The sequence below is a fragment of the Acidovorax sp. FG42 genome (assembly GCF_057809195.1).
Genome location: NZ_JBMDJM010000005.1, coordinates 114,399 through 172,069, shown reverse-complemented (window position 1 = coordinate 172,069; position 57,671 = coordinate 114,399). Strand labels below are relative to the sequence as shown.

The 57,671-nt window shown below is 64.3% G+C and carries 47 protein-coding genes, 2 tRNA genes and 1 pseudogene (2 of these 50 cut by a window edge); 23 read left to right on the top strand and 27 right to left on the bottom strand.

Features of this window, described 5'->3' with window-relative positions; genetic code table 11:
• The 9 genes from ACODSM_RS07865 to ACODSM_RS07825 all read left to right on the top strand — a co-directional run.
• Positions 1–870 carry the 3' portion of a dihydrodipicolinate synthase family protein gene (locus ACODSM_RS07865; RefSeq protein ID WP_488804876.1) on the top strand. 48 nt of this gene lie to the left of the window's left edge, so only the last 870 of its 918 coding nucleotides appear in the window; its start codon lies off the left edge, out of view; it ends in the stop codon at positions 868–870.
• A gap of 36 nt (positions 871–906) precedes the next feature.
• On the top strand, positions 907–1,866 hold the full coding sequence (locus ACODSM_RS07860; RefSeq protein ID WP_488804875.1) for a 4-hydroxyproline epimerase: 960 nt from the start codon (positions 907–909) through the stop codon (positions 1,864–1,866).
• A 27-nt stretch (positions 1,867–1,893) separates the two neighbouring features.
• Complete coding sequence (locus ACODSM_RS07855) at positions 1,894–3,009, top strand: NAD(P)/FAD-dependent oxidoreductase (protein ID WP_488804874.1); 1,116 nt, start codon at positions 1,894–1,896, stop codon at positions 3,007–3,009.
• Positions 3,006–3,302, top strand: a complete 297-nt coding sequence (locus ACODSM_RS07850; protein WP_295938394.1) for a 2Fe-2S iron-sulfur cluster-binding protein — start codon at positions 3,006–3,008, stop codon at positions 3,300–3,302. The genes ACODSM_RS07855 and ACODSM_RS07850 overlap by 4 nt, the downstream gene beginning before the upstream one ends.
• The gene (locus tag ACODSM_RS07845; RefSeq protein ID WP_488804873.1) at positions 3,293–4,633 is read left to right on the top strand and encodes an FAD-dependent oxidoreductase; all 1,341 of its coding nucleotides are present in this window, start codon (positions 3,293–3,295) and stop codon (positions 4,631–4,633) included. The genes ACODSM_RS07850 and ACODSM_RS07845 overlap by 10 nt, the downstream gene beginning before the upstream one ends.
• A 144-nt stretch (positions 4,634–4,777) precedes the next feature.
• Positions 4,778–5,413, top strand: a complete 636-nt coding sequence (locus ACODSM_RS07840) for a TRAP transporter small permease (RefSeq protein WP_488804872.1) — start codon at positions 4,778–4,780, stop codon at positions 5,411–5,413.
• 37 nt (positions 5,414–5,450) lie between these two features.
• Positions 5,451–6,716, top strand: coding sequence for a TRAP transporter large permease (locus tag ACODSM_RS07835; protein ID WP_488804871.1), 1,266 nt, complete (start codon positions 5,451–5,453; stop codon positions 6,714–6,716).
• A gap of 62 nt (positions 6,717–6,778) precedes the next feature.
• Complete coding sequence (locus ACODSM_RS07830; RefSeq protein ID WP_488804870.1) at positions 6,779–7,801, top strand: TRAP transporter substrate-binding protein; 1,023 nt, start codon at positions 6,779–6,781, stop codon at positions 7,799–7,801.
• A 67-nt stretch (positions 7,802–7,868) separates the two neighbouring features.
• Complete coding sequence (locus tag ACODSM_RS07825; protein ID WP_137745616.1) at positions 7,869–8,543, top strand: GntR family transcriptional regulator; 675 nt, start codon at positions 7,869–7,871, stop codon at positions 8,541–8,543.
• Positions 8,544–8,719: 176 nt separating this feature from the next.
• Here ACODSM_RS07825 and ACODSM_RS07820 read toward each other — a convergent pair.
• Positions 8,720–10,137: pseudogene (locus ACODSM_RS07820) on the bottom strand (aminotransferase-like domain-containing protein).
• A 190-nt stretch (positions 10,138–10,327) separates the two neighbouring features.
• Here ACODSM_RS07820 and gabT point away from each other — a divergent pair.
• From gabT to ACODSM_RS07785, 7 genes are all read left to right on the top strand, one after another.
• Positions 10,328–11,632 carry a 4-aminobutyrate--2-oxoglutarate transaminase gene (gene gabT, locus ACODSM_RS07815; protein ID WP_488804869.1) on the top strand — a complete coding sequence of 435 codons (1,305 nt, stop codon included), beginning with the start codon at positions 10,328–10,330 and terminating at the stop codon, positions 11,630–11,632.
• Positions 11,633–11,675: 43 nt separating this feature from the next.
• Complete coding sequence (locus ACODSM_RS07810; RefSeq protein ID WP_060985892.1) at positions 11,676–12,773, top strand: ABC transporter ATP-binding protein; 1,098 nt, start codon at positions 11,676–11,678, stop codon at positions 12,771–12,773.
• A 99-nt stretch (positions 12,774–12,872) separates the two neighbouring features.
• The gene (locus tag ACODSM_RS07805; RefSeq protein WP_488804868.1) at positions 12,873–13,907 is read left to right on the top strand and encodes an ABC transporter substrate-binding protein; all 1,035 of its coding nucleotides are present in this window, start codon (positions 12,873–12,875) and stop codon (positions 13,905–13,907) included.
• Positions 13,908–13,966: 59 nt separating this feature from the next.
• Positions 13,967–15,229 (top strand): ABC transporter permease, encoded by a 1,263-nt coding sequence (locus ACODSM_RS07800; protein WP_488804867.1) that lies wholly within the window; start codon positions 13,967–13,969, stop codon positions 15,227–15,229.
• A gap of 41 nt (positions 15,230–15,270) precedes the next feature.
• Complete coding sequence (locus ACODSM_RS07795) at positions 15,271–16,089, top strand: ABC transporter permease (protein ID WP_488804866.1); 819 nt, start codon at positions 15,271–15,273, stop codon at positions 16,087–16,089.
• A 165-nt stretch (positions 16,090–16,254) separates the two neighbouring features.
• Positions 16,255–17,751 (top strand): NAD-dependent succinate-semialdehyde dehydrogenase, encoded by a 1,497-nt coding sequence (locus ACODSM_RS07790; protein WP_488804865.1) that lies wholly within the window; start codon positions 16,255–16,257, stop codon positions 17,749–17,751.
• A 112-nt stretch (positions 17,752–17,863) separates the two neighbouring features.
• Positions 17,864–17,937 (top strand) — tRNA-Gly (locus tag ACODSM_RS07785).
• 55 nt (positions 17,938–17,992) lie between these two features.
• Here the strand turns inward: ACODSM_RS07785 and ACODSM_RS07780 are convergent.
• Positions 17,993–19,855, bottom strand: a complete 1,863-nt coding sequence (locus ACODSM_RS07780; protein WP_488804864.1) for a methyl-accepting chemotaxis protein — start codon at positions 19,853–19,855, stop codon at positions 17,993–17,995.
• A 211-nt stretch (positions 19,856–20,066) separates the two neighbouring features.
• Positions 20,067–20,984 carry a pseudouridine synthase gene (locus ACODSM_RS07775; protein WP_488804863.1) on the bottom strand — a complete coding sequence of 306 codons (918 nt, stop codon included), beginning with the start codon at positions 20,982–20,984 and terminating at the stop codon, positions 20,067–20,069.
• A gap of 195 nt (positions 20,985–21,179) precedes the next feature.
• Here ACODSM_RS07775 and ACODSM_RS07770 point away from each other — a divergent pair, with 195 nt between their 5' ends.
• A complete protein-coding gene (locus ACODSM_RS07770; RefSeq protein ID WP_488804862.1) occupies positions 21,180–23,351 on the top strand; it encodes an AsmA family protein in 2,172 nt (723 codons plus the stop codon).
• A 110-nt stretch (positions 23,352–23,461) separates the two neighbouring features.
• Here the strand turns inward: ACODSM_RS07770 and clpA are convergent, their stop codons facing one another.
• From clpA to dnaE, 3 genes are all read right to left on the bottom strand, one after another.
• On the bottom strand, positions 23,462–25,810 hold the full coding sequence (gene clpA, locus ACODSM_RS07765; RefSeq protein ID WP_015013910.1) for an ATP-dependent Clp protease ATP-binding subunit ClpA: 2,349 nt from the start codon (positions 25,808–25,810) through the stop codon (positions 23,462–23,464).
• 57 nt (positions 25,811–25,867) lie between these two features.
• A complete protein-coding gene (clpS, locus tag ACODSM_RS07760) occupies positions 25,868–26,236 on the bottom strand; it encodes an ATP-dependent Clp protease adapter ClpS (RefSeq protein ID WP_015013909.1) in 369 nt (122 codons plus the stop codon).
• Between the two features lie 98 nt (positions 26,237–26,334).
• Positions 26,335–29,868, bottom strand: coding sequence for a DNA polymerase III subunit alpha (gene dnaE, locus ACODSM_RS07755; RefSeq protein WP_488804861.1), 3,534 nt, complete (start codon positions 29,866–29,868; stop codon positions 26,335–26,337).
• 208 nt (positions 29,869–30,076) lie between these two features.
• On the opposite strand from dnaE, the gene ACODSM_RS07750 reads away from it, so the two are divergent.
• Entirely contained in the window at positions 30,077–30,874 is a 798-nt protein-coding gene (locus tag ACODSM_RS07750; protein WP_015013907.1) for an outer membrane protein assembly factor BamD, read from the top strand.
• Here ACODSM_RS07750 and yoaA read toward each other — a convergent pair.
• Positions 30,837–32,909 carry a DNA repair helicase YoaA gene (gene yoaA / locus ACODSM_RS07745; protein ID WP_488804860.1) on the bottom strand — a complete coding sequence of 691 codons (2,073 nt, stop codon included), beginning with the start codon at positions 32,907–32,909 and terminating at the stop codon, positions 30,837–30,839. The two genes, ACODSM_RS07750 and yoaA, sit on opposite strands and share 38 nt — an antisense overlap.
• Positions 32,909–33,112, bottom strand: a complete 204-nt coding sequence (locus tag ACODSM_RS07740) for a YdcH family protein (protein WP_099730408.1) — start codon at positions 33,110–33,112, stop codon at positions 32,909–32,911. Before ACODSM_RS07740 ends, yoaA begins: the two co-directional genes overlap by 1 nt.
• A 107-nt stretch (positions 33,113–33,219) precedes the next feature.
• Between ACODSM_RS07740 and ACODSM_RS07735 the strand changes: the two genes are divergently transcribed.
• Positions 33,220–34,026, top strand: a complete 807-nt coding sequence (locus ACODSM_RS07735; RefSeq protein WP_291442715.1) for a PP2C family protein-serine/threonine phosphatase — start codon at positions 33,220–33,222, stop codon at positions 34,024–34,026.
• Between the two features lie 152 nt (positions 34,027–34,178).
• Here the strand turns inward: ACODSM_RS07735 and ACODSM_RS07730 are convergent, their stop codons facing one another.
• The 5 genes from ACODSM_RS07730 to ACODSM_RS07710 all read right to left on the bottom strand — a co-directional run bounded on the left by ACODSM_RS07730 (position 34,179) and on the right by ACODSM_RS07710 (position 41,775).
• Positions 34,179–34,877: a hypothetical protein gene (locus ACODSM_RS07730; RefSeq protein WP_488804859.1), complete on the bottom strand. Its 699-nt coding sequence runs from the start codon at positions 34,875–34,877 to the stop codon at positions 34,179–34,181.
• The gene (zapE, locus tag ACODSM_RS07725) at positions 34,874–35,971 is read right to left on the bottom strand and encodes a cell division protein ZapE (protein WP_488804858.1); all 1,098 of its coding nucleotides are present in this window, start codon (positions 35,969–35,971) and stop codon (positions 34,874–34,876) included. The genes ACODSM_RS07730 and zapE overlap by 4 nt, the downstream gene beginning before the upstream one ends.
• A gap of 80 nt (positions 35,972–36,051) precedes the next feature.
• Positions 36,052–37,479 (bottom strand): dihydrolipoyl dehydrogenase, encoded by a 1,428-nt coding sequence (gene lpdA / locus ACODSM_RS07720; protein WP_488804857.1) that lies wholly within the window; start codon positions 37,477–37,479, stop codon positions 36,052–36,054.
• 90 nt (positions 37,480–37,569) lie between these two features.
• Positions 37,570–38,844 carry a 2-oxoglutarate dehydrogenase complex dihydrolipoyllysine-residue succinyltransferase gene (odhB, locus tag ACODSM_RS07715; protein WP_488804856.1) on the bottom strand — a complete coding sequence of 425 codons (1,275 nt, stop codon included), beginning with the start codon at positions 38,842–38,844 and terminating at the stop codon, positions 37,570–37,572.
• A 51-nt stretch (positions 38,845–38,895) separates the two neighbouring features.
• Positions 38,896–41,775 carry a 2-oxoglutarate dehydrogenase E1 component gene (locus ACODSM_RS07710; RefSeq protein ID WP_488804855.1) on the bottom strand — a complete coding sequence of 960 codons (2,880 nt, stop codon included), beginning with the start codon at positions 41,773–41,775 and terminating at the stop codon, positions 38,896–38,898.
• Positions 41,776–42,017: 242 nt separating this feature from the next.
• On the opposite strand from ACODSM_RS07710, the gene ACODSM_RS07705 reads away from it, so the two are divergent.
• Positions 42,018–43,082, top strand: coding sequence for an AI-2E family transporter (locus ACODSM_RS07705; protein WP_488804854.1), 1,065 nt, complete (start codon positions 42,018–42,020; stop codon positions 43,080–43,082).
• Between the two features lie 144 nt (positions 43,083–43,226).
• Here ACODSM_RS07705 and ACODSM_RS07700 read toward each other — a convergent pair.
• From ACODSM_RS07700 to tolB, 5 genes are all read right to left on the bottom strand, one after another.
• Positions 43,227–43,302 (bottom strand) — tRNA-Lys (locus tag ACODSM_RS07700).
• Between the two features lie 42 nt (positions 43,303–43,344).
• The gene (locus ACODSM_RS07695) at positions 43,345–44,175 is read right to left on the bottom strand and encodes a tRNA threonylcarbamoyladenosine dehydratase (RefSeq protein ID WP_488804853.1); all 831 of its coding nucleotides are present in this window, start codon (positions 44,173–44,175) and stop codon (positions 43,345–43,347) included.
• Positions 44,172–44,963, bottom strand: a complete 792-nt coding sequence (gene ybgF, locus ACODSM_RS07690; RefSeq protein WP_015013865.1) for a tol-pal system protein YbgF — start codon at positions 44,961–44,963, stop codon at positions 44,172–44,174. The genes ACODSM_RS07695 and ybgF overlap by 4 nt, the downstream gene beginning before the upstream one ends.
• Positions 44,963–45,505, bottom strand: coding sequence for a peptidoglycan-associated lipoprotein Pal (pal, locus tag ACODSM_RS07685; RefSeq protein ID WP_015013864.1), 543 nt, complete (start codon positions 45,503–45,505; stop codon positions 44,963–44,965). The genes ybgF and pal overlap by 1 nt, the downstream gene beginning before the upstream one ends.
• Before the next feature lie 44 nt (positions 45,506–45,549).
• Positions 45,550–46,869, bottom strand: a complete 1,320-nt coding sequence (gene tolB, locus ACODSM_RS07680; RefSeq protein WP_015013863.1) for a Tol-Pal system beta propeller repeat protein TolB — start codon at positions 46,867–46,869, stop codon at positions 45,550–45,552.
• A 140-nt stretch (positions 46,870–47,009) separates the two neighbouring features.
• Between tolB and msbA the strand changes: the two genes are divergently transcribed.
• Positions 47,010–48,812, top strand: a complete 1,803-nt coding sequence (gene msbA, locus ACODSM_RS07675; protein WP_488804852.1) for a lipid A export permease/ATP-binding protein MsbA — start codon at positions 47,010–47,012, stop codon at positions 48,810–48,812.
• A gap of 108 nt (positions 48,813–48,920) precedes the next feature.
• On the opposite strand, the gene ACODSM_RS07670 is transcribed toward msbA, so the two are convergent.
• From ACODSM_RS07670 to mltG, 6 genes are all read right to left on the bottom strand, one after another.
• Positions 48,921–49,595 (bottom strand): ankyrin repeat domain-containing protein, encoded by a 675-nt coding sequence (locus ACODSM_RS07670; protein ID WP_309824468.1) that lies wholly within the window; start codon positions 49,593–49,595, stop codon positions 48,921–48,923.
• Positions 49,592–50,398 carry a TatD family hydrolase gene (locus tag ACODSM_RS07665; RefSeq protein ID WP_015013860.1) on the bottom strand — a complete coding sequence of 269 codons (807 nt, stop codon included), beginning with the start codon at positions 50,396–50,398 and terminating at the stop codon, positions 49,592–49,594. Before ACODSM_RS07665 ends, ACODSM_RS07670 begins: the two co-directional genes overlap by 4 nt.
• Positions 50,399–50,461: 63 nt before the next feature.
• On the bottom strand, positions 50,462–50,821 hold the full coding sequence (locus ACODSM_RS07660; protein WP_015013859.1) for a PilZ domain-containing protein: 360 nt from the start codon (positions 50,819–50,821) through the stop codon (positions 50,462–50,464).
• Between the two features lie 15 nt (positions 50,822–50,836).
• Positions 50,837–51,844 (bottom strand): DNA polymerase III subunit delta', encoded by a 1,008-nt coding sequence (locus ACODSM_RS07655; protein ID WP_488804851.1) that lies wholly within the window; start codon positions 51,842–51,844, stop codon positions 50,837–50,839.
• A complete protein-coding gene (gene tmk, locus ACODSM_RS07650; protein ID WP_476016836.1) occupies positions 51,841–52,518 on the bottom strand; it encodes a dTMP kinase in 678 nt (225 codons plus the stop codon). The genes ACODSM_RS07655 and tmk overlap by 4 nt, the downstream gene beginning before the upstream one ends.
• Before the next feature lie 28 nt (positions 52,519–52,546).
• On the bottom strand, positions 52,547–53,533 hold the full coding sequence (mltG, locus tag ACODSM_RS07645; protein ID WP_488804850.1) for an endolytic transglycosylase MltG: 987 nt from the start codon (positions 53,531–53,533) through the stop codon (positions 52,547–52,549).
• A gap of 45 nt (positions 53,534–53,578) precedes the next feature.
• Here mltG and ygfZ point away from each other — a divergent pair, with 45 nt between their 5' ends.
• Positions 53,579–54,496, top strand: a complete 918-nt coding sequence (gene ygfZ, locus ACODSM_RS07640) for a CAF17-like 4Fe-4S cluster assembly/insertion protein YgfZ (RefSeq protein ID WP_488804849.1) — start codon at positions 53,579–53,581, stop codon at positions 54,494–54,496.
• Positions 54,497–54,559: 63 nt separating this feature from the next.
• Here ygfZ and ACODSM_RS07635 read toward each other — a convergent pair whose 3' ends face one another.
• The 3 genes from ACODSM_RS07635 to ACODSM_RS07625 all read right to left on the bottom strand — a co-directional run bounded on the left by ACODSM_RS07635 (position 54,560) and on the right by ACODSM_RS07625 (position 57,319).
• The gene (locus ACODSM_RS07635; RefSeq protein WP_488804848.1) at positions 54,560–55,417 is read right to left on the bottom strand and encodes a YbgC/FadM family acyl-CoA thioesterase; all 858 of its coding nucleotides are present in this window, start codon (positions 55,415–55,417) and stop codon (positions 54,560–54,562) included.
• Between the two features lie 8 nt (positions 55,418–55,425).
• Positions 55,426–56,388 (bottom strand): alpha/beta hydrolase, encoded by a 963-nt coding sequence (locus ACODSM_RS07630; RefSeq protein ID WP_488804847.1) that lies wholly within the window; start codon positions 56,386–56,388, stop codon positions 55,426–55,428.
• A 61-nt stretch (positions 56,389–56,449) separates the two neighbouring features.
• Complete coding sequence (locus tag ACODSM_RS07625) at positions 56,450–57,319, bottom strand: 2-keto-4-pentenoate hydratase (RefSeq protein WP_488804846.1); 870 nt, start codon at positions 57,317–57,319, stop codon at positions 56,450–56,452.
• Positions 57,320–57,415: 96 nt separating this feature from the next.
• On the opposite strand from ACODSM_RS07625, the gene ACODSM_RS07620 reads away from it, so the two are divergent.
• Positions 57,416–57,671 carry the 5' end (the start) of an iron-containing alcohol dehydrogenase gene (locus ACODSM_RS07620; protein ID WP_116750009.1) on the top strand. Its footprint extends 881 nt past the window's final position, so 256 of the gene's 1,137 nt are visible here — the first part of the coding sequence; its start codon is at positions 57,416–57,418; its stop codon lies off the right edge, out of view.

Here is a 57,671-nt window from a genome sequence, read left to right as displayed (position 1 = left end):
AAGTTCCATGCCGACGAGTCCATCGACGCCGAAGGCACGGCCCGGCACATCGACTTCCAGATCCGTAACGGCATTCACGGGCTGGTCACCTGCGGCTCGCTGGGCGAGGCCAGCACCCTCACGCTGGAAGAAAAGCTCCAGGTCGCCAAAATTGCCCTGGAAGCAGCCGACGGCCGCGTGCCCGTGCTGGCCAATGTGTCCGAGACGAGCACCCGCGAGGCGCTGCGCTACATCGACGGCGGCAACCAGCTGGGTGTGGCGGGCTACATGGTCATGCCCTCGGTGATCTACGTGGCCGACGCCCGCGAGGCCATGGCCAACGTGCGCGCCATGGCCCATGCCGCCCAGCGCCCGCTTATGGTCTACAACAACCCCGTCGCATACCGCGTGGACCTGAAGCCCGAGCACATGCTGGAGCTGGCCGACTGCGAATGGATTGCCGCCATCAAGGAAAGCACAGGCGACATCCGCCGCATCACCGACCTGCGCAACACCGTGGGCAACCGCTACCAGCTCTTCCTGGGCGTGGACGACCTGGCCTACGAAGGCCTGGCCCTGGGCTGCGACGGCCTGCTGGCAGGCGTGGGCTGCGCCTTCCCGCGCGAAACCGTGGCGCTGTATGAGCTGATGAAGGCAGGCAAATTTGCCGAGGCGCTGCCGCTGTACCAGTGGATGACGCCCATGCTGCACCTGGATGTATCGAACAAGCTGGTGCAGAACCTCAAGCTCATCGACGTGCTGGTGGGTGTGGGCACCGAACACATGCGCCGCCCCCGCCTGCCACTGGTGGGCGAAGAGCGTGCGTTTGTTGAGAGCGTGGTACGCAAAGCGCTCGAAACCCGCCCGACCCAGTACCAATCTGTGGCCTGAGACACTAAGCCACTGCCCCACCACGACCACAGCACCATGCAACACATCCAAGTGATCGACTCCCACACCGGCGGCGAGCCGACCCGGCTTGTCATTGGCGGATTTCCGGACCTGGGCACTGGCACCATGGCCGAGCGGCGCGAGCGGCTGGCACGCGAGCACGATGCCTGGCGCGCCGCCACCGTGTTGGAGCCGCGCGGTAGCGACGTGGTGGTGGGCGCGCTGCTCTGCGCACCGCAAGACCCCGCCAACGCGGCGGGCGTGATCTTCTTCAACAACAGCGGCTACCTGGGCATGTGTGGCCACGGCACGATTGGCCTGATCGCTTCACTGGCCCACATGGGCCGCATCCAGCCTGGCGATCACCGCATCGAAACGCCGGTGGGCACCGTCACCACGACCTTGCACACCGATGGCTCGGTGAGTGTGCGCAACGTGCCCGCCTACCGCCTGCACCACCAGCTGGCGGTGGATGTGCCCGGCTATGGCCGCGTGGTGGGCGATGTGGCCTGGGGCGGTAACTGGTTCTTTCTGATCTCGGACCACGGCCAGCGTGTAGCCAGCGACAACCTGGAGGCGCTGATGCACTACACCTGCGCCGTCCAGCAGGCCCTGAAGGACCAGGGCATTCGCGGCGACAACGGTGGCGAGATCGACCACATCGAACTCTTCGCTGATGACGACAGTGCCGCTGATCCCGCCTATGTGCCTGCGGACAGCCGCAACTATGTGCTGTGCCCCGGCAAGGCCTATGACCGCTCGCCCTGCGGCACCGGCACCAGCGCCAAGATCGCCTGCCTGGCTGCCGAGGGCAAGTTGCAGCCGGGCCAGGTGTGGCGCCAGGCCAGCATCATCGGCAGCCAGTTCGAGGCCAGCTACACGCTGCAGGACGATGGCAAGCTCATCCCCACCCTGCGCGGCCGCGCCTACATGAGCGCGGAAGCGACTTTGCTGATCGACGACGCAGACCCGTTCGGCTGGGGCATCCGGCTGTAAACCGCCTTCTCCCACAGCGCAGGCCCCATGCAAACCACCGACGTCCTTGTGATCGGCGCTGGCATCGTCGGCGCGGCATGTGCCCATGCGCTCGTGCAGGCCGGGCTGTCGGTGCGAATCATCGATGCGCGCCTGGGCGGTGCCACGGCGGCGGGCATGGGGCATCTGGTGGTGATGGATGACAACCCGGCTGAGCTGGCGCTCAGCAAATCATCGCTCGACCTCTGGCACGCATGGGCACCGCAGATGGATGCTGGCTGCGCCTTCACCGCCTGCGGCACGCTCTGGCTGGCTGCCAACGAGGAAGAACTGCAGGCCGCACACGCCAAGGGCGCCACCTTGCAAGCCCAAAGCGTGGCCTGCGAGATGCTGGATGCCGTAGCCCTCGCCCGCGCAGAACCTGCGCTGCGCCGCGGCCTGGCGGGCGCGCTGAAGGTGAATGGCGACAGCGTGGTTTATGCCCCGCGTGCCGCCCAGTGGCTGGTGGCCCAGGCTGCAGCGCATGGAACCGTGGTTTTTGAACAGGCCGAAGCCGCGCAGATCGACGGCCACACCGTCACCCTGCGCGACGGCAGTCAGCGCAGCGCGGGCGCCATCGTGCTGACCAGCGGCATCCAGGCCCCGCAGCTGTGCCCCGGCCTGCCGCTGCGCCCCAAAAAGGGCCACCTCGTCATCACAGACCGCTACCCCGGCGCCGTGCACCACCAGCTGGTGGAACTGGGCTACATCACCAGCGCCCACCACAGCGATGGCACCTCGGTGGCCTTCAACGTGCAGCAGCGGCCCACGGGGCAGTTGCTGATCGGCTCGTCGCGCGAGTTCGACACCACCGACCCGGCCGTCAACAACGCCGTGCTTGCGCGCATGCTGCAGCGCGCGCTGAGCTACCTGCCCGGCCTGGCGGACCTGAACGCGATTCGCACCTGGACGGGTTTTCGCGCTGCCACGGCCGACAGCCTGCCCATCATCGGCCCGCACCCGACGCACCCCCACCTGTGGCTGGCCGTGGGCCACGAAGGGCTGGGCGTGACCACGGCCCCCAGCACCGCACAGCTGCTGGCCGCGCAAATCACCGGCAGTACACCGCCCATCGACCCCATGCCCTACGCCGCGCAGCGTTTTGATTTGCGGGGTGCTGCATGACACGCCCCGCCTCCCGCACCCCCACAGTGCAGATCGTCGTGAACGGAACTCCCCGGCTGGTGCCAGCGGGCACCAGCGTGGCCGCCGCGCTGGCGCAACAACCGCCGGGTACTACCCGTACCTCGGTCACAGGCGAAGCGCGCGCGCCGCTGTGTGGCATGGGCGTGTGCCATGAATGCCGAGTGCGCATCCAGGGCCGCATCCGCCTGGCCTGCCAGACGGTGTGCGCCGAGGGCATGGCCATCGAGACCGATGCAGGTACCGCCTCCGGGAGCGCCATGTCATGCCCATGACCCGCCCCACCCCCATGCACGAACGCTGCGACATTCTCATCATCGGCGCGGGCCCAGCGGGCATGGCAGCAACACTGGCGGCCGCACCCAGCGGGGCCGCGATAACGGTGGTGGACGACAACCCCCAGCCCGGCGGCCAGATCTGGCGCGACGGCCCGCAGGCCGCACTGCCCCCTATGGCGCAGCAGCATCGCGCGGCGCTCGCCAAGCACACCAACATACGCGTATTGACTGGCACCCGGGTGGTGGGGCTGGGAGCCAGTCACCCCACCGACAACGCCCCCGCCCTGCTGCTGGAAGACGCTGACCGGGGCTGGACCCAGCACAGCCACCGCATCATCCTGTGCACCGGCGCACGCGAGCTGCTGTTGCCCTTCTCCGGCTGGACCTTGCCCGGCGTGACGGGTGCGGGTGCGCTGCAGGCCCTCATCAAGGCGGGGCTGGACGTGCGCGGCCAGCGCATCGTGATTGCTGGTACAGGCCCCCTGCTGCTGGCAACGGCCGCCACAGCCACGCAGGCCGGTGCCAGGGTGGTGCGCATTGCCGAGCAGGCCTCCTGGGCAGCACTCGCGCGCTTTGCGGCGCAACTGCCACGCTGGCCGGCCAAGGCGCTGCAGGCGCTCACCTTGATCCACCCGGGCTTGCGCGCAAGCACCCACGTTCTGGAGGCACATGGCACCACCCAGGTGCAGTCTGTGCGGCTGCGCAATGGCGCGCACGCAGAAGAAACCATCGCCTGCGACCGCGTGGCCTGCGGCTTTGGCCTGGTACCCAACACCCAGCTGGGCCAGCTACTCGGTTGCGTGCTGGGCGGACCGCTGAGCGGCGGCCTCGGTCTGGCAGTGGACGCGCAGATGCGCACCACGGTGCACGGCGTTTTGGCGGCCGGGGAAAGCACGGGCTTTGGCGGCAGCGAACGTGCCCTGGTGCAGGGCGCCATTGCAGGCCACACAGCCGCAGGCCACGTGCAGCAGGCCCAGGCACTGCGCTCGCAACTTGCGCGCTGGGAAAGGTTTGCCCAGGCGCTGCAGTCCTCGTTTGTGCTGAACGAGCAGCTCAAGGCCCTGCCCCGGCCTGACACCCTGGTGTGCCGCTGCGAAGACGTGGCCTATGCCGACCTGGCACCACGCCAGGGCTGGATCGACGCCAAGCTGCACACCCGCTGCGGCATGGGCGCCTGCCAGGGGCGCATTTGCGGTGCAGCCACACAGCACCTGTTTGGGTGGACACCGACCGCGCCCCGGCACCTGCTGGCACCTGCACGCATCGGCACCCTGGCCGCCTGCGGCGGGCCTGCGCCGGAAGGCCCCAGCGCAGCGCCGCCTGCCTGACCCGAAGCCTTTTCTCCAGCTCAGCAGCGACGCCCCCCACAAGCAACAGGCATTCATCTTGCTTGCAAATATATCTGCCAGATATTAAAAATTCAGTCTCACCAAGCCGCCTGCCCAAGCCCCTTCCACCCCGAGCACCGCACCATGCCATCCACCCGCAGTCCCGCCCCACCACCCGCTGCCACGCCGCGTGCACCTGTTCGCTGGGTGCTGGCACTGTCCTCGCACATCCTGCGCACCGAGCGGCAGGTGCTCACCGGCCTCATGACCTTGCTGGTGCTGCTCATCCTGCTCAACGTGGTCACGCGCTACACCGGCATGCCCATCTACTGGGTGGACGAGGCGGCTGTCTACACGGTGGTGTGGCTGACCTTTGTGGGCGCCTCGGTCATGACCCGGCTGCGGATGGACTTTGCCGTGACCATGCTGACCGACCACCTCGGCGCGCGGGGCGCCCAGGCGTTCAAGGTGGTCGCCACCTTGGGCGTGCTGCTGTTTGGCCTGGCCATGCTGGTGATGTGCTGGGTGTGGATGGACCCCATCGGTATTGCGCGCTACGGCTTTGACGCCAAGGAGTTTGCGGCCGAGAGCTTCAACTTTCTCTACACCGAGCGCACCCAGACGCTGAACTGGCCCACCTGGGTGCTGCAGCTCATCCTGCCGATCTTCTCGGTCACCTTCAGCGTGCATGCGCTGGCCAACCTGCTGGAAGACATGGGCGCCGCAGAGCGTGTGCAGCACGCAGGCTTTGATGTGGTCAACGCCGACGCCGTGAACTGAACGCCACCCATCCCTGCAAACCCACCGAGCCTCGACCATGATCACCACCCTGTTCTTCCTCGCCGCCTTGATGGTGGGCGTGCCCATCGGCGTGTGCCTGTGCCTGTCGGGCGCGGTGTACATCCTCAGCATCGGCAGCCCAGTGTTGTTCCAGTCCTTCCCCTTGCAGATGTTTGGCGGGGTGGACAGCTATGGCCTCATCGCCATCCCGCTGTTCATTCTGATCGGCGAGATCATGAACAACGGCGGCATCACGCGGCGGCTGGTGGACCTGTCGATGGCCTTCATCGGCTCGGTCAAAGGGGGGCTGGCCTACGTGAACATCCTGGCCAACATGCTGGTGTCGTCCATCATCGGCTCGGCCACTGCGCAGGTGGCCATCATGTCGCAGGTCATGGTGCCCGAGATGGAGAAGCAGGGTTACGACAAGACCTTTGCGGCGGGCCTCACGGTGTACGGCGGCATGCTCGGGCCCATCATCCCGCCCTCCGTGATGTTTGTGGTCTACAGCGTGCTGGCCCAGGTGGCCGTGGGCGACATGCTGATTGCAGGCATCCTGCCCGGCGTGCTGCTCACGCTGCTGTTCTTTGTCGTGATCGCGCTCATGGGTTTTGTCTACAACTACCCCCGCAGCGAAAAGCGCACGCTGGCCCAGCGCGCACGCACCGTGGTGCAGGCCAGCCCCACGCTGCTCATTCCCATCATCATCGTCGGCTCCATCCTGAGTGGCGTGGCCAACCCCACCGAATCGGCCGCCGTGGGCGCACTGGCCTCGGCCCTGGTGGGCCGCTATGTGACCAAGGAATTCCGCTTCAGCGCCATGCCCGCGATCCTGCTGCGCTCGGCGATCTACTCGGCCATCGTGCTGTTTCTGGTGGCGGCGGCGGCCGTGTTCTCGTGGCTGCTGATCTACGGCAAGGTGCCGCAGATGGTGGCCGCCTGGGTGCAGACCGTGGCGCACGACCCGGTCACCTTCCTGCTGCTCACCAACGTCATCCTGCTGGTCATCGGCACGGTGATCGACGGCATCCCCGGTCTCATCATGACCGCGCCCATCCTGCTGCCGATTGCCACCGAGGTCTACCACATCGACCCGCGCCACTTTGGCGTGGTGATCGTCGTCAACCTGGTGCTGGGGCTGATGACCCCGCCCGTGGGCCTGAGCTTTTTTGTCGCGTCGGCCGTCACCGGGGCCAAGCCCGGAAAGATGTTCATCGTCACCCTCCCGTTTTTCATCATCAGCTGCGTGGCGCTGGTGATGTTGTCGCTGTTCCCCAGCCTGTCGCTCGGCCTGCTCAAGTAGCGGGGCATGCCGTTCAACAGATCCGTCCCCCTCCCAACGTTCCTTCACTCACGGAGTTCACCATGACGACCCAGCCTGCCCGCCCAGTCTCCCGCCGCCAGTTCATCCAGCGCCACGCCGTGGCCGCAGCCGCCGTCACGGGGCTGGGCTTTCCGGCCCTGGTGCGGGCCGCCGACGCCAAGGAATTCCGCCTGGGCCTGATCACGCCCGCAGGCCACTCGTGGAACCGTGCCGCGCTGCAGTTTAGCGAGGCGCTGAAGAAGGAAACCGATGGCCGCCTGAGCGTGACAGTCTTCCACTCGGGCCAGCTGGGCAACGAGGCGGTGATGATGCAGCAGCTGCAGTCCGGTGCGCTGGACATGGGCTGGATCCAGGCCGCCGAGCTGGGCTCGCGTGTGGCCAGCATCGCGGCCATTAATGCGCCCTATCTGGTGCGCTCCACGCCCGCCGTGGCCAAGCTGGTCAAGCACCCCGCTGCCACCAAGCTGCTGGAAGTGCTGCCGCGCGAGACCGGCACCATCGGCCTGGGCTGGGGCATTACCGGCATGCGCGCCGTGTTCTCCACCAAAGACATCAACCTGCCCACCGACATCAAGGGCATGAAGCTGCGCATCAACCCCACGCCCGTGTACCGCGACTTTTATCAAATGCTGGGCGCAGCCCCCACGCCCATCCCCACACCCCAGGTGTTCGATGCGATGAGCAATGGTCAGGTGGATGGGCTGGAGGCCGACATCGAGTTCTCGTGGAACCAGCGATTTGACAAGGTGGCCAAGACGCTGCTGCAGATGAATGCGCTGTTCATGCCGTTTGCTCCGCTGGTCTCCGGCCGCATCTGGCAAGGCCTGGACGCCAAGGACAAGGACCTCATCCGCAAGCTGGTGGCGCAGTCGCTCGATGCGCAGATCAACGACATCGTGACCACCGAGGCGGGGCTGATCGAGAAGTTCAAGGGCACGTCCATCGCGTTCAAGACGGCAACCGCCTTCAACCCCGACAGCACCATCCAGGAGTTTGACAAGCTGTGGCTGCCCAAGGCACCGCAGATTGCCGAGCTGCGCAAGGCAGGCGCCAGCCTCGCCTGAAGTTGAGGAAGTCGCGAGCCACTAAGATGCGGTCCGCGACCCCACCCCAGCTTCAACCCTGCTCCCCATGACCACCCGCAGTGCCCCCACCCAGCGAGACCCTGCGCCCAAACGGCGCGCGGCCGACGTGGCCTATGACGCCATCGAGGCCATGATCTCCACCCTGCAGCTGCAGCCCGGCTCGCCCGTGGTGGAGGCCGAGATTGTGGAAAGCACGGGCCTCGGCCGCACCCCCGTGCGCGAGGCGCTGCTGCGCATGGTCTCCATCGGGCTGATTGCGCAGCAGCCCCGGCGCGGGCTGCTGGTGTCGCACATCGACCTGGCCGACCACCTGGACGTGATCCAGACCCGCCGCGTGCTGGAGCGCCTGATCGCATCGTGCGCCGCGCGCCGCGCCACGGCACCGCAGCGCCAGGCCATCGTGCAGTGCGCCGAAAAAATGGTGGAAGCCGCCGCACGCGGCCACCTGGACGACTACATGCAAGCCGACCACGCGCTGGACGTGGTGGTGCACCAGGCCAGCCAGAACCATTCAGCCGTCAAATGTGTGCAGCCCCTCATCGTGCAGTGCAGGCGCTTCTGGTATGCCTACCAGCACGAGGGCGAGGTGTCCGAAGGCGCGCGCGCCCACATGCAGCTGGCCCAGGGCATTGCCAGCGGTGACGAAGCGCACGCCATGGCCGGGGCGGAGCAGCTGATGGAGTACCTGGAGCGGTTTGCGCGGCGCATCATCGACCGGTAGGCGCCAGGCCCTCCAGCAAGGAAAGCGGGGTAGCTTGCCCGTCCACTACATATTTGATAGCAAACAAGCCATATTGCACTAGCGCATGGTGCCAAAATGGCTTGAAAACGCATGCAGAGAGGCTGTTTGCGATCCCGCAGGGGACTGCGCGCGGGCTCTCAGTGCATGGAACCGCCCTATTCCGCCACCTGCTGCCCCAGCAGGATGCGCTGTTCCAAGAAGCGCCACAGCCGCTCGTCCTGGCTGAACGACACGTTGAAGCGCAGCCAGCCCGTGGGGCGCGGCTCCACCAGAAACAGCTGGCCGGGGCCGAGCATGATGCCCGCGCCCGTGGCCTCTTTTGACAGCTCGGCGCTGTCGGGCAGGTCGGGGTGGCGCGCCCACAGGTACATGCCCGCCTCGGGCTCGTGGAACAGCTCGAACCCCAGGTTCAGCAGCCGCCGACCCACCGCGCGGTGCGCTCCGCCAGGCGCTCGCGTAATGATTTGAGGTGCTTGCGCCAGCGGCCATCGGTCACCACGCCGAAGGTGATGCGCTCGGTGATCTCGGAGGACGTCAGGCCCGAGATCATCTTGAGCTGCACCAGCTCATCCAGCAGATCGCGCCGCGCTGCCACGTAGCCCGTGCGCAGGTTGGGCGAAATGGTCTTGGAGAAGCTGCCGATGTAGACCACGCGGCTAAGCTGATCCAGACTGGCCAGCGAGGGGCGCACGGTCGAATCCATGTCGGCGTAGATGTCGTTTTCCACCAGCGCAAAACCATGTTGCTCGGCCAGCTGCAGCAGGCGGTGCAGGTGCGCGACCGACGCCATGGAACAGGTCGGGCTTTGCAAGCGCGGCTGGGTGAAAAACACGGTGGGTCGGTGCGCTGCCAGCAGGGCCTCCAGCGCAGGCAGGTCATAGCCCGTGGGGGTACGCGGCACGCCCACCACCTGCGCGCCCGCAAAACGCAGCATGAAGTGCAGGTTGGGGTAGCCGGGGTCGTCCACCAGCACCACGTCGCCGGGCTTGACCAGGCGGCGCGCCACCAGATCCAGCGCCTGGCTGGAGCCCTGGGTCAGCAGCACCTGCTCGGCGTCCACTGCCAGGTGGTGCTCTGCCAGCGACTCGGCCACCACCATGCGCAGCGCCATGTGGCCGTGGGGCAAACCGTAGCCGTCCAGCTCGGGGCCGTCCGACGACAGCTGGCGCATGCTGCGCTTGACCGCATCGCCAAACAGCCAGTCGTGCGGCAGCCAGCCGCAGCCCGGTTTCATGGGCAGGTTGCGGTTTTCAAAAATTTGTTTGAGGTACCAGCGCGCATCAAAACGGGGCACCGGCCGCGCTGGCGCACCAGCCCCGGGCGCCACGCCTTCATCGCCCCGCCGCTTCACAAAAAAGCCGGCGTTGGCGCGCGACACCAGCCAGCCCTGCGCCACCAGGCGGTCGTAAGCCTCGACCACGGTGAACACGCTCACGCCATGCGCAGCGGCAAAAGCGCGGATGGACGGGAGCTTGCTGCCGGGTTTGAGCACCTGCCCAACGATCAGGCCCCGCAGCCCATCAACGATCTGGCTGACCAGCGGTGTCTGCAGGTCCGGGCTGAGAGTGAGCATCAGGAGCGGAAAAAAGGAGGCGAATTGTGCACCGGCTTGGCGCACACCAAATCAGGGATTGCTTGTACAGGATTTTAGACCTGCACAGTGCGCGCCAAACAGCGCTGCGCTGTACATGGACGGTGTGTGGCGCGACTTCCAGAATCCGCCCCATTCCTTCATTTCCTCGTCAACCACCACGCCGACCGCCATGCAGCAAGACCGCCACTTCACCAACGCCGCCCTTCTCACCCGCCGCCACGCCGCCGTCGCCCGGGGCGTGGGCCAGGCCCATGACCTCTTCATCCAGAAGGCCCGCAACGCCGAGCTGTGGGATGTGGAGGGCCGCCGCTTCATCGACTTCGCCGGTGGCATCGCCGTGCTCAACACCGGCCACCTGCACGCTGGCGTGATCGCCGCCGTCAAGGCCCAGCTGGACCTGTACACCCACACCTGCTTTCAGGTGGTGGCGTACGAACCCTACGTGGAAGTGTGCGAGCGCCTGAACACGCTGGCCCCCGGCGCGTTTGCCAAAAAGAGCTTGCTGCTCACCACCGGCGCCGAGGCCGTGGAAAACGCCATCAAGATCGCCCGCGCCTACACCAAGCGCCCCGGCGTGATCGCCTTCACCGGCGGCTACCACGGCCGCACCAACCTCACGCTGGGCCTCACGGGCAAGGTTGCGCCTTACAAGATCGGGTTTGGCCCCTTCCCTGGCGAGACCTACCACGCCCTGTTCCCCAACGCGCTGCACGGCGTGAGCGTGGAGCAGGCGCTGCATTCGGTAGAGCTGATCTTCAAGAACGACATCGAGCCCGAGCGCGTGGCGGCCTTCATCGTCGAGCCCGTGCAGGGCGAAGGCGGCTTCTACGTCGCCCCGCCCGAATTCATCAGCGGCCTGAAGGCGCTGGCCGACCGCTACGGCATCCTGCTGATTGCCGACGAGGTGCAGACCGGCGCAGGCCGCACCGGCACCTGGTTTGCCAGCGAGCAGTGGCCCGTGGCGCCCGACCTGATCACCACGGCCAAGTCGCTGGCGGGCGGCTTCCCGCTGGCAGGCGTGGTGGGCCGGGCCGATGTGATGGATGCGCCCGCCCCCGGTGGCCTGGGTGGCACCTACGCGGGCAGCCCCGTGGCCTGTGCTGCCGCGCTGGCCGTGATCGAGGCTTTTGCGCAAGAAAGCCTGCTGGCCCGCAGCCAGGACATGGGCGCGCTGCTGGTGCGCAGCCTCAAAGACACCGCAGCCAAGGTGCCTGCCATTGGCGACGTGCGCGGCCTGGGCGCCATGGTGGCGATTGAGCTGTTCGAGAACGGCGACCTCAGCCGCCCCGACGCCGCCCTGACCAAGCAGGTCGTGGCAGAGGCTGCGCGGCGCGGGCTGATCCTGCTGTCGTGCGGCACGCATGGCAACGTGATCCGCATCCTGGTGCCGCTGACCGCCTCGGACGAGCTGCTGCACGAGGGCCTGGCCATCCTGGCCGACAGCCTGGAGGCCGTGGCTGCGGCCACGAACTGACATGCGCCCGGCCCTTCACTCCACCTACCAGGCACCGCCCGCCATGAACCAGCCTGCCGAACCCCTGGTGCGCTTTACCGGCGTGCAAAAGACCTACGACGGCGAGCAGCTGGTGGTGCGCGCGCTGGACCTGGACATCCAGCGCGGCGAGTTTTTGAGCCTGCTGGGCCCATCGGGCTCGGGCAAGACCACCACGCTGATGATGCTGGCCGGGTTCGAGTCGCCCACGGCGGGCGACATCCTGCTGGACGGCAAGCAGATCACGCGCACGCCGCCGCACAAGCGCAACTTTGGCATGGTGTTCCAGAACTACGCGCTGTTCCCCCACCTCACGGTGGGCGAGAACGTGGCCTACCCGCTGACGGTGCGCAAGGTGCCCAAGGCCGAGCAGGCCGAACGCGTGAAGAAGGCGCTGGACATGGTGCGCCTGGGTGGCATGGCCGACCGCCTGCCCGCGCGCCTGTCAGGTGGGCAGCAGCAGCGTGTGGCCCTGGCGCGTGCACTCGTGTTCAACCCGCAGCTGGTGCTGATGGACGAGCCCCTGGGTGCGCTCGACAAGCAGTTGCGCGAGCACATGCAGATCGAGCTGAAAGAGCTGCACCGCCAGCTGGGTGTGACCTTTGTGTACGTGACGCACGACCAGGGCGAGGCCCTGACCATGAGCGACCGCGTGGCCGTGTTCAACGAAGGCGTGATCCAGCAGCTGGCCGATGTGGAGAGCCTGTACGAAACCCCCAGCAACCGCTTTGTGGCGGGCTTTGTGGGCGACAGCACCGTGCTCTCGGGCACGCTGCAGGGCGCTGGGGCCGACGCCGCCATCCAGATGCCCGGCGGCTTCCTGCTGCCCGGCATCAACGTGAACCAGGCCCCGGTGGGCGCGCGGGTGCAAGCTTGCGTGCGGCCTGAGCGCATCGTGCTGCACCCGCAGTCCGAATACCCCCGGCCCAACGCCATCCCGGCCACCGTGGCGCGCACCATTTACTACGGCGACCACCTGCGCCTGGTCTGCGAGCTGGGCCACGGGCAGGAGCCGGCCACAGTCAAGCGGGCCTTGTCGCCCCTGGGCACCAGCCACGCGCAGCCGGGCGACCAGGTGTTGCTGGAGTTCCCGCCCGCCGCCACACGCATCTACGCCGTGTGAGGACGTTGCACAACCCCGCTGCGCCCCCGCCACCAGTCCCGTTCACCTGTCCGTCCTATCCCCGTTCCCGTTCCTCCACTACCCAAGGAAATCTGCACCATGAAAAAGAGCCTCATCGCCTGCGCATCCCTGGCTGCCTGCCTGGTCACCCTGCCCAGCTTTGCGCAACAGCAACTCACCGTTGTGAACTTCGGCGGCGCCAATGCCAATGCGCAGAAAAAGGCGTTCTACGAGCCCTACGAAAAGCAGGGCACCAAGATCGTGGCCGTGGAATACAACGGCGAGCAGGCCAAGGTCAAAGCCATGGTCGAGACCAAGAAGGTGACCTGGGACGTGGTGGAGGTCGAATCGCCCGACGCCGCGCGCGGCTGCGATGAAGGCCTGTACGAGAAGCTGGACTACAGCAAGATCGTGCCCAAGGCCGACCTGCTGCCCGCCGCCGTGCACGAATGCGCTGTGGGCATCTTCGTGTGGTCCACCGTGATGGCCTACAACGGCGACAAGCTCAAGACCCCACCCACGAGTTGGGCCGACTTCTGGGACACCAAGAAGATCCCCGGAAAGCGCGGCATGCGCAAGGGCGCACGCTACAACCTCGAATTTGCCCTGCTGGCCGACGGCGTGAAGCCCGCCGATGTGTACAAGGTGCTGGCCACCAAGGACGGTGCCGACCGCGCGTTCAAGAAGCTCACCGAACTCAAGCCCAACATCCAGTGGTGGGAGGCCGGTGCCCAGGCGCCCCAGTTCCTGGTGGCCGGCGACGTGGCGCTGACCACGGTGTTCAACGGCCGCATCGACGCCGCCAACCGCGAAGGCCGCAACCTCAAGATCTACTGGCCCGGCGGCATCTACGACCTGGACTACTGGGCCATCCCCAAGGGCACACCCAACAAGGACGCAGCCGTGAAGTTCATCGCCTTCACGATGCAGGCACCGCAGCAGGCGGCCTACGCACAGAACATTGCCTACGGCCCGGCCAACAGCAAGGCCCTGGCATCGCTGGACAAGAAGGTGCTGGACGACCTGCCCACCTCGGCCGCCAACGCCAAGGAAGCCCTGCAGTTCAGCGTGGGCTTCTGGGCCGACCAGGGCGAGGCGCTGGAAAAGCGCTTTGCCGCCTGGGCCACCCAGTAAGCCTCCTGTATTGCCCCTTTGAAGATGCCCTTGTGAAACGCTGAGAGCAGGACACCCGCATGCAAGCCACCCTGGCCCATCCCCATGCCATTGCCCCCGAAGGCAGCCCCCCCGGTGCGCTGCGCCAGGCCCTGGCGCGCGCCGAGTCACGCCGCAAATGGCGCGCCTTTGCACTGACCTTGCCCCTGCTGGTGTTCCTGCTGCTCACGCTGCTGGTGCCCATTGCCGCGCTGCTGCAGCGCGCCGTGGAAAACCCCGAAGTCGCCAACGCCCTGCCCACCACCATGCGCGCGCTGAACGGCTGGGACCGCAAGGACGCCCCCGGCGCACCCGCCTACGCCGCGCTAGTGCAAGACCTGGCCCGCCTGCCCGACAGCTCCGACGCCGGGGCGCTTGCGCGGCGGCTCAACACCGAAGTGCCCGGCGCGCGCTCGCTCATCATGGGCGCGTACCGCGCGCTGCCCGTGGAGGGCACACCCGAGGCCATCCGCGCGCAGCTGCTGGACAAAGACCCGCGCTGGGCCGATGCCCCACTGTGGCAGGCCATCGCCAAAAACGGCGCCCGCTGGACGCCCGACTACCTGCTCGCCTCGGTGGACCTGCAGCGCGACGCACTGGGCCACATCGAGCGCATGCCCGAGGAACAGCGCGCGTTTGGCGGCATCCTGCTGCGCACCTTCCACATCAGCCTGGTGGTCACACTGGTGTGCCTGCTGCTGGGTTACCCGCTGGCCTGGTGGCTGGCCACCCTGCCCGCCCGCCCGGCCAACGTGCTGATGATCCTGGTGCTGGTGCCGTTCTGGACCTCCATCCTCGTGCGCGTGGCTGCGTGGATCGTGCTGCTGCAGTCCGAAGGGCTGGTCAACCGGGGGCTGATGGGGCTGGGCCTGATCGAGCAGCCGCTGGCACTGCTGTTCAACCGCACGGGCGTGGTGATTGCCATGGTGCACATCCTGCTGCCCTTCATGATCCTGCCGCTGTACAGCGTGATGAAAAGTGTGCCGCCCAGCTACCTGCGCGCGGCGGTGTCGCTGGGCAGCTCGCCGGTGGCAGCGTTTTTTCGGGTGTATGTGCCGCAAACCTACCCCGGCATTGGCGCGGGCGCGCTGCTGGTCTTCATCCTGGCCATCGGCTACTACGTCACCCCTGCGCTGCTGGGCGGGGCGGACGACCAGATGCTGAGCTACTACATCGCCCGCTACACCAATGTGGAAGTGAACTGGGGCATGGCCTGCGCGCTGGGCGCCCTGCTGCTGGCGGCCACGCTGGTGCTGTATGGCGTGTACCGGCGCTTTGGCAAGGCCGAGTTGAGCCTGGGCTGACCCCAGGTGGACCCATCTTCTGACGCAGAAAGCCGCTGACCATGTTCCGCCTTCCCTCCTTTCCCCTGTATGCCACGCTGGCCGACAAGCTCTGCTGGTGGGCCGTGCGCGCGCTGTGTGTGGCCGTGCTCGCCTTCTTGCTGGCGCCCATCCTGGTGATGGTGCCGCTGTCGTTTTCCGAGAGTTCGTTCCTCGCCTACCCCATCCACGGCTGGTCGCTCAAGTGGTACCAGAACCTGTTCGAATCCGCCGAATGGGCGCGCGCCACGCGCAACAGCTTCATCGTGGCGCCTGCGGCCACGCTGATTGCCACGGTGCTGGGCACGCTGGCGGCGGTGGGTTTGTCGCGGGCGGACTTCCGCTTCAAGGGGCTGCTCATGGGCATCCTGATCGCGCCCATGGTGGTGCCCATCATCGTGGTGGGCGTGGCCACCTACCTGTACTTTGCGCCGCTCGGGCTGGCCGACAGCTACCTGGGCCTCATCGTCGTGCACGCCGCGCTGGGCGCCCCGTTTGTGCTGACCACCGTGCTGGCCACACTGGCGGGCTTCAACCACAACCTGGTGCGGGCTTCTCTGAGCCTGGGCGAGACGCCACTGAACACCTTCTTCCGCATCACGCTGCCAGTGATTGCACCGGGGGTGATCTCGGGCGCGCTGTTTGCGTTTGCCACCTCGTTCGACGAGGTCGTGGTCACGCTGTTCCTCGCGGGTGCCGACCAGTCCACACTGCCGCGCCAGATGTTCAACGGCATTCGCGAAAACATCTCGCCCACCATCGCCGCGGTGGCCACGCTGCTCATCCTGTTCACCACCAGCTTGCTGCTGGCGCTGGAATGGCTGCGCGGCCGTCGCGCATGACCGATATGCTGCCAGTGGCTGCCACCTTGGCGACCAACGCGATGCGTCCCGGCGTGCTAGCCTTTGGCTAGACCCCGGCCCTGCGGGCAAACGCATCTGGCTTTTTAGCGCCTGGTTTTTCTTTCGTCTTTCCTTCGCCACGCCCCTCTTTCTGGAAGCACTCCCATGGACATGAAGACCTCTCCCCTCGCCCTGCTGAACGACCCCACACTGCTCAAGACCGACGGTCTCATCAACGGCCAGTGGGTCGCAGGCAGCAGCCGCTTTGATGTGAACGACCCGGCCACGGGCCTCAAGCTTGCCGACGTGGCCAACCTGGGCCCGGCCGATGCAGAGGCCGCCATTGCCGCCGCCAACGCCGCCTGGGGGCCCTGGAAGACCAAAACCGCCAAGGAGCGCAGCATCATCCTGCGCAAGTGGTACGACCTGCTGATGGCCCACCAGGACGACCTGGGCCGCATCATGACCGCCGAGCAGGGCAAGCCCCTGCCCGAGGCCAAGGGCGAAGTCGCCTACGGCGCAAGCTTTGTGGAATGGTTTGCCGAAGAAGCCAAGCGCATCAATGGCGAGACCCTGCCCCAGTTCGACAACAACCGCCGCCTGCTGGTGCTCAAGCAGCCCATCGGCGTGTGCGCAGCCATCACGCCGTGGAACTTCCCGCTGGCCATGATCACGCGCAAGGTCGCGCCCGCGCTGGCTGCAGGCTGCCCCGTGGTCATCAAGCCTGCCGAGCTGACGCCGCTCACCGCGCTGGCGGCGGCCGAGCTGGCCATCCGCGCGGGCATCCCGGCCGGCGTGTTCAACATCCTGCCCGCCGACAGCGACAACTCCATCGCTATCGGCAAGGTGCTGTGCGCGAGCGACGTGGTACGCCACATCAGCTTTACCGGCAGCACCGAAGTGGGCCGGATCCTGATGGCGCAGTCGGCACCCACGGTCAAGAAAATGTCCCTGGAGCTGGGTGGCAACGCGCCCTTCATCGTATTCGACGATGCCGATGTGGACAGCGCCGTGGAAGGCGCGTTCGCAAGCAAATACCGCAACGCCGGCCAGACCTGTGTGTGCACCAACCGCTTTTACGTGCAGGAAGGCGTGTACGACGAGTTCGTGGCCAAGTTCGCCGCCAAGGTGAAGACGGCCAAAGTGGGCAACGGCTTTGAGGCCGGTGTGAACCAGGGCCCGCTGATCGAAGAAGCCGCCCTGACCAAGGTGCAGCGCCATGTGGACGATGCACTGGCCAAGGGCGGCCAGGTGGTCGCAGGCGGCCAGCGCCTCACCGCCCTGGGCTCGGGCCAGTTCTTTGAACCCACGGTGGTCGCCAACGCCACGGCCGACATGCTCTGCGCCCGCGAGGAAACTTTCGGCCCCTTCGCCCCGGTGTTCAAGTTCAAGACCGAGCAGGAAGCCATCGACGCAGCCAACAACACCGAATTCGGCCTGGCCAGCTACTTCTACAGCCGCGACGTGGGCCGCATCTTCCGCGTGACCGAGGCGCTGGAATACGGCATGGTCGGCGCCAACGTGGGCATCCTGGCCACCGAGCATGTGCCTTTTGGCGGCGTCAAGCAGTCGGGCCTGGGCCGCGAGGGCTCGCACTACGGCATGGACGACTATGTGGAGATCAAGTACCTGTGCGTGGGGGATGTCTTGAGTGGCAAGTGAGCGCAGTTGCGGATAACTCTCACTACAACCGTCGTAATAACGCGGGAGTGGCTATCACTCAGTTGGGCACACACGCTACGGTCTACCGATGCTGCCTATAATCCAAGGCTTCGCGGGTGTAGTTCAATGGTAGAACGGCAGCTTCCCAAGCTTCATACGAGGGTTCGATTCCCTTCACCCGCTCCATAATCCAAACCCGCCAGGCCGAGAAGCCTGGCGGGTTTTTTCATGGGCAATGTACTCAGCGCCGCGTGGATGCGTTCTCCTGCCCCAGATTGAAGCGCGCAATCGCCTCCACCATTTGCTGCGCCTGCGTGCGCAAGCTGCTGGCGGCGGCGGCCATTTCCTCCACCAGGGCGGCGTTCTGCTGCGTGGTCTGATCGAGCTGGGTAACGGCTTCACCCACCTGGCCCACGCCTGCAGTCTGTTCATTGCTCGCGGCGCTGATTTCGGAAACCATGTCTGCCACGCGCTGGATTGCGCGGACCACCTCCTGCATGGTGGTACCGGCCTCATCGGCCAGCACCGAGCCCTGCTGCACCATGGCGCTGCTCGCACCAATCAGCTCCTTGATGGCCTTGGCCTCGGCGGCGGTGCGCTGGGCCAGGTTGCGCACCTCGGCCGCCACCACCGCAAAGCCACGGCCTTGTTCACCCGCGCGGGCGGCCTCCACGGCCGCGTTGAGCGCGAGGATATTGGTCTGGAACGCAATGCCGTCGATCACGCCGATGATGTCTGCAATCTTCTGGCTGCTGTTGTTGATGTCCTGCATGGTGCTGACCACCTTGGACACCACCTCCCCACCCTGCTGTGCTACGCGGCTGGCGCCCACGGCCAGTTGGTTGGCCTGGCCGGCACTGTCGGCGTTGTGGCGGATGGTGGCGCCCAGTTGCTCCATGCTCGCTGCCGTCTGCTCCAACGCGCTCGCCTGGCTCTCGGTGCGGCCTGAGAGGTCCTGATTGCCTTGGGCAATTTCAGTGCTGGCGGCCGACACGCTGTCGGCGCTGGTGCGCACAGTGCCCAGGCTTTCCACCAGGCGGACCCGGAAGCCCTCCATCGCCTGGGCCAGGGTGCCGATTTCGTCGCGGGACCGCACTGACACCGCATGTGTGAGATCGCCCTGCGCCAAGTAGGCCAGCGCGGCACTCAACTGCTGCACGGGCGCGCCCACCAGGCGGCGGGTGGCCAGCACCAGCACCACTGTCAGCAGGCCCAGCGCCACCACCACACCCAGCCACAGCCAGGCCAGCACATTGCGGGCCTCGCCCATCATTTCGGTCAGGGGCGCTTCTGCCACGATGGCCCAGTTCCAAGGCTTGTAGTGCTCCACTGCCAGGTAACGTGTGGCGTGGTCACCCTCGCCACTGCGGCGCGGGGACCACTCCGACTCCAAGTCACCCGACTGCCCCACAGCCGCCAACGACGCCATCCATGCCTTGGCCTGTTCGTCCTTTTCATCCACCTTGAGGGACTTGCCCGCGCCCGGCAGGCCAAAAATACTGCCCCGCGCCGGGCCTGCCGAGAGGTTGACCGCATAGACCGCTCCGGTCGCAAACAGCTTCTGCCCCGCCATCACTGTATCGAGCTTGCCCAGGATGGCGCGGCCGATGTATGTCTTGCCCTCATTCATCAGGGCATAGGCAGGGTGCTTGCGGTCCAGCAGGGTTTTGTAGGCGCGCTCACCGTCCTGCTTCTTAAGCGACGTGGTCACGCGGATGAAGTCATCCCCCGTGCGCGCAAAAATGGTCGCCACCGCGCCCATGCTGTCTTTAGAAAAGCGGTCAACCACCTCGAAATCGCCGTTAACGGACGCGCCTTGAAACGACAGCACCGCTTCAGGCTTTCCGTCCGCACCGGGCGTCTCGGCCACAGAGAACTGGCCAGGGAAATTCGCCTTGAAAAGGGTGAAGTCCCGCTTGGCCTGCTCTTGTGCGGTGTCGTCAAAGGTCTGCACCAGCATGCGCACCTGGGCGGCGTACTGCTTGGCATCGTCCCGCGATAAGCGGCCGAAGTCTTTCCACAGCAGGCCACTGACAATGCCCATGGTGGCCAGCAACACCACCAACAGGCTGAACAAAGCGGTTGCCGAAAGTTTGAAAGCCACTGAGTGGCGACTGTTTGACGAAATCATCTCGTACTTTTCTGTAATTTATGCAATGGCATGCATATGAGAGAGACAAAGTACCCGATTCGCCCCGTAATGCAAACGGCGCAATCAGCAATGGCCCGTCGAGAATTAGGTAAAACCCTTGCAAATATCCCTAATGCGCGGCAAGAACTCCCACGTCCTGCCAGCGCAAGCGCGTTCAGAGAGCCTAACCATCCTTGGGTAGCCGCAGGGACTGCCGGCTCTCGAAGACACGCTGGGCCCGCGTGACCGGGTCCACAAACTCCAGTGACCTTGCCAGCAACTGCAGGGGCCGCGAATAGTCACCTTCGGGCGGGTCGTTGACCACTGGGTAGAACGGGTCGTTGCGCAGCGGCAGTCCCAGGGCCGCCATGTGCACGCGCAACTGGTGCCGTTTGCCGGTGATGGGTGACAGGCGGTAGCGCGCCCAATCACCGGCCACCTCCAGCACCTGCATGTGGGTGTGGCTGTTGGGCTCTCCAGGCACTTCGTGCATGCGAAAGAACTGCGGGCTTTCTTCCAGGCGGCTGACATGGTCGCGGGGAAAGACTACGTCCGCGCGCCAGGGCGCAATCGCGTCGTAGTGCTTGATGATCTGCCGGTCCCGGAACAAGGCCTGGTAGACACCACGTGTGCGCTGCTGCACCGACAACATCACCAGCCCGGCTGTATCGCGATCAATGCGGTGCAGTGGTGATAACTCGGGCAAGCCCAGCCGACGCTTCAGCCGCACCAGCAAGGTGTTTTGCAGATAACGACCTGAAGGCGTGACGGGCATGAAGTGCGGTTTGTCCGCCACCACCAGATGTTCGTCCTGGTAGAGCACGGTTTCGCAGAAAGGCAATGCGGGCTCCGCCGGTAGGCTGCGGTAGTAGTAAAGACGCACCCCACCCTCAAAGGGCCGCTCGGGCTGAACAATCTGCCCGCGCTCATCCACCACATCGCCCGCCTTCATGCGGTCGTACCAGCCATCACGGGACACTACGGGCAGTCGCCGCGCCAGGAAATCCAGCATGCTGCCCTGCCCGCGTGTGGGCAGCACCACACAGCTGGGGCTCACCCCGTCGCGCACCGGGAGAACATGGGGATGACGGGGGTTGTGCATGGCTTGCGAATTCTAGGAGGGATCGACATGCGTAACCGCACAGCATCAGACCCCGCATGGGCCGACGTGTCCCCAGCCTCGCACGGCAAGAAGATTGTCCACCCGTTCCCACTCTGTAGGACAAGCGCGCCAAAAGGCCTGCGACTCAGCCTGAGGGGCCCAAAGTCACGTTCTGCGGGCTAGCATGACCGCTCTATGACGAGCCCTCCGACCAACCACGATACCAACCCATCGCCCCGCCCCGTAGCTCAACCCGCATTCCCAAGGAGACAAGGCAGCCGCGGGGTACGCATAGCCTGGGGTGTGGCGGCGAGCGTGATGGGGCTGCTCTTGATTGGCGCGGTGACTTTGACCCAGTGGGACTGGAATCGCGCCAAGCCCTGGCTGAACCAAGCCGCCAGCGAAGCGAGCGGACGACAGTTTGCGGTGGAAGGCGACCTGTCCGCTTCCTGGCACTGGCCGCAGCCCCTCGAAGAGGGCTGGCACCGCTGGATACCCGGCGTCACCGTGCAGGGCACGCAGCTGGTTCTGCAAGACCCCCCAGGGTTCGCCCGCACAGGGAAGAGCGCAGAACCGCGCCCCACGGCCAGCGCGGAGGTGGCACGCGCGTCGCTCAAGCTCTGGCCGTTGCTGGCTCGTGAAGTGGTGATTGATACCTTGGAACTCTCTGGCCCGGATATCTCACTGGCTCGGCTGCGCGATGGGACCAACAACTGGACCTTCCCCCAAAAAGATCCCACCGATACGAAGACTCGCTGGTCGTTCAGCGTCCACCAGCTGGCGGTTCGTAAAGGCCGACTGGGGTATGCCGACGCCATACAGGACCTGGACCTAACCGCCCGCGTCGATACCTTGCCAGAAGAGACGGCAATGGCGCCCCCGCACGCAGCAGCCTCGTCTGCGGCCAGCGCAGACGTTGCTTCTGGTTCCCCACGCTATGGTGTGCGATTCGATGTGATGGGTACGCTGGGCAAAGCACGCATCGAAGGCCACGGCAAGGCCGGCTCCGTCCTCACACTGCGTGACAAGGAAGTGAACTACCCCCTGCAATTCACAGCCAAGGCGGGCAGTGTGGAAACAGCGGTTCAGGGTATTTTGGCCAACCCGGGCGCCCTGTCAGGCATGGATTTTCAGGTGATGCTCAAGGGCGCCAGCATGGCGGATCTGTACCCGCTCACGGGCCTGGTTCTGCCCAACACACCTGCGTTTCAAACGCAGGGCCGACTGCAGGGTAGCCTGCAGCCAGGCCGCGCCGTGTGGAACTATCGTGACTTCACCGGAACAGTCGGTCAGAGCGACCTTCACGGCAATCTGCGCTTTGTATCAGGGGCGCCGCGCGGCAAGCTGTCGGGAGCCATCACATCCAACCAATTGCGGCTTGCAGACCTGGGGCCAGTGCTCGGGACAGCCACCACGGCGAAGGCCCCAGCGGGTCGCAATGGCAGGGTATTGCCCAACGCGGCCTTCGCCACCGATCGTTGGAGCAACATGGACATGGATCTGAAATTCTCGGGACAACGAGTGATCCGCCCCGACAGCCTGCCACTGGAAGACCTCAGCGTGCACGCGGTGCTCGACGATGCAGTGCTGCGCCTGGAGCCTTTGCATTTTGGCGTAGCCAAAGGCCAGATTGAGTCAGAGCTGGTGCTGGATAGTCGCAAACGACCGCTCACCGTACGCATGGACACCCGCGTGCAAAACCTGCGACTCGCTGCCTTGTTCCCCGAGGTGGAATTGACGCGTAAAAGCCTGGGCCGGCTGGACGGTGCCATCGCATTGAATGGCCAAGGCAACTCCGTGGCGCAATGGCTCGGCACAAGCAACGGCGAGGCGCGCCTGTATGTGCGCGAGGGAACCCTGAGCCGCGAACTGCTGGACCGCGCTGCGCTCAACGTCGGCAGCATTGTGATTGGCAAACTGTTTGGCGACGACAAGGAGGTGCAGCTCCGTTGCGCAGTGGCAGACCTGGCCGTGCGTGAAGGGGTTGCCACAGTCCGCACTGCCAAGCTGAGCACCAACGAAGCGGTGGTGGATGTCACCGGCACCATCGACATGGCAGACGAGCGCCTGAACCTGAGCGTGAAGCCTGCATCCCTGGAGTGGAAGTTCTTTTCTTTGCGCACTCCGTTGTATGTGCGCGGCACGCTGGGCAAGCCCGACGTGGGCGCAGAACCGGGCCCCTTGCTGCTGCGCGCAGGTGCAGCCATTGCCGCTGCGGTGGCCGCGCCTGCAGCGTTGGCGCTGATACCGGTCACAGTCCCTGGCGCTGACGACGATGCGCAGTGTGCGCCCTTGCTTGCTCAGGCCACACAACCGGTGAAGGCGGGGCGCGCTAGCGCTCCAGCCGCACGCACCCCAGCACGCTAGAAAACACCTATACATCGCCTCTGGTGGTGTATACCCCCAGCGGCCATTGCCAATGAAAAAGCCCACGGTTGACGCCGTGGGCTTTTCGCGAACTTGCGAGGAACGCAAGGTCAGTCGGTCGTTGCCTCTTCCGGCTCTGCAGGTTCAGACTTCGCCGAGCGCTCCTTCTTAGGCAAAGGCTGGATGTCCAGAAGCACTTCGGGCGTTTCCACCCCCTTGTCGTCCTTCTTCATCTCAATGTCCACAGTCAGGCGTCCGCCTTCGGTCAGGCGGCCAAACAGCAGCTCATCGGCCAAGGCACGGCGGATCGTGTCCTGAATCAGTCTCTGCATCGGGCGCGCGCCCATCAGGGGGTCGAAGCCCTTCTTGGCCAGATGCTTGCGCAAGGCGTCGGTGAAGGTGACTTCCACCTTCTTCTCGGCCAGCTGAGTCTCCAGCTGCAGCAGGAACTTGTCCACCACGCGCAAGATGATCTGCTCGTCGAGCGCCTTGAAGTTGACAATAGCATCCAACCGGTTGCGGAACTCGGGCGTGAACAGGCGCTTGATATCGCCCATCTCGTCGCCCGCCTGACGCGGGTTGGTAAAGCCGATGGTCGCCTTGTTCATGGTCTCGGCGCCAGCATTCGTGGTCATGATGATGAGCACGTTGCGGAAGTCGGCCTTGCGGCCGTTGTTGTCCGTCAGCGTGCCATGGTCCATGACCTGCAGCAACACGTTGAAGATGTCAGGGTGCGCTTTCTCGATCTCGTCGAGCAGCAGTACCGCGTGCGGCTTCTTCGTGATGGCTTCGGTCAGCAGACCCCCTTGGTCAAAGCCCACGTAGCCCGGGGGCGCGCCGATCAGGCGGCTCACGGCATGGCGCTCCATGTACTCGGACATATCGAAGCGGATCAGCTCGATGCCCATGATGTACGCGAGCTGTTTGGCCGCTTCGGTCTTGCCGACACCCGTGGGACCGCTGAACAGGAACGAGCCGATGGGCTTGTCACCCTTGCCCAGACCCGAACGCGCCATCTTGACAGCGCTGGCGAGCACCTCAAGCGCCTTGTCCTGACCGAAAACCACGCTCTTAAGGTCGCGCTCCAGCGTCTGCAGCTTGCCGCGGTCGTCATTGCTGACATTGGCCGGCGGGATGCGCGCGATCTTGGCCACGATCTCTTCGATCTCGGCCTTGCCGATGGTCTTCTTGCGCTTGCTGGGCACCAGGATGCGCTGCGCGGCACCGGCTTCGTCGATCACGTCGATGGCCTTATCAGGCAAATGGCGGTCGTTGATGTACTTGGCACTCAGTTCGGCTGCAGCCTGCAGGGCTGCAGCAGCGTACTTCACGCTGTGGTGCTCTTCAAAGCGGCTCTTGAGGCCCTTCAAGATGTCGATGGTCTCGGCCACGCTGGGCTCGACCACATCCACCTTCTGGAAGCGGCGCGACAGCGCAGCATCCTTTTCGAAGATGCCACGGTACTCGGTGAACGTGGTGGCACCGATGCACTTGAGCTGGCCACTGGACAGCGCAGGCTTGAGCAAGTTGGACGCATCCAAAGTGCCGCCCGAGGCCGCGCCCGCACCGATCAAGGTGTGGATTTCGTCGATAAAAAGGATGGCATTGGGCTTGTCCTTGAGCGACTTGAGCACGCCTTTGAGGCGCTGCTCGAAATCGCCTCGGTACTTGGTGCCCGCCAGCAACGCGCCCATGTCGAGCGAGTACACCGTGGCTTCGGCAAGGATTTCAGGCACGTCGTTCTGCGTGATGCGCCAGGCCAGCCCCTCGGCAATGGCAGTCTTGCCCACACCGGCTTCGCCCACCAGCAGCGGGTTGTTCTTGCGGCGGCGGCACAGGATCTGGATCGTGCGCTCGACCTCGTAGTTGCGGCCGATCAGCGGGTCGATCTTGCCGTCCTTGGCCGCCTGGTTCAGGTTCTGGGTGAACTGCTCCAGGGGCGAGGCTTTTTCATTGCGCTCGCCACCACCGCCTTCTTCGCCCTCGGCCTGATTTTCAGCCTTGGCGGGTTCCGGTGGCTCGCCCTTCTTGATGCCGTGGGCAATGAAGTTGACCACGTCCAGGCGCGTGACGCCCTGCTGGTGCAGGTAGTACACAGCGTGCGAATCTTTCTCGCCGAAGATGGCCACGAGCACATTGGCGCCCGTCACCTCTTTCTTGCCGTTGCCCGTGGACTGCACGTGCATGATGGCGCGCTGGATCACCCGCTGGAAGCCCAGGGTGGGTTGAGTGTCCACCTCGTCGGTACCGGCGACCTGGGGCGTGTTGTCTTTGATGAAGTTCGACAGCGATGAACGCAGATCATCGATGTTGGCCGAACATGCGCGCAGCACCTCCGCTGCGCTGGGGTTATCGAGCAATGCAAGCAACAGATGCTCCACGGTGATGAACTCGTGGCGCTGCTGACGGGCCTCAACAAAGGCCATGTGCAAGCTGACTTCCAGTTCCTGGGCAATCATGTGAACTCCTTTGTGCTTGCGTGGAAGGGATAACTGTAGATCGGGACAAAAGACCTGTTATTCAACAGGCTCACTGACACATTGCAGTGGGTGGCCCGCCTTGAGGGCGGCGTCAAGCACTTGCTCTACCTTGGTGGCGGCCACATCGCGCGAATAAACGCCGCAAACGCCTTTGCCATCCAGGTGGATCTTCAACATGATCTGGGTGGCCGTTTCGCGGTCCTTGCTAAAAAACTCCTGCAGCACCACGATGACGAACTCCATGGGCGTGTAGTCGTCATTGAGCATGACCACCTGGTACATCTGGGGCGGCTGGGTCTTTTGGGTGCGCCTCTCGAGCACGACCGAACCGCCGTCATCCCGCGCTGGCCGAGTCACCGGCGGCGCGGTGGGGGGTGAAGGTGGTTTTGTTGCCATGAAAATCATTCTAGCGACCCGAAGAAGGTGCTGCTGCAGGAGAAGCTGGTTGTGGGGCAGGTATTTTTCAAGCCAGCCGTTGACCGAAACTCTGGCAGAACAATCCGTCACTCATAGACCACATTGGCAGCACCGGCGCCTACTTGGGCCGTCCACGCTGCAAGGGCCGCATCGCTGGGGTAAAAACGCGCGTTTTCGCCCAATTGCAACTCCGCCACCGCGGCCGCATCGTCCGACTGGCAGCGCACACCCATGCGCACGCGCAGCCCGTGCACCAGCTCTCCTTCGGCGACCTCTTCACGCACCGGCGGAAATTCGCGCACCAGGCGTGGCACATCTGGCGCCTTGTCACCCACGGTCACATGCAGATATTTGCCAAACCGGCAACGCGCGCCCGCCAAATCCCACACCTGCTGCACCTTGACGCGCAGGCCACCGCTGAAGTGGTCCAGCTGCAACCTTCCCATCATCACCACAAACTCATCCTCCTTGAGTTGGTTGCGGTAGGTGTTGAGCAGCGCTTCATCCGCAGACGCTTCGATCACTGCAGACTTGTCGTCCAGCTTGAAGAGCCCCAGCTTGCCCCGTTGCCCGTTGATGACCCGGAAGTCGCTGATGATGCCGGCCAGGACCTGGGGCTCACGGCTATCCAGCAGCTCGTCGATCTGGGTGCGCACAAAACGGCGCACCTCCGTCGCCACTTCATCAAATAGGTGGCCAGACAGGTAGAACCCCACGGCGGTTTTTTCCAGCGTGAGCCGCTCCTTGATGCCCCAGGGCGTTGCATCCACCAGGTCTGGCTCCTGCGTGCTGGAGCCATGGGCATCGTCGCCCATCATGTCGAACAACCCCCCTTGGTTCACGTTGGCCAGCGTTGCAGCGGCAAAGTCAAACGCACGGTCAATCGAAGCGACCAGGGCTGCCCGGTTGAGATGGATGGAGTCAAAGGCGCCCGCCTTGATCAGAGCCTCCACCGTGCGCTTGTTCATGCGGGCCTTGTCCACCCGCACACAGAAATCAAACAGGCTCTTGAAAGGACCCTTCGTCGAGCCCTGTGGGCCTTCCCCGCGCCCTTCGCGGGCGGCGACGATGGCTTCAATCGCCTGTTGACCCGTGCCTTTCACGGCCCCCAGGCCATAACGGATGATCTTGTCAGTGACGGGTTCGAACCGGTAAAAGCCCCGGTTCACATCCGGCGGCTCAAACGACAGCCCCATCTTTTGCGCGTCTTCAAACAACACCTTGAGCTTGTCGGTGTCATCCATTTCCACCGTCATGTTGGCGCAGAAGAATTCGGCGGTGTAGTGCACCTTGAGCCAGCCGGTGTGATACGCCAGCAGGGAATAAGCAGCTGCGTGCGACTTGTTGAAGCCGTAGCCCGCAAACTTCTCCATCAAGTCGAACACCTCGTCAGCCTTCTCCTGGCTGATGCCCTTCTCGGCAGCTCCCTTGCGGAAAATGGCGCGGTGTTCGGCCATTTCCTCGGCCTTCTTCTTGCCCATGGCCCGGCGCAGCATGTCGGCGCCGCCCAGGCTGTAACCGCCCAGCACCTGAGCGGTCTGCATCACCTGCTCCTGGTACACCATGATCCCGTAAGTCTCGGCCAGCACAGGCTCCACCAGCGGGTGGGGGTAGATGACCTCTTCCTTGCCATGCTTTCGGTTCACGAAGCTGGGAATCAGGTCCATGGGCCCTGGCCGGTACAACGCGTTCAGTGCAATCAGGTCTTCCAGCCGGCTGGGGCGGGCCTCTTTCAACATACCCTGCATGCCGCGGCTTTCAAACTGGAATACCGCTTCAGTCTTGCCCTCGGAGAACAGCCGGTACGTCGGCCCGTCGTCGAGCGGAATGTTCTCGAACGCAAAGTTCTCCTGGCCCTTGTGGCGCTTGATGATGAACTCGCGCGCAATCTCCAGAATGGTGAGCGTTGCCAACCCCAAAAAGTCGAACTTGACCAGTCCGATGGCCTCGACGTCGTCCTTGTCGTACTGGCTCACGGCCGACTCACTGCCCGGCTGCTGGTACAGCGGGCAGAAATCGGTGAGTTTGCCGGGCGCGATCAACACGCCGCCGGCATGCATGCCGATGTTGCGCGTCATGCCCTCAAGCTTTTGCGCCATCTCGATGACGGTCTTGACGTCTTCTTCCTTGCGCACGCGCTCGTAGAGCATGGGCTCCAGCTCCAGCGCGTAGTTGTTCTTGTCGCCTTCCTTCTTCACCTCGGGCGGATAGGCCAGGGTGTAGGACATGCCGGGCTTGCCGGGCACCAGCTTGGAAATACCGTCGCAGAAGGTATAGCTCATGTCCATGACCCGGCCCACGTCGCGGATCGCAGCCTTGGCTGCCATCGTGCCGAAGGTGGCGATCTGGCTCACAGCGTTCTTGCCGTATTTGTCCTTGACATAGTCAATCACCCGGTCGCGGTTGGACTGGCAGAAATCGATGTCGAAGTCAGGCATCGACACACGCTCTGGGTTCAGAAAGCGCTCGAACAGCAGGTTGTATTGCAGCGGGTCCAGGTCGGTGATCTTCAGCGCATAGGCGACCAGCGAGCCGGCACCTGAACCACGGCCCGGCCCCACCGGGCAGCCATTGTTCTTCGCCCACTGAATGAAGTCACCCACGATCAGGAAGTAGCCGGGAAACCCCATCTTGAGAATGGTGCCCAGCTCGAACTCCAGTCGCTCCACATAGCGTGGTCGCTGCTTGTCTCTTTCGGTCTCGTCTGGGAAGAGATGCTTGAGGCGCTCCTCCAACCCTTCGAACGACGCGTAGCGGAAATACTCATCGATGGGCATGCCATTGGGCGTCGGAAAGTCCGGTAACTGCGGTTTGCCCAACACCAGGGTCAGATTGCAGCGTTGCGCAATCTCGACCGTATTGGCAATGGCCGATGGCAGGTCAGCAAACAAGGCCTCCATCTCCGCAGAGGTCTTGAAATACTGGTCGCGAGTGAACTTGCGCACCCGGCGGGGGTTGGCCAGGATTTCCCCTTCTGCGATGCAGATGCGGGCCTCATGCGCCTCGTAGTCATCGGGCCCGGCAAACTGAATTGGGTGGGTTGCGACGACGGGCAGGCTCAGTCGTGCAGCGAGCTGTGCTGCCGCAACCACATGGGCTTCATCGTCAGTGCGGCCAGCGCGTTGAAGTTCCACATAAAACCGGTGCGGGAAAATGCCCCCCAGACGCAACGCAATGTCTGCAGCGCCCGACTCATCCCCCTTCATCAGCGCCTGCCCTACCGGACCGGCCTGAGCGCCAGACAACGCGATTAATCCCTCGGATAACTCCTCCAGCCATGCCCAGGTGCTCAACGCCAGGTTTTTCACAACGTTGCGCGTCCAAGCGCGGGCCAACAGCTCCGAAAGGTTCAGATACCCCTGCCGACTCTGAACCAGAACGATGAGACGCGACGGGGGGGCACCGGCCTCGCCTTCGAGAAAGATCTCCGCGCCCAGGATGGGCTTGACACCCTTTCCCCGCGCCTCTTTGTAGAACTTGATCGCGCCAAAGAGATTATTGAGATCGGTGATAGCCAGAGCGGGCTGGCCGTCTTTGGCAGCGGCTTTGGCCACCTCGTCGATGCGATTGGTACCGTCAACGACGGAGAACTCGGTGTGCAGGCGCAAATGAACAAACATGCGGGCATTGTAGAAACCCCGGCGGCTCACGGCAGCACTGGCGCCCGCTGCGCCTTGGCGCGGCAGGCGCCGCCGGTACAATGCTTTTTCGTGCCTGAAATGGTGGTGGCAGCTTGCGTGTCGGGTGTGTTCAGTGCACCGGCCCGCAACAACACCCCTGAGCCCCTTTTGGCGCACCTCCTTTTTCCTTTGCTGAAAGCTGCTTGCGATGCTGCGTGCCCCACTGCCCCTTGTTTCTGCCCTGCTGCTGGCTGGTTTGCTGGCTGGTTGCTCCAGCACCACGGTCGATAAAACGGCGGGCTGGAGTCCAAATCGCATTCACTCGGAAGCCCAGGACGAAATGAACAGCGGGGCCTACGACAAGGCCGTTCCGCTGCTGGAAAAGCTGGAGGGCCGTGCTGCAGGTACCCCCTTGGCCCAACAGGCGCAGATCGACAAGGCCTATGCCCACTACAAGGCGGGCGAAAAAGCGCAGGCCATCGCAACGCTCGACCGGTTCATGAAGCTGCACCCTGCAAGCCCGGCTCTGGACTATGCGCTGTACCTGAAAGGCCTGGTCAACTTCAACGACAACCTGGGCCTGTTCTCGTTCATCTCTCGCCAAGACCTGTCCGAGCGCGACCAGAAAGCCGCCAAAGACTCCTTTGAAGCTTTCAGCGAACTGGTCACGCGCTTTCCTGAATCCCGCTACGCGCAGGACTCGCGCCAGCGCATGACCTACATCGTCAATTCGCTGGCGCAGTATGAAGTGCATGTGGCGCGCTACTACTTCCAGCGTGGCGCCTATGTGGCAGCCATTGGCCGCGCACAAGTGGCATTGGCAGACTACCAAGGTGTGCCAGCGCTTGAAGAGGCGCTGTATATCCTGATCCAGTCCTACGACGCGCTCGGAATGACCCAGCTGCGCGACGACGCCCGCCGTGTGATGGACAAGTCCTACCCACAAAGCGCCTATCTGAATGGCGGCTTCAAGGGCAAGTCGGATCCGTGGTGGAAGGTTTGGTAAGCGCCATCAACGCAGACTCGAATTCTTCGGGCGATTCCAGCCTGCACATCGGAGGCAATGCGGCCAGCAAGCGCTTGCCGTAACCCATCGTCACCAGGCGTGTATCGCCCACCACCAAGATACCCCGGTCGGTTTCATGCCGGATCAAGCGCCCGGCCCCCTGCTTGAGCGCAACCGCCGCCTCCGGCAGCGCGCAGGATGTAAACGCTTTGCCACCCGCCCTTTCGAGGTGCTGGGTACGCGCCTCCACCAACGGATCTCCCGGGGGTGGGAACGGCAGCTTGTCGATGACCACCAGTTGCAGAGCATCGCCCGGCACATCAAACCCTTCCCAGAACGAAGCCGAGGCCACCAGCACACAACCCGGTCGGCCGTGTGATGCGCCTTCGCGAAAACGCTCCATCAAGCGCCGCTTGGGCCACTCCCCCTGAACCAACACCTCCAACGCGCCGGAGGTCTGCCAACGCTCTTTGAGGGCGTCGCCAATGATGCGCAAGGCCTTGAGCGTGGTGGTCAGCACCAGCGTGCGCCCGCCCAGCGGCTCGGCGGCCAACGCAACCCACTCCGCCACACTGCGGCTGTGGGACGGATCCGCAGGCGATGGCAACTGGCGCGGCACATAAAAAGCCGCCTGTCGGGCATAGTCAAACGGACTGGCCACGCGAAGGATGCGTGCATCCTTCAGTCCGGCTCGTTCGGTGAACCAGGTCAAGGCCTCATCGGTACCCAGCGTCGCAGACGTGAAAATCCACGCCCTGCCCATATTTGCGGCCGGCTCTTCAGGCCAGGCTTCGCCCTCCGAGGTTTCTGCGGGTAACGTCAGAATCCGGGTGCGCATGGCATCTGCAATGTCCAGCGGAGACTCGATCAGACGCAACTGGTTGCCCACATCGAGCCAACGCACCGCATCGGCCTGACAAGGTCCCGAAAACCTGGCCAGCCGTGCCAACAGTGCACTGCCACGTTCGTACAAGCGCTCCAGATCGGGCGATATTTCGTTCACCGTGTCCAGCGCCTCTAGCGACTGCGCACATGCCGATCCCAATGCGCGCAACGCGGCATGCCACGCACCGCCCGAGAGACCTTCGGGGGCCTCCTCCGTCCAGCGCACTCTGGCCCCTGCTACAACGCCATTCGCCCCCTGGAAAATCGCGTTGCCTACGACCAGACGAAGGTCCCGCGCAGACAACTCCAGAATCTGCGACAGCCCCGCCCAGTCCGCCAACCCGCGCGCATGTTGTAGTCCGGCGATCAGCAGGTCGCGGGCAAAGTCCATCCATTGCCCCGTGGACATCTGCGTCCCCAGAAACTGAACGCCGGTCTCATTGATCTGGTGGGCCTCATCAAAAACGACCACACGCACCGTCGGTAGCAACTCGGCCATGCCCGACTCGCGCACCGCCACATCGGCAAAGAACAGGTGGTGGTTGATGACCACAATGTCTGCCGCCAACGCCTCGCGCCGCGCGCGGTGCACATGGCATTCCCGAAAGCGGGGACACGAGGACCCCAGGCAGTTCTCACGCGTCGAAGTGACCAACGGAATCACCGGCGAGCGCTCATCCAATCCGGTCAGCTCGGCCAGATCGCCGGATACGGTCTGGCGCGACCAGTCCTCCACCTTGGCCAGCACGCGGGCAACGCCACGGTCCTGGGCCTGGACATCCAGGCGTGCCTGCTGCATGCGATGCAGACATAAATAACTGGCGCGCCCCTTCAACAGGGCCATGCGAACGGGCAGCCCCAGGATCTGGGCCAGCAGAGGCAGGTCGCGCGCGAACAGCTGGTCCTGCAGGGCCTTGGTCGCGGTAGACAACAGCACCCGCTCACCACTCAGCAAGGCGGGCACCAGATAGGCGTAGGTCTTGCCCACGCCGGTACCCGCCTCCACCACCAGCGCGCCCCCTTCTGCAATGGTCTGAGCCACCGCAATGGCCATCTGGGTCTGGCCGTCACGCGGCTGAAAATGCCCATCTGCCCGCGCCAACACACCACCGGCGGCAAACACCTCGGGCACCATGGCCACCAACGACATCAGGCGGGCTCTTGGGGTTCGAGTTGCCGCTCCAGCCGCTCCATGGCGTCCCGCAGCACCAGCCGGCGCTTTTTGAGACGGCGCAAGGTGAGTTCGTCGGGCGCCGCATCGGGCGTACACCGGTCGATGAGCGCATCGAGATCGGCATGTTCCATGCGCAGTTCGATCAACTGGCGGTGGGGGGAGTGCAGACTGGGTTTCAAGGCAGAGGGCCACGGGCATGGCAAAAATGCCACAGGCGGGCGGATAATACGCGCTTGGCCCGCTTTCCACGACAGGCGTTCGCGTAGGCGCCCCCACAATCTGCAGCATGACCAAAGCGTTTCGCCTCATCGCCTCCACCGGCATCCACAAGGGTGACCGCGAATACCAGCAAGACCAGGTGGCACTGATCTCCCATGAGCGGCACAACGGCTGCGTGCTGGGTGTGGTCGCCGACGGGATGGGTGGCCGCAGCGGCGGGCGCAAGGCGTCGGACCAGGTCATGATGACGGCGCGCCAGTTGTTCGAGCGCTATTCGCCCGACACCGACGACCCGGTGGCAATGCTCAAGAATATGGTCGAAGAGGCGCACATCGTCATCCGGCTGACCGCCATCTCGGCAGAGCAAGAACCCCACAGTACCATCGCGGCGTTTCTGATCAACCCCCGGGGTGACTGCCACTGGGTCCATGCCGGCGACTCGCGCATCTATCACTTTCAGGGTTCCCGGCTGGCGTTTCGCACCAGCGACCACTCCTATGTGCAAGCGCTGGTCGATCGGGGTGAGCTGACGGAAGCCGAGGCCAACAACCATCCCCACTCCAACATCCTGGTGGGCTGCCTGGGCACCGAAAGTGACCCGCCCATCACGACCCATGTCATTCCACAGCTTCAGCCGGGCGATGTCTTACTGGCCTGTAGTGACGGGGTGTGGCACTACTTTTCTCCTACTGAGCTGGCATCGGTAGTCGATTCGCTGTCCCCCCGGGAGGCGACAGAGTTCCTGATTGAAAAAGCCCGCTCCCGCGCACGTGGAGGCGGCGACAACCTCTCGCTGGTGGTCGTCAAGATCGAGGCCCTGGCCGAAGAGAAAAAAATTGCGCGCCTGACGCCCCTGGACATGAGCCGGCCCTGAGGATCTCGCCCGCTCCACCAGCCGGGAGCAGGGGTTGTGCAGGGATTTCATCGGGTAGTGATGAGACTGCCCCACCCTGCCTCCCTATTGGCTGATGCGCCTGGGATCTCCCGCCCCTTCTGATCGCCTGTCCCCCTGCGGGCTTTCCCAATTCAACGCATCGGCGCAGACGCGGCAGGCGCCGGCAAGGGCGCAGCAGGCTTGCGCCCCTGGGCCAAGGCATCGGATCTGGATTTTTCAACCCGCGCGCGACGCTCCTCCGCAGCCTGGAGCGCCTGTTCATGTTTGGCACGCGACTGGGCCGCGCGATCCGCGTTGGCGGCAGCACGTGTGGCCTGCTCAGTCGCCTGAGCCTGGGCGCGGCTGTTTTGTTGCTGCGCGCGTTGGTGCGCTTCTGAGTCGCGCTGCGCCTTGGCAGCTTCCGGATCAGCCGCTGGCTTGCGAACCTGTGCCTCCGCACGCTTGGCCGCGGGGGGGACGGCTGTTTGCTTGTCCTCGATGGCCCGCAGGCGCTCTGCCGCTTTCTCCCTGCGCTCGGCATCATTGATTTCGATTTCCTGCGCGCGCAGTCGGTCGTGGGTCTCCCGCGCCTTGGCGCGTACGCCGCGCAAGCAGTCCTCTACCGCAAAGCGCTGGTAGCACACCGCCTCTTCCTGCTGGCGCCGGGCTGTCAGCGCCTCGCGTTCGCGTGCGATACGGTCACGCTCAGCCTTTCGATGCGCAGCAGCCGACGAAGACGCAGAGTTTGCCTCCGCCTCGGTGGCAGCACGGGCCGGAGCAACCAGCACAGGTACCACTGAGCAAGCCAGCACCACCAACACCGCCCACAAACGCCCACCGGTCTTGCTCATGTCAACCCCGTATCCACCGTGCGGCGCTCCAGCGCCAGAAATTCCTTGGATTGCATCTCGTTGAGCCGCGACACCGTGCGTGGAAACTCGTGCGCCAGTGGCCCCTCGGTATACAGCTGCTCAGGCGGCACAGCCGCCGACAGAATGAGTTTGACCCTGCGGTCGTACAACACGTCCACCAGCCAGGTAAACCGCCGCGCTGGCGATGCCATGCTCACGGGCATGTACGGAACATCGGACAACAGCACCGTATGGAACTGCGTCGCAATCTCCAGATAGTCGTTCTGCGACCGGGGCCCGCCGCACAGGGTCTTGAAGTCAAACCACACCACCCCGCCAGCCTTGCGCCGGGCTCGAATTTCGCGCGCCTCGATATGTAGCACGGGGTCTTCGTCATGCACTTCGGCGAGCTGGTCGAACGCCCGGTTCATCTCGGCGTCCGCCTCGGGGCCCAGTGGCGTGTGATACAGCTTCACATGCTCCAGCGTCCGGCGGCGATAGTCGGTGCCGTTGTCCACGTTGACCACTTCGAGCCGCTCATTGAGCAGGTCAATTGCCGGCAGGATGCGGTCGCGATGCAAGCCACCGGGGTAAAGATCGTCAGGCTTGAAATTGGAAGTGGTCACAAAGCCGACACCGTTGTCGAACAACGCCACCAGCAACCGGTGCAGGATCATCGCGTCCGTGATGTCCGCCACATGGAACTCATCAAAACAAATGAGCTTGTAGCGTTTGGCGATGCGCTCGCCCAACACGTCCAGCGGATTGACCGTGCCCTGGAGGGCTGCGAGTTCGCGATGTACTTCACGCATGAATTCGTGAAAGTGCAAGCGCACCTTGCGCTTCAGGGGCACAGCGTCAAAAAAGCACTCCATCAAAAAGCTCTTGCCCCGCCCCACGCCGCCGTACATGTAGACGCCACGCGGAATCTCGGGGCGGTTGATCAGCTTCTTGATCGCATTGGAGCGCCGTGCCTTGTACTGAGCCCACTCGTCAGCACAGCGCTGCAGGGCATCCACTGCACGCAGCTGGGCGGGGTCGCTTTGGTAGCCTTTGGCGGCCAGCTCGGCCAGGTAAGCCTGTTTGACGGTCACTTTGTGGATGCTCTGATACTACAAAAATAATAGCTACAAGCGCATGTAAATCATGCGCCTGTAGCTGATTGAGGCCTCAATCAGAAGTTCAGAGTGCGCTTGTCCACTGCCAGCGCTGCTTCTTTGGTGGCTTCGCTCAGGCTGGGGTGGGCGTGACAGATGCGCGCGATGTCTTCGCTGCTGGCCTTGAACTCCATGGCCACCACGGCCTCGGCGATCAGTTCGCTGGCCTGTGGGCCCACGATGTGAACGCCCAGGATTTCATCCGTCTCGGCATCGGCCAGCATCTTGACCATGCCGGTGGTGTCGCCCAGCGCGCGTGCGCGGCCGTTGGCGAGGAACGGGAAGCTGCCAGCCTTGTACTTGACGCCGTCGGCTTTGAGCTGCTGCTCAGTGCGGCCCACCCAGGCAATCTCGGGGCTGGTGTAGATCACCCAGGGGATGGTGTTGAAGTTGACGTGGCCATGCTGGCCGGCGATGCGCTCGGCCACGGCAACACCTTCTTCCTCAGCCTTGTGCGCTAGCATCGGGCCACGCACCACGTCACCCACGGCCCAGACGCCCCGCAGGTTGGTCTTGCAGTCAGCATCCACCACGACGGCGCCGCGCTCGTCCAGTTGCAGGCCCACGGCTTCGGTGTTCAGGCCAATGGTGTTGGGCACGCGGCCGATGGAAACGATGAGCTTGTCCACATCCAGCGACTGGGCTTCGCCCTTGGCGTTGGTGTAGGCAATGCTCACGCCCTTCTTGCTGGTCTTGATCTCGCCAACCTTCACGCCCAGCTCGATCTTCAGGCCCTGCTTGTCGAATGCCTTCTTGGCTTCCTTGGCGATCTGCTCGTCCACCGCACCCAGGAAGGTCGGCAGGCCTTCAAGGATGGTGACTTCAGCACCCAGGCGGCGCCACACCGAGCCCATTTCCAGGCCGATCACGCCCGAGCCGATCAGGCCCAGCTTCTTGGGCACGGCGCCGACGCGCAGGGCGCCATCGTTGGACAGCACCAGTTCCTCATCAAACGGCGTGCCGGGCAGCGCACGGGCGTTGGAGCCGGTGGCGATGATGATCTGCTTGCCGGTCAGCGTCTCTTCAGCGGCACCCGCCACCTTGATCTCGTAACCCCCCTCGACGGCCTTGGCGAACGAGCCACGGCCGTGGAAGAAGCTGACCTTGTTCTTCTTGAACAGGTACAGGATGCCGTCGTTGTTCTGCTTCACGACGGCGTCCTTGCGGGCAATCATCTTGGCCACGTCCATCTTGACGCCGGTCGCCGTGATGCCGTGCTCGGCAAAGTGCTTGTTGGCATGCTCGAAGTGCTCGGACGACTGCAGCAGCGCCTTGGAGGGGATGCAACCGACGTTGGTGCAGGTGCCGCCGGGTGCGGGGCCGCCCTTGTCGTTCTTCCACTCGTCGATACAGGCGACATTGAAGCCCAGCTGGGCGGCGCGGATGGCGGCAATGTAGCCGCCAGGGCCGCCACCAATGACGATCACATCAAATTGTTTGCTCATGGGAAATCTCGTTCAGTCAGTTGGAGAAAGACCCACCGGCGGGCAGGACCAGAGGCCGGGCCACGCGGGTGGGTCGATGCAGTCAGGGGATCAGATGTCGAACAGCAGGCGCGATGGGTCTTCCAGCGCGTCCTTCATCGCCACCAGGCCCAGCACGGCTTCGCGGCCGTCGATGATGCGGTGGTCATAGGACATGGCCAGGTAGTTCATCGGGCGGATCACGATCTGGCCGTTTTCGACCACGGCGCGGTCCTTGGTGGCGTGCACGCCCAGGATGGCCGACTGGGGCGGGTTGATGATGGGCGTGGACAGCATGGAGCCGAACGTGCCGCCATTGGAGATGGAGAACGTGCCGCCGGTCATTTCTTCAATGCCCAGCTTGCCTTCAGCAGCCTTCTTGCCGAACTCAGCGATCTTTTTCTCGATGTCGGCGAAGCTCATCTGGTCTGCATTGCGCAGGATGGGCACCACCAGGCCACGGGGCGAGCCGACGGCGATACCGATGTCGAAGTAGCCGTGGTAAACGATGTCGTTACCGTCCACCGATGCGTTCAGCACAGGGTACTTCTTAAGGGCATGCACAGCAGCCTTGACGAAGAAGGACATGAAGCCCAGCTTGGTGCCGTGCTCTTTGGTGAAGCTGTCCTGGAACTTCTTGCGCAGGTCCATCACGGGGGCCATGTTCACTTCGTTGAACGTGGTCAGGATGGCGTTGGTCGACTGCGACTGCAGCAGACGCTCGGCCACACGGGCGCGCAGGCGGCTCATGGGCACGCGCTGCTCGGGACGGCCGCTCAGGTCTTCCTTGCCAGTGGGCGCTGCCACCTGGGGCAGTGCCTTGGTGGGCACGCCCGTGGGAATCACGCTGGGCGCAGCCACGGCAGCCACGGCAGCCTTGGCGCCGCCCGCCACTGCAGCCAGCACATCGCCCTTAGTCACGCGGCCATCCTTGCCCGAACCGGCCACGGCCGACACAGACAGGTTGTTGTCGGCCAACAGCTTGGCTGCGGCAGGCATGGCCACATCACCCTTGGAGCCGCCAGCAGCGGCGGGGGCTGCAGCAGGTGCTGCCGCAGCCACGGGAGCTGCTGCTGCCGGAGCAGGAGCTGCAGCACCGGCCTTGCCTTCGGTGTCGATCTTGGCAATGAGCTGGTCAGCCACCACCGTGGCGCCATCGCCCTGGATGATTTCTGCCAGCACGCCAGCGGCGGGCGCTGGCACTTCGAGCACGACCTTGTCGGTTTCGATTTCGATCAGGATTTCATCCACGGCCACGGCCTCACCGGCCTTCTTCTTCCAGGTCAGCATCGTGGCTTCGGCCACGGATTCGGACAGCTGAGGGACTTTGACTTCTACGATAGCCATATCAATTCTTTCGGAATGGGGTTTTGTTCTGTTGTCGGGTCGCAGCTGGCCTTACTTGGTCAGGACAAAACCCTTGAGCTTGGCAAACGCGCCGTCCACCAGCGCCTTTTGTTGTTCCTGGTGCAGGTGCGAGTAACCCACGGCTGGCGATGCCGAAGCAGCGCGACCGGAGTAGCCCAGCTTCTGGCCGTCGAGCATGTTTTCGTGGATGTAGTGCTGCACGAAGAACCAGGCGCCCTGGTTCTGCGGCTCGTCCTGGCACCACACCACGTCGGTAGCGTTCGGGTACTTCTTCAGCTCAGCGGAGAACGCCTTGTGCGGGAAGGGGTACAGCTGTTCGACGCGCAGAATCGCCACATCGTCGGCTTCCTTCTCGGCGCGCTTCTTCACGAGGTCGTAGTACACCTTGCCCGAGCATGCGATCACGCGCTTGACCTTAGCGGCCTTTTTCACGATCGCTTCATCCTGTTCGGGGATCACCGTCTGGAAGCTACCCTTGGTGAACTCAGACAGCGGCGAGGTGGCGTCCTTGTTGCGCAGCAGCGACTTGGGCGTCATGATGATCAGCGGCTTGCGCAGATCACGCACCATCTGGCGACGCAACACGTGGAAGATCTGGCTGGCCGTGGTGGGCTGCACGATCTGCATGTTGGTGTCGGCAGCCAGCTGCATGAAGCGCTCCAGGCGGGCCGAGCTGTGCTCAGGGCCCTGGCCTTCATAGCCGTGGGGCAGCATCAGGGTGATGCCGTTCACACGGCCCCACTTCACTTCGCCCGAGGCGATGAACTGGTCGATCACCACTTGCGCGCCGTTGGCGAAGTCGCCGAACTGCGCTTCCCAGATCACCAAGGTGTTGGGGTCGTTCGATGCATAGCCGTACTCGAAGCCCAGCACCGCCTCTTCGGACAGGATGGAGTCGATCACGACAAACGGAGCCTGGTTGTCGGCCACGTTTTGCAGCGGGACATAGGTACCGATGTCCCACTTCTCGCGCTTTTGATCATGGATCACGGCGTGGCGGTGCGTGAACGTGCCACGGCCGCAGTCCTCGCCGGACAGGCGCACTGGGTAGCCGCTGGCCACCAGCGAAGCAAACGCCATGTGCTCGCCCATACCCCAATCCACGGGCATATCGCCACGGCCCATCGCAGCACGGTCGTCGTACACCTTCTTGACGAGCTGGTGTGGCGTGACGCTGTCAGGGATGGTGGTGATCTTCTCAGCCAGACGCTTCCACTCGGCCAGCGGGATAGCGGTGTCACCAGCATCCGTCCACTTTTTGCCCAGGAACGGGCTCCAGTCCACGGCGTACTTGCTCTTGAAGTTGGTCAGCACCGGATCGACCGTGTGCTTGCCCGCGTCCATGGCGGCACGGTAAGCCTTGACCATGTCATCGCCCAGCGACTCGCCCAGACCTTGGGTGGCCAGCTTGTCGGCGTACAGCTTGCGGGTACCGGGGTGTGCGCCAATCTTCTTGTACATCAGCGGCTGCGTCAGAGCCGGGGTGTCCTGCTCGTTGTGGCCCAGCTTGCGGAAGCAGATGATGTCCACCACGACGTCTTTCTTGAATTCCATGCGGAATTCAAGCGCCAGTTGGGTCGCCAGAACCACGGCTTCTGGGTCATCACCGTTCACGTGCAGCACGGGCGACTCGATCATCTTCACGATGTCGGTGCAATACAGCGTGGAGCGTGCGTCACGTGGATCGGAGGTAGTGAAACCGATCTGGTTGTTGATGATGATGTGCACCGTGCCGCCCGTGTAGTAGCCACGGGTCTGGGCCAGCGCCAGCGTTTCCTGGTTGACGCCTTGGCCCGCAAAAGCTGCGTCGCCATGGACCAGCACTGGCAGAACCTGCTTGCCATGGGGGTCGGCACGGCGATCCATGCGAGCGCGCACAGAGCCTTCGACCACCGGGTTCACGATTTCGAGGTGCGATGGGTTGAATGCCAGCGACAGGTGAACCGGGCCGCCGGGGGTGGTCACGTCCGAACTGAAGCCCTGGTGGTACTTCACGTCACCCGCAGGCAGGTCTTCGGGAGCGGTGTGGTCGAACTCTGCGAACAGGTCCTTAGGCATCTTGCCCAGGGAGTTGACCAGCACGTTCAGACGGCCACGGTGGGCCATACCGATCACAATTTCTTGCACACCCTTGGCGCCAGCAGACTGGATGAGTTCATCCATCGCAGCGATGAAGCTCTCACCACCTTCGAGCGAAAAACGCTTTTGACCTACGTACTTGGTGTGCAGGAAACGCTCGAGGCCTTCAGCGGCCGTCAGGCGGTCCAGGATCTGCTTCTTCTTGTCCGCGCCAAAGTTGGGCTTGCTGCGGATGGTTTCCAGCTTCTCTTGCCACCAGCGCTTCTGATTCTGGTCGGTGGCGTACATGTATTCGGCACCGATGGAGCCGCAATAGGTCTCGCGCAGCGCGTTGATCAACTCGCGCAAGGTCATCGACTCTTTGCCGAAGAACGTGTTGCTGGTGTTGAACACGGTTTCCTGGTCGGCATCGCTGAAACCGTAGAAAGAGGGTTCCAGCTCGGGAATTGCGGGACGCTCGGTGCGCTTGAGCGGGTCCAGATCGGCCCAACGTTGGCCCACGTTGCGATAGGCGGCGATCAGTTGCTGTACGGCCGTGCGCTTGCGACCCAGCTCCGAGTCGGCACCGGTCGCCACCACCACCTTGGTGCCGCCTTGCTTGGCGCGCTCTGCGAAGGCATTGATGACGGGCAGGTGCGGAACGTCTTTGGCGTTGCTGCCATCCACGGCCGGGACGTGCTGCAGCGCATCAAAGTACTCGCGCCACGTATCTGGCACGCTACCGGGGTTGGCGAGATAGTTCTCGTACATCTCTTCGACATAGGGCGCATTGCCGCCGAAGAGGTAAGTGTTGCCTTGGTAGGCTTGATAGACGGATGTCGTATCGCTCATATTCCGCTGACCTCCGCTTTCCTTGGGAAAGCATTAGCTGGTTGAGAAACCTTCCGCGACACGGCTGAACCGGTTGGCGGATGCGACTGTGGCTGGGGAAGGGCCTTGGTACGGCCGCCATTGTGCCACTGAACCAAAGTCCACCCCTAAAAAATGGATGCGGCCATCACTGCATCCTCCAAAAATCCGCTTCGACTGGCGCCTCGCGTACATTCCGGGTATCCCATTTCAAACCCAACTCCATGCCGCATCAACACCTCCAGGACAAAGCCTTTTTGCTGCTGCTCACCGTCGTCACCATCGCATTCGGCACGATCCTGTGGCAGTTTCACGGAGCCGTTTTCTGGGGTGTCATTCTTGCCATCCTCTTTGCGCCACTGCATCGCAAATTGCTGAGAAAAATGCCAAGGCGCCCCACACTGGCGGCGCTGTGCACGCTTGGCCTGTGCCTGGTGGTGGTGATCCTGCCCATGGCTGCCATCACGGTGTCGTTGATTCAAGAAGCCACCGCCATCTATGAGCGCGTACGCTCCGGCCAGATCAATTTTGGGCTGTACCTGCAACAGGTCATCGCCGCCCTACCCGCCTGGGCCGTCAACCTGCTCGATCGCCTGCAACTGACCAGCGTGAGCGAGCTTCAACAGAAGCTTTCATCCTTTGCGGTACAGGCCAGTCAATTTGTTGCGACGCAGGCGCTGAGCATCGGCCAAAACACACTCGAGTTCATCGTCAGCTTCGGCATCATGCTGTATCTGCTGTTCTTCCTGCTGCGCGACGGTGCCAGCCTGGCGAAGCGTATCGGTCAGGCCACCCCCCTGGAAGAGGCCCACAAACGTCAGCTGGTGGACAAATTCACCACCGTGATCCGAGCCACGGTTAAAGGCAACATTGTGGTAGCAGCCTCTCAGGGCGCACTGGGCGGCATGATTTTCTGGATCCTGGGCATCCAGGGCCCTGTGCTGTGGGGGGTTCTGATGGCCTTCCTGTCGCTGTTGCCCGCAGTGGGCGCCGGGCTGATTTGGGTACCCGTCGCCATCTACTTTCTGGCAACCGGTGCCATGTGGCAAGGGGTGGTGTTGACGGCGTTTGGAGTCTTTGTGATTGGACTCGTGGACAACATCTTGCGCCCCGTTCTGGTGGGCAAGGACACCAAGATGCCCGACTACATCGTGCTGATATCCACCTTGGGCGGCATGGCCTTGTTCGGCCTGACGGGGTTTGTGATCGGCCCCGTGATTGCGGCCTTGTTCATGGCCAGTTGGGACCTTTTTGCACCCTCGGCTGAAACGGACGCCCCCACCCAGTGATACCCGCTTGGCCCAGACCAAGCGTGCCAATATCCCGGGGCATCACGCCCCAATGACCTCAGATAAGCTGAGCACCAAAAACAAAAGCCTCCCGAGGGAGGCTTTTGGCGGAAAACGCACTTGAAAGTACGTTTTTGAATCGAGTGGTAGGACGTACAAGATTCGAACTTGTGACCAACGGATTAAAAGTCCGCTGCTCTACCAACTGAGCTAACGTCCCGACCGATTGCAACCATCGTATCGATTGCTGCAAAGCCTTGGATTATAGCGTCTTTTTCCCTGCCGATTTGGAATCGGTTACAAGTTTATCGAGTACCCAGCCGGCCGCACATTGACCGAAGGTCGCAGTCACGGCAACCACCGATCCGTAGCCATGGCAGTTCAAAGATCCATCGCCATCGATGTTGCAGGAGGTATCTGGCGGAGCTACCGCCTCGCGGCTGAAAACACAGGGGACCCCGATCTTCTTGCCCTCACGCGGCGCGCCATGGTGCTTGCGCAGCTGGTAGCGCATCTGTGCCAGCAGCGGGTCGTGGGTCGTGAATGCAAGATCATCCACATCCACCTTGTGCGCATGCCGCTTGCCGCCTGCTGCGCCCACGGTGATGTGCAGCACACCATGGGCCCGCGCCCACACCGACAACGCCGTTTTGGCCTTGATCTGGTCACACGCATCAATCAGTGCGTCCACAGGCGTCTGCAACAAATCCGGCCAATTTCCGGGCTCCACAAACTCCTCAACGCAGTGGACGGTGCATCCTGGGTGGATCTGCGCGATGCGATCGCGCATGGCCAAAACCTTGGCTTGCCCTACGGTGTCGGTCAATGCGTGGATCTGGCGGTTGATGTTCGATTCAGCGACATGGTCCAAATCGATCAAGGTGATTTGAGCGACGCCACTGCGAGCAAGCGCCTCCGCAGCCCAAGATCCGACGCCACCAATGCCGACCACGGCCACGTGAGCGGCCCGAATTCTGGCTGCCCCCTGCACGCCATAGAGCCGCTGAAGCCCGCCGAAGCGACGCTCCAATGCGTGCTCCGCCGCCTCGTCTGCGGCAGGTTGCGAGGCCAAGGCCACACCAACCGCCGTCATTTGAGCCTTGAGAGGCGCTCTTTGGCAGCAACGGCCGCTTCAGACTGCGGATAGGCTCGCAGAAGGTCTTCCAGCGTCTTGCGCGCAGTGCGGGTGTCCTTGAGCTCAATCTGGCAATTGGCGATGGACAGCGCGGCCTCGGGCGCACGTGCGTGCGTGGGGGCCTCGGCCAGCATCTGCTTGAAATTGCCGATGGCTTCCTTGTACTCGCGGGTCGCGTACTGGGCATTGCCCAGCCAGAAACGCGCAGAAGGCACGTAACCGCTGCGCGGATACTGCCGCACGAAGGCAGCGAAAGCGGCACTGGCGTCAGGGAACTTGCCGGACCGAAACACAGCCAGGGCCGCTTCAAAGTCCCGCTTTTCCGCCGGGTCTGCCTGAAACTCGCGGCCATCCACCGTGACCTTGATGGGCTCGAACTGCCGCAACCGCTCGTCCACGCCTTGGGCAATATCCTTCTGACGGCGCTGCAGCTCACCTACATCGCGCAGCAGCTGCTCGTTCTGGCCGTTCAGCTTGGCCTGCTCGGCGCGCAGGGTCTCGATCTGGGTCTGCAAATCCAGCAGACTGCGGCGCAGCTGAGCGTTTTCTTCGCCGAGCTTGCGCACCTCTTCGGCAGAGCGCTGCTGAGACAACTGCAGGCCATCCACGCGTTGTCGCATCTCCAAGATGGCGCGCCGCGCCTCGCCGTCTTCAAAGATCGCCGCATGGGCGGAAGACAACGACGCGGCGAGCATCGCGGCCATTGCCAGCGCCCGCAGCGAAAAAACCGGTGCAGCGGGCGCCATCAACGGTACGACAGTTCAGCGCGACGGTTCTGGGCGCGGGCGTCTTCGGTGGTGCCTTGGGCTGCAGGCTTTTCCTTGCCGAAACTCACGGCCTCGACCTGGCTGTCAGGCACGCCCAACAAGCCCAGCGAACGGCGCACAGCTTCTGCACGCTTCTGGCCCAGGGCCAGGTTGTACTCGCGGCCGCCACGGTCATCGGTATGACCTTCGATCATGACCTTGCGGTTGGGAGCCGCCTTGATGAAGCGGGAGTGTGCTTCGATCATCGACTGGAACTCGGGTTTGATCACGTAGCTGTCGTAGTCGAAGTACACGACGCGCGCAACGCCGACGGGGCCTGCGCCGTCACGGCCGGACTGGCCAAGGTCCACGCCAGCCACGCCGCTTTGCGACGTGTTGCCGGAGTTGGCACCGTTGTTGGCACCACCCATAGTGGAGGTCGCATTTTTGTCCTCGACAGGCACATCGTCCAGCTTCACGCCAGAACTGCAGCCCGCCATGAGAGCGGCAACGGTGAGGGCAAGGGTAATACGTTTCATCATCCAAATTTCTCCTGAAGGCTTGATAACTGAAATTGCAAATAAGTTCATTGCTTTTGGAACGGGCCCCAGTCCGGCTCGCGGATGTCGCCGGCCTGGCCGGCGAGACGCGCCTTGATCTTGCCGTCCAACGTGGTGGTCATGAGGGCCTCACGGCCCTGCTGCTGGGTGGCGTAAACAATGAGGCGGCTGTTGGGTGCAAAGCTGGGATTTTCGTCGGCCGTCGTGTCAGTCACTGCATTGACGGTGCCCGTGGACAGGTCCATCACGTGCAGCTTGAACGCCCCCCCCACGCGGGAGATGTAGGCCAGCCAGCGACCGTCGGGACTCACGCTGGGCGAGATGTTGTAGGTGCCGGTAAAGGTCACGCGCTCCGCATTGCCCCCTGACGCGCCCACCTTGTAGATTTGCGGCGCACCTCCCCGGTCGCTCACAAAGAAGATGCTGCGGCCGTCGCCTGAGAACACGGGCTCGGTATCGATGCCAGAGCTTTGCATCAATCGGCGCGGCTCGCCGCCATTCGCGTCGATGGTGTACAGCTGCGAACCACCGTCGCGGCTCAATGTCACTGCCAGCGTGCGGCCGTCTGGTGCCCAGGCTGGTGCACTGTTGGAGCCACGGAAGTTCGCGATCAAGCGTCTGCGACCTGTGGCCACATCGTGCACATACACCACCGGCTTGCGCGATTCGAACGACACGTACGCCAGCTGGCCGCCGTTCGGAGACCACGCGGGCGAGATGATGGGCTCGGGACTCGACAGTGCGGACTGGGCGTTTTCGCCGTCGGCATCTGCTACCCACAGGCTGTAACGGGGGCCGGTCTTGGTCACATAGGCAATGCGCGTTGAGAAGATACCGCGCTCGCCGGTGAGCTTTTCGTAGATGAAGTCGGCAATGCGGTGCGAGACCAGACGCAGGTCGCCCTGCGTAACGACAAAACTCTGCCCGCCCAGGTCTTGCCCCTTGACCACATCCCAAAGGCGAAAGCGCACATCAAAGCGCCCATCCGCCAATCGCGTGACGCTGCCAGTGGCCAGCGAATCCGCACTCTTCTGGCGCCACAGCGCGACATCTGGCCGCGCGGTTTCATCCAGCGCTGCCCCCGTTGCATCAATCGCGCGGAACTGCCCGCTGCGCTCCAGGTCTGCCTGGACGATGGCTGCGATTTTTTGGGGTGATTGCGCCTCACCGCGAAATGGAGCGATGGCGATGGGCAACTGGGTCAGCCCGACGCCGGTGACTTCCACTCGGAACTGAGCAAGCGCGGGAATGGAGGGAGAGGCGATGAGTGCGGCCAGCAACTGGCGGCGCAAGGGAAGCAGCGGGGCTGCGGGAGATGGGTGTTGGGAGATTCGATCTGTGGTCATTGGCATCCAGCAGTGGCCGAACAAGTGCCGAAAGGGCAAACCCGAATGTTACACACAGCGGCGAGCCCCCTGTGACAAACTGTGCGCGACACACCGTGCCGGACAGGCTTCACATGGCACAAACGTAGAATCCGGCCGACATGCAAGCCACCGACACGGGCACGACGCCTGCCCCCGCACCCAATCCCCCCACAACCTTGATGGCGCGCCTGAAGCGGCTGTCGGTGTACTTTGGCGACCAGCGAATGGCCTGGAGCCTGGCCATTGTTGCCACACTGGTGGGCGCCATCACGGAGCCCTTGATCCCCGCCCTGTTGCAACCCCTGCTGGACAAGGGCTTTACCCAGGGCATCTTGCAACTGTGGATGGTGCCCCTGGCGATTCTGGGGGTCTTTTTCGTACGTGGCGTGGCCCAGTTTGTGGGCCAGTACGCGCTGGCACGCATTGCCAACGAAGGCATGCTGACACTGCGCCAGGCTCTGTTTGATCGTGTTCTGGCCGCTGAGATGGGATTGTTTGGGCGCCAGTCGGCCAGCGCGCTCTCCAATACGGTGGTCTATGAAGTGCAGACCGGTGCGACATTGCTGGTGCAGGCCCTGCTCGGCCTGTCGCGCGACGGGTTCACGCTGGTCGCGCTGCTGGTCTATTTGTTGTACCTCAATTGGCAGCTCACACTGATCGTTGCCGTTGTTGTTCCAGGGGTCGCCTGGATCATGAAGACCTTGTCGCGGCGGCTGTACCACCTCACCAAGAGCAGCCAGCAGGCCACCGACGAGCTGGCCTATGTGGTCGAAGAAAACGTGCTGGCACACCGCATGGTGCGCCTGCATGGCGCACAGGGGGGTCAGGCACAACGCTTTGCCGACCTGAGCCGCAGCCTGCGCCGCCTGGCCATCAAGTCCACCATCGCCTCTGCGGCGATGACGCCGCTGACCCAGTTACTGGCCGCCGCCGCGCTGTCGGTGGTGATCTGCATTGCGCTGTGGCAGAGCCGGGGTGCCGTCGATGTGAAGGATGTGACCGTGGGCGGGTTTGTGTCGTTCATTACGGCCATGCTGATGCTGATCGCGCCGATCCGGCGCCTGGCGGATGTGGCCAGCCCCGTGACCCGGGGTGTCGCCGCCTTGGAGCGCGGCCTGGGGCTGCTGGGCGACACCGGCGCGGAAACCGGCGGCACCTACCGCAAGGACCGGGTGCAAGGCGCGCTCACGCTGAGCAACGTCACCGTATCGTTCGGCGCCGACCACGCCCCCGCCCTGGATGGGGTCAGCCTGCAGGTGGCCCCGGGCGAGATCGTGGCGCTGGTGGGTCCCTCCGGGGCAGGCAAGACCACACTGGTCAACCTGCTGCCGCGTTTTGTGCTGCCTTCCGCAGGCACCGCCGCCGTCGACGGGCATGCCTTGCAAGACTGGGACCTTGCGTCCCTCCGGTCGCAGTTTGCGATGGTGAGCCAGGACGTGGTGATGTTCAACGACACCATTGCCGCCAACGTGGCTCTGGGCCAGGCCGTGAACGAAACCCGCGTGCTGGAATGCCTCGCTGCCGCCAACCTCGCCGAGCACGTGGACGGTCTTCCGCAGGGCATCCACACGGTGGTGGGGCACAACGCTACGCAGTTGTCCGGCGGGCAGCGTCAGCGGCTGGCCATTGCACGGGCCTTATACAAGGACGCTCCCATCCTCATCCTGGACGAGGCGACTTCCGCGTTGGATACCGAATCGGAACGCCTGGTGCAGGAAGCCCTGCAGCGCCTGATGCAAGGGCGCACGACCCTGGTCATTGCGCACCGGCTCTCCACCATCGAGCATGCCGACCGCGTGGTGGTGATGGAGCGCGGGCGCATCGCCGAGCAAGGCACCCACAGCGAGTTGATGGCGCTGGGTGGGCTATATGCGCGGCTGCAGACACGCGCCGCGGCGGGCTCAGGGACCATCGCTGAATAAGCAGGCGCGGCACGACTGGTGCTGGCCTTTGCTGATTTCTAAACAGTGCCCAGGGCCCGCTTTGCACAAGCCCTCTATGTGCTGCTGGCGCCTGCCTTGGCTACTTGGCTACCACTTGCCCCGGTTGGGCTGGCGCTTCCGAATGGCCGCGGCGATTCTCTCCGCAGACTCGGTACGGCTCACACGCAAGGCGAAATCGGCGGCGGTCAAGCCCAGCTGGTTCTTGAGCGTAGGGTCGGCCCCTTCATCCAGCAGCAACTGCACAGCCTCGGTAGAGCCATAATGCGCGGCCATCATCAGCGGCGTGGTGCCATTGGGCGATGCCGCGTCGATGTAGGCGTGGTTTTCGAGCAGCAATGAAATGATGACCGCATGCTGCGGCGAGCCTGCCGATGCGGCATAGTGCAGCGGCGTCCAACCCGTCTTGTTGACATCGGCATCGCGTGCAATGAGCGCCTTGACGGCCTCCACGTTGCCCTTGATGGCAGCCATCATCAACGGACTTTCGTCCTTGGCGTTGCGAGCCTCTACATTCAGCCGGCGGGATGCCAGCAGCGCAGCAACGGCCTTGTTTGCTCCATTCTGCAGGGCAATCGTGAGCCCCACCTGCCCCTTGGGGTCGCGCGTGTTCGGATCAAAGCCGCGGCGCAGCAGCGCAGTGATTGCATCCCCGTCATCGCGCAGGATGGCCACAAAAAAGTCTTCATAGGCACCCGCCCAGGCCCGGGCAGACACCAGGCCCAGCGCCACAGCGGCCAGGGCAGAACGTCGTTGCAGGTTCATGCCATTACCTCAGGGAACAAGCGATCGAAATTGCGGCTGGTGGCCTCTGCCACCACCTCCAGCGCCAGCCCCTTGGTCTCCGCCACCTGCCGGGCCACATGGGGTACATACGACGGGTTGTTGGTCTTGCCACGGTAGGGTACCGGGGCCAGGTAGGGGCTGTCGGTCTCGATGAGCATGCGGTCCAGCGGCACAAAGGCCACCACGTCCCGCAACTCCTGTGCGCTCTTGAAGGTGACGATGCCCGAGAACGAGATGTAGTAGCCCCGATCCAGCGCGGCGCGCGCCACCTGCATCGACTCGGTAAAGCAGTGGAACACGCCGCCCGCCTGGTTGCTTGCGCCATCCTCGCCCTCTTCCCGCAGGATGGCCAGCGTGTCATCGGACGCACTGCGCGTGTGGATGATGAGCGGCTTTCCGCAGGCCCGCGCTGCGCGGATGTGGGTGCGGAAACGGTCGCGTTGCCATTCCAGGTCGGCAATGCTGCGCCCGCCCTTGCGGTCTTCCATGCCGTAATAGTCCAGGCCGGTCTCTCCAATCGCCACCACGCGGGGCAGAGCGGCGCGGTCCAGCAGGTCCTGCACGCTGGGTTCCGTCACGCCCTCGTTGTCGGGGTGCACACCCACTGTGCTCCAGAAGTTGTCATGGGCCAGGGCCAGGGCGTGCACGCCCTCGAACTCTTCCATGGTGGTGCAGATGCACAGGGCCCGGGTGACCTGCGCCTCGGCCATGGCCTGGCGGATGGCGGGCAACTGGCTGACCAGTTCCGGGAAGTTGAGGTGGCAGTGCGAATCGGTGAACATGTGATGAAAAACAAAAAAGCCGACCAGCCAGCGCGGGTCGGCACGGGAGCGGCGGCGGCGCGGTCAGATCGTCTGGGTAGGACGGTCCGAGCCCAGCGCAGTTCCCAGCAATTCCTCGATCTTGGCCTTGAGCTGGCGGGATTTTTCGTCCTTGGGGAACTGGATGCCCACGCCCTGAGTGCGGTTGCCTGCGGCACGAGCGGGTGTGACCCAGGCCACGCGGCCTGCCACGGGGTAGCGCTGGGTGTCGTCTGGCAAGGTCAGCAGCACATACACATCGTCGCCCAGCTTGTAGTCACGCTGGGTGGGCACAAAGATGCCCCCTTCGGCAAAAAAAGGAATGTACGCGGCATAAAGCGCGGCCTTTTCCTTGATGGCCAGCTGCATGACGCTGGGACGGGGCGCGGTGGATGGACTGCTCATGGGTGGGGGTGCGGCTTAGTGTCTGGAGTGTAGGGTGTTTCGCGCCTGGGCGACAAGCGCCTCCAGCATGAGCCCGCCATTGAACGGGTGGTCTGCCGTGCGCGCGGCCTTGGACAGTGCGCGCGACCAGCGCGTGAGCGCGCCCAGCGGCGGTGCCTTGGGCAGGTCGGCCGGCGCAAAGTAGCGTGGTGCGGCGCCCACGCTGGCGGCCAGCAGGTCGTGGCAGAGCTTTTGCAGCGCGTCGATCACCTGGGCCGGGGCCCAGTCGCCCAGCGCCGTCACATCGCCCCGTGCCACCGCCTGCGGCAAGGCAGACCAGGCCTGCGGGCTGCGGCCCGACTGGGCCAGCGCCAGGGCATCCTCGGGCCGCCCGCCTGCCGCGCGCAGAAACGACGCTGCCGCATCCCCGGCCAGACCCTGGGCCTGCAACCACGCGAGGCTATCGGCCTCGGCCGGCCAGACCATGGTGTGACCCAGGCAGCGGCTGCGGATGGTGGGCAGCAGCTGGTGCGCAGCCTCGCTGGCCAGCACAAAACGCACGTCGCCGGGCGGTTCTTCCAGCGTCTTGAGCAATGCGTTGGCCGTCACATGGTTCATCTGCTCGGCCGGGTAGACCAGCACGGCCTTGCCTTTGCCGCGTGCCGATGTGCGCTGCGAAAACTCCACCGCGTCGCGCATGGCCTCCACGCGGATCTCGCGGCTGGGCTTGCGCTTTTTGTCGTCGATATCGGCCTGGGCCTTTTCCGACAGCGGCCAGCCCAGCGCCATCATCTGCACCTCGGGCATCAGCACGCACAAGTCGGCATGGGTGCGTACATCGATGGCGTGGCAGCTGCCGCAGTGGCCGCAGGCGCCCTGCTCCGTTGGTGTATCGCACAGCCATGCGCGGACCAGCTCCAGCCCCAGGGCGTACTGCCCCAGGCCCGACGGTCCCTGCAGCAGCCACGCATGGCCGCGCTGGGCCAGCAGGCTGGTGCGCTGTGCGGCGATCCAAGGCGCCAGCGCCACGGCGGCTTCGCTCATTGCGGCCCTCCCTGTGTCGCCACCATGATGGCCAGCCAGCCCTTGCGCACAAACACGCTGGTCAGCTGCTGCCACACGCGGTGGCGCTCCTGCGCAGCGTCCAGACGCGCAAAACGCTGGGGCGCCGCAGCGGCGCGGTCGGCATAGCCCTGGGCCACGCGGCGGAAGAACTCGACCGGCTGGGCCTCGAAGCGGTCGGGCACACGCGCACCGGCCAGGCGCTCGGCCGCCACCTCGGGCGCCAGGTCAAACCACACCGTCAGATCGGGCTCACGCATCAAATTGGCCTCAGGCGCCAGTCCAGTCTGAGCAAATCGCTCTAAAGTTGATAGCACACTGAGATCAAAACCCCGCCCCGCGCCCTGATAGGCAAACGTGGCATCGGTGAACCGGTCGCACAGCACCACGTCGCCCCGGGCCAAAGCGGGCTCGATCACATTGCGCAGATGGTCGCGGCGGGCAGCAAAGATCAGCAGCGACTCGGTGAGCGCATCCATCGGGTCGTTCAGGACCATCTCGCGCAGCTTTTCGGCCAGCGGCGTGCCGCCGGGTTCTCGACTCACGGTGACGGTGCGGCCCTGAGTGCGGAACGCGGCGGCCAGGCCCTCGATGTGCGAGGACTTGCCTGCACCGTCGATGCCTTCAAACGTGATGAACAGACCGGGTCGTGACATGGGAGCCTTGGTTGACGAAGCCATCGGATTACTGCTGCCCGCGCTGGTAGCGGTTGACCGCGCGGTTGTGCTCCTCCAGCGAGGCGCTGAAGTGGCTGGTGCCGTCGCCCTTGGCCACAAAGTAGAGCGCGCGCGTGGCCTGGGGCTGCACGGCGGCCAACAGCGAGGCCTTACCAGGCATGGCGATGGGTGTGGGCGGCAGGCCCGCGCGGGTGTAGGTGTTCCAGGGGGTGTCCGTCTGCAAGTCGCGCTTGCGCAGGTTGCCGTCGAACTTCTCGCCCAGGCCATAGATCACCGTGGGGTCGGTCTGCAGCAGCATGCCCACCCGCAGGCGGTTGACGAACACGCCCGCAATCTGGCCCCGGTCGCTGGCCTTGCCGGTTTCCTTTTCCACAATACTGGCCAGCGTCAGCGCTTCGTCCGCCGATTTGAGCGGGGTGTCGGCCGCGCGCTGGGCCCAGGCCGCCTCCAGATGGCGATCCATGGCGTGCATGGCCCGGCGCAGCAAGGCGATGTCGCTGGAGCCTTTGGCGTAGGTATAGGTGTCCGGGAAGAACCGCCCCTCGGGCGCCACGCCGGGGCGGCCCAGCTGGGCCATCAGCGCTTCGTCGGTCAAGGCGGCAGCATCGTGTTTGAGCTGCTCTTCCTTGGCCAGCGCCTGGCGCACCTGGCGCCAGTTCCAGCCTTCCACCAGGGTGAGCGCGCGCAGCGCCTCTTCACCCCGGGCCAGTTTTTGCAGCAGGCTGATGGGCGTGGTGCCGGGCGGGAGTTCGTAGTTGCCGGCCTTGATGGCGCGGTCCTGCCCCGAGACGCGGAACCAGCCGTAGAGCAGGCGCGCGTCCGTCTTGACCCCAGCCGCCACCACATCGCGGGCCACGCCGCGCGGCGTGGTGCCGGGCTCGATGGCCAGCTCCAGCGGCTCCGGGCCCAGGTCCAGCGGCTGGTGCAGCCACCAATACGCAGCGCCGCCCAGTGCGATCCCCACCAACACGATCAAAGCCAGTAAACGTCGCACAACCCTGCTACCAATATGTATGAATCAGGGCATCATAATTCAGCGATGACCTACCCCTTGAATGGCATTGCCCCCCTGTCCCACCTCGGCGTGATTCGCGTGGAAGGCGAAGACGCCGCCAAGTTTCTGCACGGCCAGCTCACCCAGGATTTCGCCCTGCTGGGCATGGACCAGGCCCGCCTTGCGGCCTTCTTGTCGGCCAAGGGCCGCATGCAGGCCAGCTTCATCGGCTTCAAGCGCAGCGCCACCGAGGTGCTGCTGGTCTGCAGCCGTGACCTGCTGCCTGCCACGCTCAAGCGCCTGTCAATGTTTGTACTGCGCGCCAAGGCCAAGTTGACGGATGCCACCGGTGACTTTGCCCTGTATGGCATCGCTGGAGACGCTATCAATGCCGTAGCTGGTAGCGCACAACCAGCTTGGTCCAAGGCCGATTTGGGCACTGCAACGTTGGTGCACCTGTACCCCGCCGACGGCACCCCGCGCGCCCTGTGGGTGGCCGCCGCCACGGAGCCCGCGCCCGCAGGCCCTGCGCTGGATGCCACGCTGTGGCTCTGGAGCGAAGTCATCAGCGGCGTCGCCACGCTGACCACGCCAGTGGTCGAAGCCTTTGTGCCCCAGATGCTCAACTACGAGTCTGTGGGTGGCGTGAACTTCAAGAAAGGCTGCTACCCCGGCCAGGAAGTGGTGGCGCGCAGCCAGTTCCGGGGCACGCTCAAGCGCCGCGCCTACATCGCCCACGCAGCGGCTGAGGTGGCGGTGGGCGCCGAGGTGTTCAGCACCAGCGACCTCGAACAGCCCTGCGGCACCGTGGTGCAGGTGGCCGCTGCGCCGGGCGGTGGGTTTGACACCATTGTGTCGCTGCAGATCAGTGCCGCCCAAGAGGGCGCACTGCAGGTGGGTGCAGCAGACGGCGTGGCGCTGTCGCTGCTGCCCCTGCCCTACCCGCTGCTGGACGATATTTGAGCCAAATCGGGCAAATGCGATAGTCGAACATGCCCGAGCAGCTCTCTTTTCAATAGCAAACCATCAGAGCTTGCGGGCCATGGCAATGTGCGCAATGCCCGCCTCTTCGTACGGCTCGCCCACCACCGCGAACCCCGCACGGCGGTAAAAGCCCTCGGCGCTGCGCTGGGCGTGCAGTTGCACCTCGGTGTCGCCCCGGGCGCGCGCGGCGTCCACCAGCGCATCCAGCAATTGGCGGCCCCACTGCGCGCCGCGCACCGACCGGTCCACCGCCATGCGGCCGATGCGGCCCACGCCGGGTGCGTGCTGCAGCAGGCGGCCCGCAGCGACGGGCATGCCCAGCCGGTTGTACAGCACGGCGTGGCGCGCCGAGATGTCGTGCCTATCGGCTTCGACCTCGGCCGGGATGCCCTGTTCGTGCACAAACACATCGGTGCGCACGCGGCCGGCATCGCGGCCCAGGGTGTTCCAGTCGCCCGTGCGCACCTCGGCCATCTCGGCGCCCGCTTCAAAGCCTTCAAAGATCGCGCGCAGTGCGGGCGGCACGGGGCGCGAGGTCTGCGTGGCCGGGTCCGCAAACACATAGACCAGCTCGGCAGAGATCAGCAGCCGGTCGCCACAGAAAATGCCCGCCGTGAACAGGCACGACGAATTGCCGATGCGCGCGCACTTCAGGCCCACATCCAGCGTGTCATCCAGCCGCGCCGAAGCGTGGTACTCCACCGTGGCCTTCTTCACATACATCTCGCCGCCCAGCGCCAGCATGCTCGCCTCGTACGGCAGCGCCAGCGCGCGCCAGTATTCGGACATGGCGGTATCGACATACATGAGGTAGTGCGCGTTGAACACGATCTTTTGCATGTCCACCTCGGCCCAGCGCACGCGCAGGCGGTGGAAACAACGGAAATCACTGCGTTGCATGGGTTCGTTTACTCCAGGTGAAAAGCCAGGCGCAGCGCACGGGCTGCGTCAGCATGGGCCTTGCGCGCCTCGGGGATGGCGCGGCCCATCTTGATGAATTCGTGGGTCACGCCCCGGTAGATGTCCAGGTCCACGGGCACGCCCGCCAGGCGCAGCTTGTCGGCATAGTCCACACCTTCATCCACCAGCGGGTCGCATTCGGCCAGGCCGATCCAGGCGGGGGCCACCCCCTCCACGTCCGGCGCCAGCAGCGGGGCAAAACGCCAGTCTTCGCGCTCCTCGCGCGTGGTCACGTAGTGGCCAAAGAACCAGCTGATGGCGGGCTCCTCCAGCACCAGCCCGCGCGCAAATGTGGCGTGCGAAGGCGTGTCCTGGTGCGCTGCACAGCCGGGGTAGATCAGCAGCTGTAGCGCCAGAGGCAGGCCTGCATCGCGCGCCAGGATGGCGTTGACGGCAGCCAGCGTGCCGCCTGCGCTATCGCCGCCCACGGCTAGGCGTTGGGGGTCTGCGCCCAGGCGCTCAGAGTTGGCAGCGAGCCATTGCAAGGCATCCCAGGCGTCATTGCTGGCCGTGGGAAAGCGGTGCTCCGGCGCCAGCCGGTAGTCCAGCGAGACCACCATGCAACCGGCCAGACGCGCCAGCTCGCAGCACAGGATGTCGTGCGTGGCAATGTTGCCGATGGTGAAGCCTCCTCCGTGCGTGTACAGCAGCACGGGCAGGCCCTTGTCGGTGCTGGGCGCGTACAGCCGTGCAGGCAGCTGTGCACCGTCGCGGGTGGGGATCTGCAGGTCTTCCACCCGCGCCAGCGCGGCTTTGGGCACCTCCAGCACGTCGGCGCCTGCCTGGTAGGCGATGCGTGCCTCTTGCGGCGTGCGCGTGTGCAGCGGCGGGTGCCCGGCGCGGGCCATGCGTTCAAGCACGCTGCGCATCTGCGGGGTCAGGCGGGTGTGGTGGATGTGCAGATCGGTCAACGGTCGGGGTCTCGGCAAAAAAGACAACGGCCCGCGCGGCGGCGGGCCGCTGAGGGGTGGGTTACTTGAAGCTCAGTCGCACGGGTGTAGCGCCGGGCAAGCCGTCATACGTGGCCGTCACCGACAAGCCGGCCTTGGGCGGCAGCAATGCGGAGAACGAGCCCAGGCTGATCAGGTCGCCCGGCTGCATGGCCAGGCCCTCCTGCGCCAGCGCTCCAGCCAGCCACACCACGGCATTGAGCGGGTGGTCCAGGATGTCGCTGCCCTTGCCGCCGCCCAGGCGCGCGCCGGTGCCATCGGTCAACGACACGTTCATGTCGGCCAGGGCCTTCAGCATCGCAAAACGTTCGCCGCGGTAGGCCGGCACGGCAATGGGCGCGCCCGCCACTCCGAGGCGCGCGCCCACGTTGATGGCCGTCACGCCCGCGCCGTTGAGCTTGGGCGGCGCCTGCACCATCAGGTCGGGCAACTCGATGAAGGGGATGATCTGGTCCACGGCGTCCAGCACGTCCATGGGTGTCTTGGCCTGGTTGATGGCCGCGCTTTTCACGCGCACCAGCATGTCGGCCTCGTAGAGAGGACGGGCACCAAAGGCCGCATCCACCGTGGCGCCACTGGGCAGCACCATGCCTTCGTACAGCTTGCCCCACACGGGCTTGTCGGTGTTGAAGCGCTTTTGCACGGCGGGGTTGGTCAGGCCGGCCTTGTAGCCAATCACCTTGCCCATGCGCTGGGCCAGCAAGGCGTTGACCTTGCCGCGTGTGCAGGCGCCATCGGCGTCCGTCAGGTTCTCGGGGTTGGCGGCGGGGGTCTTGGCGACATAGTTGGCCACCAGGTCGGCGGCCTGCGCGTCGGTCAGGCACTGGGCCTGGGCGCTTGTCGCAGATGCGACGGCTACCAGGGCCGCCATCAGGGTTTGCTTCGTTTTCACGCGTGTCTCCTCCTTGTAAAGTGGGCTCAGAACTTTTTCAAAGACTGGCGAGCTATCGTAATCGCTGGCACTCCCATTCACACATCCTGTTGCACCATGGCTTTCATCTACTACGTCACCCAGATCCAGTTTGAATTCGGCGCTGTCCAACTGCTGAAGCAGGAATGCGAGCGCGTGGGCATCACCCGCCCGTTGATCGTGACGGACCCCGGCGTGAAGGCCGCAGGCGTGCTGCAAAAGGCGCTCGATGCGCTGCCGGGCATGACGGTGGCCGTGTTTGACCAGACCCCGTCCAACCCCACCGAAGCCGCCGTGCGCGCTGCCGTGGACATGTACAAGGCCCAGGGCTGCG

Coding starts and splice junctions, on each gene's coding strand:
- ACODSM_RS07860 (WP_488804875.1), top strand. CDS start 907: ATGCAACACATCCAAGTGATCGACTCCCACACCGGCGGCGAGCCGACC.
- ACODSM_RS07855 (WP_488804874.1), top strand. CDS start 1,894: ATGCAAACCACCGACGTCCTTGTGATCGGCGCTGGCATCGTCGGCGCG.
- ACODSM_RS07850 (WP_295938394.1), top strand. CDS start 3,006: ATGACACGCCCCGCCTCCCGCACCCCCACAGTGCAGATCGTCGTGAAC.
- ACODSM_RS07845 (WP_488804873.1), top strand. CDS start 3,293: ATGCCCATGACCCGCCCCACCCCCATGCACGAACGCTGCGACATTCTC.
- ACODSM_RS07840 (WP_488804872.1), top strand. CDS start 4,778: ATGCCATCCACCCGCAGTCCCGCCCCACCACCCGCTGCCACGCCGCGT.
- ACODSM_RS07835 (WP_488804871.1), top strand. CDS start 5,451: ATGATCACCACCCTGTTCTTCCTCGCCGCCTTGATGGTGGGCGTGCCC.
- ACODSM_RS07830 (WP_488804870.1), top strand. CDS start 6,779: ATGACGACCCAGCCTGCCCGCCCAGTCTCCCGCCGCCAGTTCATCCAG.
- ACODSM_RS07825 (WP_137745616.1), top strand. CDS start 7,869: ATGACCACCCGCAGTGCCCCCACCCAGCGAGACCCTGCGCCCAAACGG.
- gabT (WP_488804869.1), top strand. CDS start 10,328: ATGCAGCAAGACCGCCACTTCACCAACGCCGCCCTTCTCACCCGCCGC.
- ACODSM_RS07810 (WP_060985892.1), top strand. CDS start 11,676: ATGAACCAGCCTGCCGAACCCCTGGTGCGCTTTACCGGCGTGCAAAAG.
- ACODSM_RS07805 (WP_488804868.1), top strand. CDS start 12,873: ATGAAAAAGAGCCTCATCGCCTGCGCATCCCTGGCTGCCTGCCTGGTC.
- ACODSM_RS07800 (WP_488804867.1), top strand. CDS start 13,967: ATGCAAGCCACCCTGGCCCATCCCCATGCCATTGCCCCCGAAGGCAGC.
- ACODSM_RS07795 (WP_488804866.1), top strand. CDS start 15,271: ATGTTCCGCCTTCCCTCCTTTCCCCTGTATGCCACGCTGGCCGACAAG.
- ACODSM_RS07790 (WP_488804865.1), top strand. CDS start 16,255: ATGGACATGAAGACCTCTCCCCTCGCCCTGCTGAACGACCCCACACTG.
- ACODSM_RS07775 (WP_488804863.1), bottom strand. CDS start 20,984: ATGCACAACCCCCGTCATCCCCATGTTCTCCCGGTGCGCGACGGGGTG.
- ACODSM_RS07770 (WP_488804862.1), top strand. CDS start 21,180: ATGACGAGCCCTCCGACCAACCACGATACCAACCCATCGCCCCGCCCC.
- clpA (WP_015013910.1), bottom strand. CDS start 25,810: ATGATTGCCCAGGAACTGGAAGTCAGCTTGCACATGGCCTTTGTTGAG.
- clpS (WP_015013909.1), bottom strand. CDS start 26,236: ATGATTTTCATGGCAACAAAACCACCTTCACCCCCCACCGCGCCGCCG.
- dnaE (WP_488804861.1), bottom strand. CDS start 29,868: ATGTTTGTTCATTTGCGCCTGCACACCGAGTTCTCCGTCGTTGACGGT.
- ACODSM_RS07750 (WP_015013907.1), top strand. CDS start 30,077: ATGCTGCGTGCCCCACTGCCCCTTGTTTCTGCCCTGCTGCTGGCTGGT.
- yoaA (WP_488804860.1), bottom strand. CDS start 32,909: ATGTCGTTGGTGGCCATGGTGCCCGAGGTGTTTGCCGCCGGTGGTGTG.
- ACODSM_RS07735 (WP_291442715.1), top strand. CDS start 33,220: ATGACCAAAGCGTTTCGCCTCATCGCCTCCACCGGCATCCACAAGGGT.
- ACODSM_RS07730 (WP_488804859.1), bottom strand. CDS start 34,877: ATGAGCAAGACCGGTGGGCGTTTGTGGGCGGTGTTGGTGGTGCTGGCT.
- lpdA (WP_488804857.1), bottom strand. CDS start 37,479: ATGAGCAAACAATTTGATGTGATCGTCATTGGTGGCGGCCCTGGCGGC.
- odhB (WP_488804856.1), bottom strand. CDS start 38,844: ATGGCTATCGTAGAAGTCAAAGTCCCTCAGCTGTCCGAATCCGTGGCC.
- ACODSM_RS07710 (WP_488804855.1), bottom strand. CDS start 41,775: ATGAGCGATACGACATCCGTCTATCAAGCCTACCAAGGCAACACTTAC.
- ACODSM_RS07705 (WP_488804854.1), top strand. CDS start 42,018: ATGCCGCATCAACACCTCCAGGACAAAGCCTTTTTGCTGCTGCTCACC.
- ACODSM_RS07695 (WP_488804853.1), bottom strand. CDS start 44,175: ATGACGGCGGTTGGTGTGGCCTTGGCCTCGCAACCTGCCGCAGACGAG.
- ybgF (WP_015013865.1), bottom strand. CDS start 44,963: ATGGCGCCCGCTGCACCGGTTTTTTCGCTGCGGGCGCTGGCAATGGCC.
- pal (WP_015013864.1), bottom strand. CDS start 45,505: ATGATGAAACGTATTACCCTTGCCCTCACCGTTGCCGCTCTCATGGCG.
- tolB (WP_015013863.1), bottom strand. CDS start 46,869: ATGACCACAGATCGAATCTCCCAACACCCATCTCCCGCAGCCCCGCTG.
- msbA (WP_488804852.1), top strand. CDS start 47,010: ATGCAAGCCACCGACACGGGCACGACGCCTGCCCCCGCACCCAATCCC.
- ACODSM_RS07670 (WP_309824468.1), bottom strand. CDS start 49,595: ATGAACCTGCAACGACGTTCTGCCCTGGCCGCTGTGGCGCTGGGCCTG.
- ACODSM_RS07665 (WP_015013860.1), bottom strand. CDS start 50,398: ATGTTCACCGATTCGCACTGCCACCTCAACTTCCCGGAACTGGTCAGC.
- ACODSM_RS07660 (WP_015013859.1), bottom strand. CDS start 50,821: ATGAGCAGTCCATCCACCGCGCCCCGTCCCAGCGTCATGCAGCTGGCC.
- ACODSM_RS07655 (WP_488804851.1), bottom strand. CDS start 51,844: ATGAGCGAAGCCGCCGTGGCGCTGGCGCCTTGGATCGCCGCACAGCGC.
- tmk (WP_476016836.1), bottom strand. CDS start 52,518: ATGTCACGACCCGGTCTGTTCATCACGTTTGAAGGCATCGACGGTGCA.
- ygfZ (WP_488804849.1), top strand. CDS start 53,579: ATGACCTACCCCTTGAATGGCATTGCCCCCCTGTCCCACCTCGGCGTG.
- ACODSM_RS07635 (WP_488804848.1), bottom strand. CDS start 55,417: ATGCAACGCAGTGATTTCCGTTGTTTCCACCGCCTGCGCGTGCGCTGG.